Origin of the sequence: Hymenobacter guriensis (genome assembly GCF_015773195.1) — a bacterium.
Classification (GTDB): domain Bacteria; phylum Bacteroidota; class Bacteroidia; order Cytophagales; family Hymenobacteraceae; genus Hymenobacter; species Hymenobacter guriensis.
The window spans coordinates 457,795-515,465 of sequence record NZ_JADWYK010000002.1 but is presented as its reverse complement, the minus strand read 5'-3'; the positions used below and the strand labels follow the sequence as shown (position 1 = coordinate 515,465).

Genomic DNA, 57,671 nt, shown 5'->3' with positions numbered 1-57,671 from the left:
GCTAATGGGACTTAAGAGCAAATTTAATTAATTCTTCCACGCTCAGGTCGTTGCCGTGGCGGTTCTGAATCTGGTCGAGGGTTTTCTCGGCGGCAGCCCGCGCAAAGCCCAGCGTTACCAGGGCTGCTAACGCTTCGCTGCGGTTTGTATTGTGTGCCTTGGCCAGCGGCACGGTGTCAATACCGGCCTTGGCCAGCAGCTCATCCTTGCGCAGCTTGTCCTTGAGTTCCAGCACCACGCGCTGCGCCGTTTTCGGCCCCACCCCCTTGATGCTTTGGATGGCACGTACGTCTTCCTGCACGATGGCCTGGCGAATTTCACCCACCGACATCGACGACACCATTACGATGCCCGTGCCCGGTCCAATGCCCGACACCGAAATCAGCTGCATGAACAGGGCTTTTTCGTTGGGGTCCAGGAAGCCGTAGAGCGTCTGCCCGTCTTCCTTGATATGCTGATAGGTATAAAGCTTGGCTTTTTCGCCCTCGGCCGGCAGCTTGGAGTAGGTAGCCAGGGAAATCCGGACTTCGTAGCCAATGCCGTGCACGTCGAGAATAGCTAGTGCGTGGTCTTTGTAGGCGAGTTTACCGTCGATGTAGGCAATCATAGAAACGTGGCACGAAGCCGGGCTTCGCGTTGGGTGGAAAAGGAAGAACTCAGGTCTTGCTGAACAGTGCGCAGGCGGTTTTCTATCCCAATCTACTGATGATTTCCGCTAAAAAACGGCATCAGGTCTGAGCACTAAGTAAATGGCAGGCCGCCCACCGGGAAGCCGGCAGCCCGCCACCCAAACTTACAGCCCTTTGCCGCCCGCTTTTTGCGCATCAACCACCGCAATGGCGGCCATATTCACGATTTCGCGCACCGAGGCACCCAGCTGCAGAATGTGCACCGGCTTACGCATGCCCATCAGCACCGGCCCAATGACCTCCGCGCCCCCGATTTCCTGAATAACCTTGTAGGCAATGTTGCCGCTGATAACGTTCGGGAAAATGAGCGTATTGGCTCCGCCTTTGTCGGCCAGCTCCGAGAAGGGATACTGCTCCTGCAGCAGCTCCGGGTTCAGGGCGGTATTAGCCTGCATCTCTCCATCCAGAATGAGCTCGGGGTAGCGCTGCTTGGCCAAATCCGTGGCGCGGCGGGCCTTGTCGGGCAGCTCGCCGGGGTTGGAGCCGAAGTTGGAGTAGCTGATAACGGCCACCCGCGGCTCCGTATCGAAGAAGCGCACGGCGTTGGCGGTGAGGCCGATGATGTCCACCATCTCCTCGGCCGTGGGGTCGATGTTCACGGTGGTGTCAGCGAAGAAGAACGGCCCTTTCTTGTGCTGGATGATGTACATGGAGGCCACGCGCTTCACGCCCTCAGCCACGCCAATAGCCTGCAGCGAGGGCACAATGCTTTTGCCGTAATCTTTGCTTAGACCCGTAATAAAGGCATCAGCTTCCCCGTTTTCCAGCATCATGGAGCCATAGTAGTTCCGCTCGCGCAGCAGGCGGCGCCCCTCGTAGCGCGTCATGCCCCGGCGCTGACGCTTCTCGTACAGCAACTCCGCGTACTGCTCCCGCTTGGCATCTTCCTGCAGGATATCAATGATTTCGCAGCCTTCCAGGTCGAGGTTGTTTTCGGCGGCCAGGCGCGCAATCTTGTTGTGGTTGCCGAGCAGAATAGGCTTGGCAATGCCTTCGTCGTGCAGGATCTGCGCCGCTTTCAGGATTTTGTACGTGTCGCCTTCGGCAAATACCACGCGCTTGGGGTTGCTCTTAGCCGCGTTGGTAATGCGGTTCATCAGCTTCTGGTTTACGCCCAGGCGGCTGCGCAGCTCATCCTCGTAGGCCAGCCAGTCGGTGATGTGCACGCGGGCCACGCCGCTGTCCATGGCCGCTTTGGCTACGGCCGGGCTGATGGCGGTAATCAGGCGCGGGTCCAGGGGCTTCGGAATCAGGTAGGTACGGCCGAAGCTCAGGGTGTTGTCGCCGTAGGCGCGGTTCACCATGTCCGGTACGGGCTCCTTGGCCAGGTCGGAGAGGGCGCGCACGGCGGCCAGCTTCATGGCTTCGTTGATGCCCGTGGCCCGCACATCCAGCGCCCCCCGGAAGATGTAAGGGAAGCCCAGTACGTTATTCACCTGGTTGGGGTGGTCGGAGCGGCCGGTGGCCATGATGATGTCCGGGCGCGTGGCCATAGCCACCTCGTAAGCAATTTCCGGATCAGGGTTGGCCAGGGCAAAGACGATGGGGTTGGGCGCCATCTTCAGCAGCAGTTCGGCGGGCAGCACGTTGGCCGCCGAAAGGCCCAGAAATACGTCGGCCCCATCTAAGGCTGCGCCTAGAGTCGTGATGGCGCGGGAAGTGGCAAAGCGCAGCTGCAGCGGGGCCAGATCGGTGCGGCCGGGGTGAATAATGCCATCCTTGTCGAATACCACAACGTTTTCCAACTGCAGGCCCAACTCCAGGTACAGGCGCAGGCAGCTGATGGCCGCCGCTCCCGCGCCGCTTACTACGACTTTTACTTCCTCAATCCGCTTGCCTACCACTTCCAGCGCGTTCAGCAAGGCCGCCGAGGAGATAATGGCTGTGCCATGCTGGTCGTCGTGCATCAGCGGAATGTTCACCTTCTCGCGCAGCTCCGTTTCGATGCGGAAGCACTCGGGTGCCTTAATATCTTCGAGGTTGATGCCGCCGAACGTAGGCTCCAGCGCCTTCACAATGCGAATAAACTCGTCGGGGTCAGTGGCGTCGATTTCGATATCAAAGCAGTCGATGCCCGCAAATTTTTTGAAGAGTACGCCTTTGCCCTCCATTACCGGCTTGCTGGCTTCGGGGCCGATGTTGCCCAAACCCAGCACGGCCGTACCGTTGCTGATAACGGCCACCAGGTTGCCCTTGGCGGTGTACTTATACACAGCATCTTTATCGGCCGCAATTTCCTTGCAGGGCTCCGCCACCCCGGGAGAGTAGGCCAGCGCCAGATCCAGCTGCGTGCTGACGGGCTTGGTGGGTACTACTTCAATTTTTCCGGCCGGGCTCTGGGAGTGATAATCGAGGGCCTCTTGCTTGTTGATTTTGAGCATGGGTGTGCAGTACTAGGTGGTGCCCGCAGTGCGGGGTAACAGGCAAGTTGGGGCGAAAACCGCCGGAATCAAAGTTTGTGCGGCATGCAGCGTACGCACAAGCGCCCCGAACCGCGAACGGCCGGGGCGCTTATCTTGGAAAGCAAAGTCGGGATTATTCTATTGGCAGGTCAGTAAATGAGCCCCACACCGTTAGGTCGCACCGTTCTTTGTCGGTAGGGTCCCAGGAAGTATCATTCGGGTCAGAAATGTTTTTCATGCGCAGCTCATAGCTGCCACTCAGCAGGTGGCGCTTGGCGTCGTAGGCCGTGACGACCAGATTCCCGCTCATTCCGGAGTTATTGCTGTCGTAGATGCTCGCCGAGATGTTGCCAGGCTTATTTTCCCGGTAGTACACGTACCGTACCTCAGCCGCCCCGGCCTCCGGGTTCGGCATCGATTTCAGCGAATAGGTGCCAACGATACTGGCATTAAGCTGGCTGCGGTCTATGGTGAAGTTTACCGCGTCCCGGCCTTCTTTGGCATCGAAGTGCACATACAGCAACTCATCGTTCAGGATAGCTTGGTGCTGAACGTACCCCGACGGATAGCTGATGGCCGTGGTAACGTTTGGGGCGGGGTAATAGATGCTACTGCCCATCGTAAAGGTAGCAGCAGGGGCTGGCGCTTCGGGTTCAGGCTCGTTCTCGTGGGAGTCACAAGCCGCCACTCCCAGAAGGAGAGCAGCGGCCAGGACGAAGCGGGTTGTCGTTTTCATAGCAGGTAGAAAAGAGTGTGGAAAGCGGTTTTGCAAGCTTCGTGCCTTTTTCAAAGAAAAGTTCCCTTTGTAGGCGGCTTTTTTCATTTCCACAAATTTCTCCAAAGAAAATGGGAGGGCCACGCAGGTGGCCCTCCCATAATCATGTGAACTTCGGCTGAAACTAGCCCTGCACTATCAGCTTCTGCCCTGGCTTTACCTCGTCCGACGTCAGGTTGTTGAGCTTACGAAGCTGGTCCACCGTCACGCCCTGATAGCGGCGGGAGATATTATATAAGGTGTCGCCGGGCTGCACCAGATGCACGCGGGGCGCAGGCAATATGAGCTTCGACGGACGCTTTGTGGAGGCCTGGGCTGCTGCCGGGCGTGCTTCTGCTACGGTGGGGGCATCAGCCGGGGCACGTAGCGTGAGCTTCTGACCGGGCACCACCTGGTTGGAGCCCAGCTGGTTCCAGGCCGTGAGCTGGGCCACTGTCAGGTTCTGCTCGCGGGCAATTTTAGTGAGGTAGTCACCTTTGCGCACCACATACTCAGTGGACGCGGGCAGGCTGTCATCGGACGAGGCAGTGGCCGTTTGAGCTGTCAGCTCCGGTTGGGGCTCGGCTTGCTCGGCGGCCTGAGCTGCTGGGCGCGGCTGACGTGTAGGCTTGGGTGCCGGCTTTTTCGCGGCTACAGGCGCTGAAACGCGGGCAACAACCGGCTTCATGCTTTCGGCTGCAGCCACACTTGGCTCCGCCGCTTCTGGCGCAACAGCAACCTGCTCAGCGGGTGCGGTAGCTGTTTCTCCAGCGGGTTTGGTTGCTACAGCTACCGTCGGTAGTTTTTTGGGTACATCCGGCCGGGCCACTGCTACAGCAGGAGCAGCTTCAGCGGCTACGGGCACGTACACAAAGATCTGCTGGCGGGGCGTCAGGTTCTGGCCGCGGCGCAGCTTGTTCCAGCGCCGGATCTGGCTGGGGTCCACATCGTAGCGGGCGGCTACGCTGACCACCGTTTCGCCCCGGCGAACGGTATGCTGGGCCCGGCGGTAGCGGGGCTTCTCAGACGCCGGCGGGGCCGCCGCAGCCACGACCGTCTGGGCAGAGTCGGGCGGCGGCAGCAGCGGGCTGACGGGCACCAGCGGAGCCGGGGGCGGCAGCGTTACTTTGCAGAAATCCAGCAGTGCCGTACGGTCCTGCATGGCCAGCTCAGGCCGCACGCAGGCCGGTATCTGCAGTGGATAGTTATGAAAGGACTCTGGCAGATAGTGTTTGCGCAGCTCGGGGTTGTAGCTCAGCAAAGCCATGGAGTCCAGCCCGAACGACTTCGAGAGCTTATACAAATCCAGCGACCGGCCCGAAATCAGCAGCGTGTCCATTGGCTCCGGGTAGCGGTAGTTCAGGGACGCGTCGTGCAGGTTGTGCTCCTTGGCGTAGTTGAGCGTGTACAGAATGGCCGTGAACGTGGGCACGTAGTCGCGCGTTTCCTTGGGCAGGTACTTGTAGATAGCCCAGAAATTGCGCTGCCCGCCGGCCCGCCGAATGGCTTTATTGATGTTGCCCGAGCCGTAGTTGTACGCCGCCAGGGCCAGCTCCCAGTCGCCGAAATAGCGGTGCAGGTCGCGCAGGAACTTGCAGGCGGCCTCCGTCGATTTTTCCGGGTTCATGCGCTCATCGATGAACTCGTCGCGGCGCAGGCGTAGGTCGTTGGCCGTAGGGCCCATAAACTGCCACAAGCCCAGGGCGCCCACCCGGGAGCGGGCCTGGGGCAGCAGCGCCGATTCCACCACGGCCAGGTATTTCAGATCCTGCGGCAGGCGGTACTTGGCCAGGTATTTCTCAAACAGTGGGAAGTACAGATTCTGCCGCTCCAGCACCCGCTGCGTGTACTTGCGGTTGCGCACCGTGAAATAATTCACGAAGGCCATAACCGTGTTGTTGAAGACCAGCGGCATTTCCGATTCGTAGCAGCCAATCCGATCGGCTACCAAGTCGCGCATTTCGGGCGGAGTCTGAAGCCACACCAGCCGGGCGGAGTCGGGCGAGAAGGCCGGCTCGGCCACCAGCGAATCAACGCGGAGCAGCTGTTGCCGGGCCAGCAGGGTATCGTTGGCACTTACCTGTTCAGGCTGTAGCCCGGGCTCGGTTTGAGCCAGGGCGGGGCGGGCTGCAGAAGCCAGCAATAACAGTAGGGCAGGGGTGCGCAACGATTTTTTCATCAGGACACAGTTGGCGTGACGGTTTCCGTGACGGATTTGGCAAAGGCCAGCAACTGCTCTTCGCGGAAAGCTCCGCTCAGAATCTGCAGCCCGATGGGCAGGCCGGCGCTGTCTTCACCATTCGGCACCGATACGGCCGGGACCCCCGCCAACGATGCCTGAACGGTAAAGATATCAGCAAGATACATAGCCAGCGTGTCTTTGTTTACATCACCGATGCGAAAAGCTGTGGTAGGCGTGGTCGGCAGCACCAGGAAGTCATACTGGCGCAACAGCTCGTCGGTGGTATCTTTTATGAGCCGGCGTACGCGCTGGGCCTTGGTGTAGTAAGCATCGTAGTAGCTGGCGCTGAGCACGAAGGTGCCCAGCAGAATACGACGCTGTACTTCCGGGCCAAAGCCCTGGGCGCGGGTTTTTTTGTAGAGCGACTCCAGATCGGTAGCGTCGGGGGCGCGGTAGCCATACTTCACCCCGTCGAAGCGGCTCAGGTTGGAGCTGGCTTCGGCCGTAGTCAGAATGTAGTATGTGGGCACAATGAAGTCGAGGTAGGGGAAATCCACCGCTTCTACCACGTGGCCCTGGGCGCGAAACTGCTCCAGCGCGTTTTCGGTGGCTTCCTTGATTTCCGCATTCAGGCCCGGCCGCTCCAGGCAGTCCTTGATGTAGCCGATGCGGTAATGTGGGGCGGGCTCCAGCTGCTGGCTGTAGGCGGGCACCTCGCGCTGGCTGGCTGTGCTGTCGAAGCTGTCGGCGCCGGCCATGACTTCCAGCAGCAGGGCCGCGTCTTCCACGGAACGCGTGAGCGTGCCAATCTGGTCGAACGACGAGGCGTAAGCTACCAGACCGTAGCGGGAAATGCGCGAGTAAGTTGGCTTGAACCCTATTATCCCGCAGAAAGCCGCCGGCTGGCGCACAGAGCCGCCCGTATCGGAACCGATAGAAGCCAGGCACATATCGGCCTGCACCGCTACAGCCGAGCCGCCTGAGGAACCGCCTGGTACACGGTCCGGGTCAATCTCATTGCGCGCCGGACCAAAGTAGGACGTTTCGTTGGAGGCGCCCATGGCAAACTCGTCGCAGTTCTGGCGGCCGATGAGAATGGCGTCCTCATCCAGCAAGCGCTGCACCGCCGAAGCCGTAAACAACGACTTGAAGCCATCCAGAATATGGCTGCTGCTTTGAAGCGCGTGGCCCTTATAAGCCAGCACGTCCTTCAGGCCAATGACCATACCGGCCAGTTTGCCGGCCGTACCGGCGGCCAGCTTGGCATCTACGGCCTCGGCCTGGGCGCGAGCTTCTTCGGGCCACACCTCCAGGAAGGCATTGAGGCGGGCATTTTTCTGCTGGATGTTATCCAGATAATACTCCACGAGCTGACGGCAGGTCGTAGTGCCTGCCGTCAGCTCGTGGCGAACTTCCGTGAGGGAGTTGAAGCGTCTCAAGACGAAAAGGGTTTAGTTCACTTGGTCGAGGCGGGGGCGCTCAGCGGCGGGCTGTACGGGCGGGGTAATACCACCATCCATGGGCGGCGCAAGCGGGGTTTCGGCTACAGGTACTACCGGCGCAGCCGGTGCTTCGGTAGTTGCCGGCGTTGGGTACTGCGGCTGCTGAAACGGAGGTTGCTGAAATTGCTGCTGATAAGGCTGCTGGGGCTGGCCAGCGTTTTCAAACTCGCTCCGGATTTCTCGGGAAGCGTCTTTAAACTCGCGGATACCTTTGCCCAGGCCGCGTGCCAGCTCCGGAATCTTGTTGGCACCGAAGAAAATCAGGATGATAACCATGATGAGCATTAACTCACCACCACCGATGCCTTCCAGAAAGAGAAACAGAGGAGTATGCATGGCCGAAAAGCTTAGTAGCGGGGCTGATTAGGGTCGTTGGGGTTTACGGGACGGTCCCGGAACTCCGGCTTTTCTTCCTTGGAAGCATCCTTGAACTCGCGGATGCCCTGACCCATACCGCGGAACAGCTCCGGAATACGCTTGGCCCCGAACAACAGAATAATAGCCAATCCAATCAGCAGAAGCTCGGTGCCACCGAGGCCGCCGATACCCAAAAACAATGAAGCAAACAGCATAGGAAAAGCCCGGAGGGGCGCGTTTGATGTGGAAAGTCCCTTATACGCACGGCGGCGCTGCTTGGGATTGGTAAAGGTACCCCATAATTTTTTATTTTGGGAAGCGGTAGGCACATGGCAACGCCAGCAGCCGGCCAAGTCCGGCTGGTGCCGGCCTGTCCGGGCCTGATTGACACCATCGATTATATTTTGATGTACCTGCAACCAGATGGTATCCATCCTGGTTTAGTAACAGCCTCTTACTCAAAAGCCCGCACCGGCCTTCGTGCTCCAACCCTGTCTGTTTATCTATGCCAGCCAAATCCGCTACGCCAGTCAACGCAACTTCCGAGGCTTCCCGCCTGCTGCTACCCACGGAAGAGCAGAAACGATTGGAAGCATTGGAAAGCTACCAGGTGCTGGACTCCGCACCCGACGATGACGCGCTAGACGACCTCACGCGCCTGGCTTCCATCATCTGCAATACCCCTATCTCGCTGGTTTCCCTGGTGGACGCCGAGCGCCAGTGGTTCAAAGCCAACCTGGGCCTGGAGGGCGTGACCGAAACCCCGCTGAGCGTTTCCTTTTGCCGGTACGTAGTGCAGAAGCCCAACGACCTGCTGGAAGTATCCGACGCTACGCTGGACCCCCGCTTCCAAAACAACCCGCTGGTTTTGGATCAACCCAACATCCGCTTTTATGCCGGGGCCCCACTGGTAAATCCCGAGGGCTACACGCTGGGCGCGCTGTGCGCCATCGATACCAAGCCTCGTACACTCACCAGTGAGCAGCGCGAGGCTCTGTTGTTGCTGGCGCGGCAGGTGACCACCCACCTGGAGCTGCGCCGGACCAAGCTGCTGCTGGAGCAGGAAAAGTTAAAGATGCACGGCCTGCTGCAGCTGGCTAACGACGAAACCCAGGCCCTGTATGCCAGCGGCCGCAATGAAATCTTCGTGAAGCACGAGCAGCGGCTGATGCGGGTGCGGATGGCCGATATCTGCTACATTGAGGCGCTGGGCGACTACGTGAACATTTATACCTGCTCCGAGCGTTTGACGGTGTGTACTACCATGAAGGACATGGAAGCTAAACTGCCCACAAAGGACTTTACACGGATTCAGCGAAAATATATTATCCGGCTCGACTGCCTGCGGGCTATTGAAGGCGAACTGGTGCAGGTAGACGGTCCGAAAGGGGCTGTGTACATTCCAATCGGAAATTCGTACAAGACAGCGCTAATGAACAGGCTAAATCTTATTTGATTAATGCCAAACCTTTGACCGGCAGGTGCCGTAAAAAACACTCATTCACCGAGGATTCATCAACATTTGGCGAATAGTGAGCTTCCGAAACGCCGGAATTTTCCTATCTTTCGCCTGTTATCGGGGGCTCCCTTCTTTGCTAGCTGCCGCCGGCTGGAAGGATAGACTGATAGCTAAGTTTGTTTTCATAGCTCAGAAAGGCACCGTGCGCTGTACGGTGTTTTTTTTTGCTCTGCGCGGCCGCGGAATCATAATAGTATTTCGCCAAACAGGATTTTGGCAAGTTTCGCAGCTTGCTTTTTCCAGGCTTATTTGCGGCCCAGCCAGTTTTCCGGGTTCAGGTTGGCACTGTTTCGCCACAGCTGAAACTGCACTTCGCTGGTGCCTTCTGCGTCGGTATACACGGTGCCGAGCTGCTGGCGGGCCTCTACCGTCTGGCCTTCGCTCACCGAAACGTTCCGCAGCTTGGCGTACACCGTGAAGTACTCCCCGTGCTGCACCATCACAATGGTATTCATACCCGGTACGCTGGCTACCGTCAGCACCTTGCCATCGAACACGGCCCGTACGGCTTCGCCCGCGTTGGTTTGAATATCTACGCCCCGGTTTTCTATGACCACGTGCTTGAGTACCGGGTGAGGGTGCTTGCCGAAGCGCTGCGAGATAAAGCCACGCCCCACCGGCCACAGCAAGCGCCCCCGGTGATCAGCAAAGGACGAGGATAGGATAGCCGCTTCCGGCGTCAGCGTTACGCGGTCTGTACGCTCCACAGCGGCTTCTTCGGCAGCTTCGGTACGACGAGTGGCGGTGGGACTACGGGAAGTGCTGCCGCTGGCGGCCGAAGATCGGGCTGCTTTATTGGCCGCGGCCCGGGCGGCCCGGGCAATTTCCTCGCGTACGCGCTGGGCAATCAGGTCATCCAGCCGCCGTACCGACTGCTGCCGCCGCGTCAGCTCTTCCTGAAGCTGCTGCTCCTGGCGGCTGAGCTGCGTCACGACCTGGTCCTGCTGGGTTTTGATGGAAAGCAGATTGCGGTTTTCGCTGAGCTGGGTGCTGAGCAGGCTGGACTTTTGCTGCCGCTTGGCCGTGAGGCCCGTGAGCTGCTGACTAAGCCGGGTTTGCGTTTGGGTAATCTGGGCGGCCTGGGCCTTGCGCACTTCCGAGTACTGGCGCACGTACTGTAGCCGCCGCACAAACTGGTTGAACGACTCGGCCGCAAACAGGAACATGATGCGGTTGTAGCTGTTGGCCGTTTTCGAGGAGGTATAAATTAAACGCGCATACTCGGCCCGCAGCTGCGCCAGGGTCTGTTGGGTTTGCTGCACCTGGGTTTCCGTCTGGCGCACGTCGGAGTCGAGGTACTTCAACTCCGAGGATATTGTCTGAATAACGTTTTTCTGGACGGTAATCTTTTCCTTCAGGGCGTTCAGCTGCCCGATGGTGGCCTCTTTGCGCTGCTGGGTTTGCTGCAGAATGCGGCTGGTTTCCTTGATGCGTTTGAGCGCCAGACGCTTTTCGCGCTCCAGCTGCGTGCGCGACTTGCCCGGACGCGCCCGGCTGCGTTGCGCCCAGCCCATTTCGCTCACCATCATCAACAGGAGGAAGGCCAGCGTTGCCGCCAGCCAGACCTTACTTTTTCCGCGCATAACCTGAGGGCACCGAGAACGGGAAGTCCAGCCGCTCTTTGTCGACCTCCACGCTGCGGAAATTAATGGAGGCCGAAGAGGGCTTGTTTTTAGGCTGCTCAACTACAACCAGCAGTGCATTGGCAAATTCCTGCGGTACGCGCTCCAAGGGCTTGAAATCCGAGAAGTCGACCGTGAAGCGCAGGTGCGAGCTGTCATCCTGCACGGCCAGCTTCTGCACACGGCGACGGGTGGTTTCCAGCAGTTGCTCTACCAGCAGAGCCTGCTGGCGGTACACTACTTTCTGCATGGGCGGCTCCGTAGTTACCGTGGGCTCGGTGCCGGTGGGAGCGGGCACGTAATTGCCGGTAAGCAACGCCTGCACCTGCTGAAAGGTAACGGGCAGGTTGAAACGCTGCCGCAGATAGGTGAAGTTGCCGGCATAGTACTCACGGTGCAGCCGGTCAATCACCTGCACCGAGTCCGGGGTGATGTGGGCGCGCATGACTTCACCAATTACCGGGGCTCCAATCGACAGCCAGATCAGGCTGTCTTTGCGGATACGCAGCGTTAGCGTCACATTGGGCAGCTTGTCGCCGCCAGTTTCAATCTGCGCTTTGCCTTTCGCCGCCAGGTATCGGAAATCGAGGTTTGAGGCATTTACCAGGCTTTCCGCCTTCGGCGCTTCCGCCCGCGCCTGGGTTGGCAGGGCTTTGCGGGTGCAGGCACCCAGCCCAGCCATCAATAGCCCCAATAGAAGCGGTGCGCAGCGTTTATTCATACAATTTTCGGTCTTTGATCTTGCGGTCAATCAGCTTGGAGGCGCCGCCCTGGCGCTTGGCCTGCTGCCATTGGGTATGTGCCCCGGCAATATCGCCTAGCTGATATAAAACGTCGCCGTAGTGTTCGGTCACGGTGCCGTCCTTGGTGGTGCGTAGTGCCTTTTCCAGGCTTTCGCGGGCCCCGGCGTAATCTTTCTGCTTGTATAGCACCCAGGCGTACGTGTCGAGGTAGGTATCGTTGTCCGGAAACTGCTTAATCAGCTTACCGGCCATGGTTTTGGCTTTGTCGAGCTTTTCGCCGCGCAGGGAGAGGTAGTAGCTGTAATTGTTGAGTACCTGGGCGTTGTTGGCATCAAAGGCTAGCGCGGCCTCGTACGCCGCGTCCGACTTCACAAAATCCTTCAGCTCGTGGTACGCGTCCCCCAACTGGGTATCAAACTGCGCCTGCAGCTCGGGGTTGTCGGCGGCCAGCTTACGGCCATATTCCAGGGACTTTACGCCCTTGGCCGCATTCTTATTGATGAGCTGCGCCGCTCCGTTGAAGTACCAGAACACGGCCTGGTTGGGAAACAGCTCCAGCGCCCGGTCGGTATGCACTAGCAGGGAGTCCGTCTGGCTAAGCTCCGCATCAATGCTCACGACCTGCTGCCAGAGCTGGAACTTGGAGTTGTCGAGCTTAAGGGCCCGCAGGTAGTTGTCGCGGGCTTCTTTGCGGTGCTCGGTCAGGGCCTGGATGTCGCCGGCGACGGCGTAAGCCTTAGCTTCCTTGGGGTGTACGCGCGTGGTAATAGAAGCTAACTCCAAGGCGTTTTTCTCCAGCGCTGGGTTGGGCAGCTGCTTGATGAAGTCGACCAGGATGCGCACTTTCTGGTCGATGTCGAGGCCGGGGCTTTCAAACGCCTGCCGGAGGTAGCGCTGCGACTCAGTTGGGTTGTTCTGCTGCCGGTACACGTCAGCCAGAATCATGTTGGCCTGGGCGTTGTCGGGGTCCTGCTGCAGGGCCTGCGTAGCCACCCGAATGGCGTCGGGCAGACGGTTGTTAGCCGCATACATTTCGGCCTGGGCCAGCACGTAGCGCACTTCGTCGGGGTTCGAGGAAATCAGCGTTTCGCCTTCTTTCAGGGCCTGGTCGAGCTTGTTCTGGCGCAGGTAGATCTGCTGGCGCTTGAACGCCACCTCATCCAGCGCGCCGAACTGCTTTTCCGCCTGGTTCAGGGTAGTCAGGGCATCATCCAGCTTGTTCTGCGCCAAGTACAGATCGGCCAGGTTGAAGAGGTAGTACCCCGAGTCGGGCACGTTCTTAATGAGCGTGGTATACACCTGCGCTGCCTGGTCGAACTGCTTTTGCGAGGCGTAGATCTGGGCCAGCAGCAGGTAGTAGTACGCATTTTTGCCATCCAGTTGAATGGCGGTATTGGCAAAGTTAGTGGCGTCCTTGAGGTTGCCGGTCAACAGGTTGGTTTCGGCAATCTTGTAGTTGATGGCCGCATTGTTGGGGTTGATGCGGTAGGCCGCCAGCAGCCGCTCCAGGGCTTTGGTGTAGTCTTCGAGCAGGGTAAACTTCACCCCTTCCACAAAGTAGGACTCGCTCAGCTCCCGCTCTTTTTCCGTCAGCTCGCGCATCTGCAGGCGGGCGTCCGACACGGCTTTACGGTGTTTCAGCTCGCGGCGCTCCTTGCGGGTAAGCTTGCGGCGCGGCACGGCCGTGGGCGCGGCAGCGGGCAGCTGGGCCCAGGCTGCATCAGCCACCAGCAACGCGAAGACCAGCAAAACAACGGCGCGAAAACGAAACATGAGGAAGGCGGAAAGAGCAACGAAACACTACGGCCGCGGCAGGCCAGGCCTGAGCCTTAAACACCGCCGCGGCCGGAAAGGCTCCGTCAGACGCGCAGGTTGTTGTAGTCACCCAGGCTGAGGTCGGAAGGGGAACCGGTGAGCGTGGCGTGGTTGCCAATCATGGAGTTCGTCACGTTGGCGTGCAGCACCGTAGCCGACTGCTGCACGATGGAGTTCGACAGCACCGAGTCGCGCACCGTGGACTGGTTGCCCAGCGAAACGTGCGGCCCTATCACCGAATTGTGCACCACCACGCCTTCGCCGATGTACACGGGCGGAATGACGACGGAATTATGCAGCTGCGCCGATGACGCTACCAGCTCCTCGCCGCGTTCCTGAAGGTATTCCAGGTAGCGCTGGTTGGTGTACACGGTAGCATCCTTGTTGCCGCAGTCGAGCCACTCCGTCACGCGGCCGGGCACGAAGGTCGTGCCCTTGTTTTTCATATTTTCAAGAGCATTGGTGAGCTGGTACTCGCCTTTATCCTTGATGTCGTTGTCGAGCAGGTACTGTAGCTCTTCGCGCAGGTAGGCGCCGTCCTGGAAGTAGTAGATGCCGATGATGGCGAGGTCCGACACGAATTCCTGGGGCTTTTCCACGAAATCGGTGATGCGGCCCTGCTCGTCGAGCTTCACCACGCCGAAGGGCTTGGGGTCGTCTACGCGCTGCACCCAAATGGTGCCGGGCACCGAGGAGTCGAGCGTAAAATCAGCCTTGAACAGCGTATCGGCAAAGGCTACCACTACCGGGCCTTCGAGGGCTTCCTTGGCGCACAGAATGGCGTGGGCCGTGCCCAGGGGCTCGTCCTGGTAGTGGATACTGCCTTTGGCCCCGATAGATTCGGCAATGGCCAGCAGACTTTTCTCTACCTCTGCCCCGAAGCGGCCCACGATGAAGGCTACCTGATCAACCGGCTCGCCGCATACTTTGGCAATGTCTTCCACGAGGCGCTGCACAATGGGTTTGCCGGCAATCGGAATCAGCGGTTTGGGAACGGTGAGCGTGTGGGGGCGCATGCGTTTGCCCATACCGGCCATCGGGACGATGATTTTCATAGGGAGAAGTGAGGGTTAGAAAAGCTAAAAGTGAAGGTTGCGAAAGAAGCGTATCCGGAAATTTCCGGGGAAAGTTGCGCCGGGAAAGACGCCTGCCGTACCTTATTGTACGCCGGTGCTGCCGTAGCCGCCGGCGCCGCGGGCCGTCTCGCTGAGCTCCGCGGCAGGCTGCCAGCTGACAACCTCGTGGCGGGCCACCACCAACTGGGCAATTCGCTCCCCGTCCTGCACCACGAAGTCGGTGTCGGAGAGGTTCACGAGCAGCACCTTCAGCTCGCCCCGGTAGTCGGCATCGATGGTGCCGGGGCTGTTGACAATGCCGATGCCGTGCTTGTAGGCCAGGCCACTGCGGGGGCGCACCTGCATTTCGTAGCCCACCGGAATTTCTAGAAAAAGACCCGTGGGAATAAGGGCGCGTTGCAGGGGCTTCAACGTAACCGGCTCCTGGAGGTTGGCCCGCACATCAAGCCCGGCGGCGTGGGCCGTCTGGTACTCGGGCAGCGGGTGGTGAGAGCGGTTGATAACAGGGATATGCATGCGGCAAAGGTAGTTTCTGACAGTAGTTTCTGAGTGGAGAGAAAAGGTTCTTTCGTTCAGGCCGGAAATTGGCGCCAAAAAGCCAGCATTCAATAGCTTACTTCCTCAAACTTACTTCCTCAAACTCTTCAGCTCCGTATCAGGCGGTGCGGCTTTTCCAACGCCACCAGTGCCGCCACAAAGCTCAGGCTAAGCAGCAGGTGCCAGGTGTGCCGCAGCCAGAATCCGCCGGGCTGCACCCACCGGCCCAGCGCCACCAGCGCCACCGCCAGCAAAAGCCACAGCAGCAGGCGGGCTACGGGGTAAGGCACCGGGAAGTGCCGCTCGCCCAGCCACCAGCACATGGCCGCCATAGCCGCGTAACAGACCAGCGTAGCCACCGCCGAACCCATGTAGCCCAGCACCGGAATCAGCAGGAAGTTGAGAGCAATAGTGAGCACCGCGCCGGCCGCCCCGATGTAGGTGCCGTAGTAGGTTTTATCGGTGAGCTTAAACCACACCGAGAGGTTCCAGTACACGCCCAGAAACAGGTTGGCCAGCAGCAGCACCGGCACCACGGCCACGCCCTCGCGGTACTCTGGCCGCCGCAGAAACGCCCAGGCAAAATCCTCAATATTCAGGCTGATGAACACGAAAATTACCGCGCAGCACAACGTAAACCACTTCAGCACCAGCGCAAACGTGGCTGGGGAGTTCTTCTCGGAGCTCTGGGCAAAGAAAAATGGCTCGGCGGCGTAGCGGAAGGCCTGGATGACGAGGCTCATGAAGATGCTGAGCTTGTAGCAGGCCCCATAGATGCCTACGGCCGTAAGGCTGCTCTGGCCGGGGTAGTAGCCCTCCGGCAGCCACAGCGGCAGCAGAATCCGGTCCAGCGTTTCGTTTACCATACCCGCCAGGCCCATCAGCATAATCGGGTAGGCGTAGCGTAGCATGGCGGCCAGGGGCGTGGCATCCAGCCGAAACCGGAAGTCCAGCAGTTCGCGGCCCAGCAGCAGCAGAGTGAAGGCGCTGGCTGCCAGGTTCGACAAAAACACGTAGCCGATGCCAATGCTGGGGTCGTAGAGGCGGGCCACCAGCGGCTGCAGGATGTGCAGGTACTTGCCCGCCAGCACATCGGGGCACAGCACGATGAAAAACAGGTTCAGGCCTACATTGAGCAGGATGTTGGCCACGCGGATGGTGGCAAAGCGCCGGGCCTGGTTTTCGAGCCGCAGCCGCGCAAACGGAATGGCCGCCAGCGTATCGAGCCCCAGAATGAGGGCCAGCCAGATGGCGTACCGCTCCCGGCCCGGCGGCACGTCGAGCAGCTGCATAAGCGGGCGGGCCAGCAGGGCCAGCAGCGCCGTAAGGGCCACCGTGCTGACCAGCAGCTGGCTCATTACCCGGTCGTAGAGCAGGCGGCGGTCGGTACCGGGGCGGTTGGCAAAGCGGAAAAACGTGGTTTCCATGCCGTAGGTGAACACCACGTTCAGAAACGACACGTAGGCGTATAGCCCCGTCACAATGCCATACTCGGCCGCCGCAAACCGGCCCGTGTACACCGGCACCAGCAGGTAGTTCAGGACCCGGACCAGAATGCTGCTGATGCCATACACGGCCGTTTGACCGGCCAGCTTTTTGGCGACGCTCATGCGGTAATAATTATGAATTATGAGTTATGAATTATGAATTGCCGGTAGGCGCTTCGGTATTCATACTTCATAATTCCGCATTCATAATTCAGAATTTACTTACCCGTAAAGGCGGCTGGGCGCTTTTCGAGGAAGGCGCTGGTGCCTTCGCGGAAGTCCTCGGACTCGAAGCAGCGGCTGAAGGCGTTGGCCTCGGCCTGGTAGCCGTGCCGCTCCTTATCGTAGGCCGCATTCACGCAGTCGATAACCAGGCCCACGGCCAGCGGGGCTTTGCTCAGAATCCGTCCCAGCAGCTGGCGGCTGAACTCCAGCAGCTCCGGCAGCGGCACCACGTGGTTGACGAGACCCAGGCGCAGGGCCTCATCAGCTTTAATGATGTCGGCCGTCAGCAGCAGCTCCAGGGCTTTGCCTTTGCCGATAAGCTGAGGCAGGCGCTGGGTGCCGCCATAGCCGGGCACCAGGCCCAGGTTCACCTCGGGCTGGCCGAAGCGGGCATTCTCGGAGGCAATGCGCAGGTGGCAGGCCATAGCCAGCTCGCAGCCGCCGCCCAGGGCAAAGCCATTCACGGCCGCAATAACGGGCTTGGAGCTTTCCTCAAACAGGCAGAAGGCTTCCTGCCCGAACTCGGCAGCGCGGCGACCGGCAATTTCATCCAGTGCGGTCAGCTCGGCAATATCAGCCCCGGCCACGAAGGCTTTTTCCCCGCTGCCCGTCAGGATGATGCCGCGTACCTGCGCGTCGTCCAGGGCCAGCTGCAGCGCCTCACGCAGCTCCCGAATGGTGTCGTGGCTGAGGGCGTTAAGCTTGGTAGGGCGGTTGATGGTGAGCGTGAGGATGCCGCTGGCGGCGTCGAGGTCGTAGAGCAGGTTGGTGAAAGCAGGCATAGCGCAAAGACAAGTGAGGAAGGCAAGCCCGCAAAGATAGAGTAAAAGCCCGCGCCCGGAATGGGCCTGCCCGGCCACTCCGGCGCTATAGCGGAGCTTATGTATTAAATTCTATATTTACCTCTAACCTTTCTTTATTTACCTCTAACCTTTCTTTTCTTCACCTCAAACCACTGTTCGCGTATGGGCTTCGTTTCTGAATTCAAGGAGTTTATTTCCAAGGGCAACGTCCTCGATTTAGCCGTGGGGGTTATCATCGGAGCCTCGTTCGGGGGCATCGTCAAGTCGTTGACGGATGATATTCTCATGCCGATCCTGACGCTGCTGACCGGAGGTCTGGATTTCAAGGACTGGTTTGTGGCCCTCGACGGCGGCACGTACAAAGACCTGGCGGCGGCCAAAGCGGCTAACGCGGCTACGCTCAACTATGGTCTGTTTCTGAATGCGGTGCTGGCCTTCCTGCTCATGGCATTTGCCATCTTCTGGCTGGTAAAGCTGGCTAACCGCTTCAAAAAGCCTCAGGAGGTCGTAGTAGCCGACCCCGGCCCTACCAAAGACCAGGTGCTGCTGATGGAAATCCGGGACGCGCTGCGCACGCGCTAAACCTACCGGGCAAGTGCTGGCCGGCTTATCCTCTGTGGGATAAGTCGGCTTTTTTTAGCCTGACCAGAGAAATAACCGTAATGGAGCATCCGGTAGCATGGTTTTGGCAGGAAATATGTACATTTCAAAGGAGCACCCGGGCTGCACCCGCGCAGAGGAGGCATAATTTGAACTACCTTCGCAGTCAGACCGTTACAGCCACGCATTGCGCTAAGCATGGTGCCCTCTCACTTCACGTATTCAACAACTTCTCTTTACAGTAACTGCATGAAAATTCTGGTAGCGGCTTTGGCAGTAGGGCTGGGTATAATAGGAGCAGTAAGCGAAGCCAATGCGCAGGCTGCCGGCCCGCAAGGGCCGGCCGGCCCGGCATTTGAGCAGCCGGCTGCCCCGCAGAAGGCGCCCCGCAAGCGCAAAGCATCGGCTACGGACATTGCCCGCATGCAGCGCCGCATGGCTATGAACCCCGACGAAGCCAAGCGCGACCAGCAGATAGAAGTGCTGGAAGCCCGCGCCGGCGGCAGCACCAGCATGGGCCGGGGCACTTCGCGGCAGTATGAAAGCGGCAACGGCGGCTTTACGGTGCGCCGATTCCGCGACAAAACCGGCTCGGCCACCCAAAAGCGCGGCCAGACCCGGCCCGCGCCCGGCATCGACCCCAAGGGCAAGCCCCTCAAGCATAAGAAAGCCAAGCGCTTCCTGTTCTTCAAAGTGTAAAGACTGCTGACTGCACAAAAAAAGCCCCGAAACATCGTTTCGGGGCTTTTTGCTTTCAGGTCAGGATGAAGCCACCGTTCGCCTCCACCGAGCCCCGAAAGAGCAGCTCCGGCAAATTGAAATCAACTTGCCTCGCTTTTTATTTTAGCCACTGGAGCAAGAGTGGCCACGGAAATCGAATAGGTAGATTTGCCTGGCGTAGCTGAACTTGCTGATACAGATGCCGGCGTTGGTTTAACTACAACTTCACGAACTCCGTGCGCTGATTGAGGCTGTCGAGGCCCGACGAGGAATCGACGTCCAGGGGCTTGGTGCCGCCGTAGCCTTTGGTGGTGAGGCGGGCTGCCTCCACGCCGCCGCGCACCAGCGCCGCCCGTACCGCGTCGGCCCGCCGTTGCGACAAAGCCAGGTTGGTAGCAGCATTGCCTTCCCGGAGGGTGTGGGCCTCAATGCGCACCTTTACATCGGGGTTGGCGGCCAGCGTATTTACCAGCGCCCGCACCACCGGCTGCGAAGCCTCCGTGATGGTAGCTGTGCCGGGCTCGAACTGAATGCCGTGGCACACAATCTTACCGTCGGCCAGCAACGTGCTGTAGTATTCTGTCGATACCTCGTTGGTTTTGCGCTGCACGGCGGCTTCGGCTTTTTTGCTGAGGCGGTCGGCAATTTTCTGCGAAGCCTTATCGGCCAGCTTGTCTTCTACCCGCCACAGCAGGCCAAGCTGGGCCTGGGCAGGTGTGGCCGCGAAGTGCAGCAGGATAACTAGAGCGGTAAGAGAAAAAAGCGTTTTCATAGCGTAGAGCACTGGAAAGGTGGGGAAGAAGAGGGCTTATTTGCGCCGGAGCGTCGTCAGAACAGTGTAACTCTGGCTGTTTTCGAGCACTTGATATTGCAGGCGCAACTCCTGCGTGGACATGTGCTCTATTTCATACACCTGCACGCCGTGGCCGCTGACCATGATGAGCTGGGAGTTTTCGTTGCGCAGCTGCCAGGAGCCCGAGCCGGTTCTGACGTGCCTGCTGGCGCTTTCGTGCTCGGCAAAGGTGCCGTTCTTGGCAAACCGCAGGCAGTCGTCCTGCATGTTGGCGGGCAGCAGCGCAAACACACTGGCCGGGGTAGGAGCATCCGTGGTAGTTACCTCAATGTTGGTCAGTTCCCAGTCCCGGTCCACCAGCAGGGCCGGCCGCTCTTCCAGGCTCACGCTTTTCTCTTTGCTCTTATCGGGCGTAAAGCCCGAGAGCAGCAGAACCAGCGCCATCAGGCCGCAATGCACAGGTTTCATAGCACGAGAAATAAAGACAGTTGAAAAGGGCTTAGAAGCGGGCCGAAACTCCCAGCTTCAGCAACGACATGTCGTAGCCTACTTCAGCAAAGCCGCCAATCTTTTCGGTCACGTAGTAGCGCGCACCCAGGAATAAGCCGGTCGTGAGATAAGTACCACCCCAGGAATCGGTGTTACTATAGTAGCCGTTGTCGGAGTAGCTTTGGATGCGGGCACCCAACGATAGACCAGCGTATGTATCCAGTTTTTCGTTGTCGGTGAAGTTGTAATGATAGGTGCCACGTACCCCTACATACATATTGCGTTCAGTGAGACGATATTCGCCAGAACCCCAAGTGTTTGATTTATAAACCAATAGCCCGCCTGCGCCAATTACCCCAGGCCCGAGGCCTTCTCGTATTCCTCGCTCAACGGATAGGCTCAATGCTGGAATTGATTTACTGGCACCTACTACAAATGAGTTACCATAGTTAATGCCTACGCCTACGCCCAGGTTCGCTACCGTCGTGCCTTTGCCGAAGGTTGAGGCAGAAGCGCCCATGCTGGTTTTAGCAGCCGGAGCGGACTTAGTAGCCGGCGCCGATTTGGGGGCAACGGGAGCAGCCGCAGCTTCCGTTGCCGTAGGGCGGGCCGTGGTTGCCGGCTTGGCTGTCGTTACGGGTTTGGCCGCTGGTTTCGCGGTGGGCTTGGCAGCCGTGGTGGTGCGGGTAACGGCCGGCTTAGCGGCTGATTTGGCGGCCGGTTTCGTTTGGGCCAGAGCGGTGGTAGCGAGGCACGATACGGCCAGGCAAAGGGTAAAAGCTTTCATAGCGGTTGAATGGTGAGGCAGAAGCAGACTTGGTACGACCACGACGAGTGCAATTCGTTCGGGTTGTGATACAAAAGTATTGGATGCTCCTGCCGACGTCAATCGCATGATGATGTGAACCGGCCCGCTATCTAGCTTCTAACAGCCGATACAAATGCGTTTCATTCACTTGGTTTCGACTTTTGCTCAGTGTGCTTTGGGCTTTATATGTGATACCAAGCCAGTCTACCGAATACAAAAAGCCCCGATCTGCGCGCAGATCGGGGCTGGGTATTAGGGCATAAGCTGGAGCTTACAGCGTGCGTTTCACTTCCTGCTCCTCGAAGCCTTCAATGTTGTCGCCTTCGCGCAGATCATTGAAGCCTTTCAGCGAGATACCGCACTCGTAGCCCTGGCGTACTTCCGACACGTCGTCTTTGTAGCGCTTGAGGTCCTGAATGTCGCCCGAATGCACCACGATGCCGTCGCGAACGAGGCGCACCTTGGTTTTGCGGGTGAAGGTACCGTCCGTCACCATACAGCCGGCAATAGTGCCCACCTTGGTGATATTGAATACCTGGCGAATCTCGGCGTTGGCCACTACTACTTCCTTCACCGTAGGCGCCAGCATGCCTTCCATGGCATCCTTCACCTCGTTGATGGCGTTGTAGATAATCGAGTAGAGGCGGATGTCGATCTGCTCCTGCTCGGCCAGCTTGCGGGCACTCAGTGAAGGCCGCACCTGGAAGCCGATGATGATGGCGTCGGAAGCCGAAGCCAGCAGTACGTCGGATTCCGAAATGGCACCCACACCCTTCGAGAGGATGTTTACGGCTACTTCCGGCGTGCTCAGCTTCAGCAGGGAGTCGGCCAGGGCTTCTACCGAACCGTCCACGTCGCCTTTCACGATGACGTTGAGTTCTTTGAACGAGCCAATAGCCAGACGACGACCAATTTCGTCCAGGGTAATGTGCTTTTTGGTGCGCATGCTCTGCTCGCGGGCCAGCTGCTGACGCTGCGTAGCCAGTTCGCGGGCTTCGCGCTCCGTTTCCATCACCTGAATCTTGTCACCAGCCTGTGGTGCACCCGTAAGGCCGAGTACCTGAACGGGTGTCGCCGGGCCGGCTGTTTTCATCTTCTTGCCGCGGTGGTCGGTCATGGCTTTCACGCGGCCAAAGTGCGGGCCGGCCAGTACCATGTCACCTACCTTCATAGTGCCGGTTTGCACCAAGATGGTGGTTACGTAGCCGCGGCCTTTGTCGAGCGAGGCTTCGATAACCGTACCCACGGCATTGCGGTCGGGGTTGGCTTTCAGCTCCAGAATCTCGGCTTCCAGCAGAACCTTCTCCAACAGGTCGTCGATGCCCAGACCGGTTTTGGCCGATACTTCCTGGCTCTGGTACTTACCGCCCCATTCTTCTACCAGTACGTTGATAACCGACAACTCCTCGCGGACTTTATCGGGGTTGGCGCCGGGCTTGTCAATTTTGTTGAGGGCAATAACGATGGGCACCCCCGCCGCCTGCGCGTGGTTGATGGCTTCCTTCGTCTGCGGCATTACCGAGTCGTCGGCCGCTACCACAATGATGGCAATGTCGGTGACTTTGGCACCGCGGGCACGCATGGCCGTAAAGGCTTCGTGACCGGGAGTATCGAGGAACGTTACGCGCTTGCCTGACTTGGTCATAACGTCGTAGGCGCCGATATGCTGGGTGATACCGCCGGCTTCGCCCTTGGCCACACTAGCACTCCGGATATAGTCAAGCAACGATGTTTTGCCATGGTCGACGTGGCCCATGATGGTAACGATGGGCGCCCGCGGCTGCAGGTCTTCGGGGTTGTCTTCGATTTCAATAACCGTATCCTCTTCCTCCGCGCTCAGGAATTCGACGTCGTAGCCAAACTCATCCGCAATAACGGTAATGGCTTCGGCGTCGAGGCGCTGGTTGATGGATACGAACATGCCCATGTTCAGACACACCTTGATAATCTCGTTCACCGACACATCCATGAGCGAGGCCAGGTCGTTGGCCGAAATGAACTCGGTTACTTTCAGCGTTTTCGAGTCAAGCTCGTTCTGCTGACGTGCCAGCTCGCTGGCTTCGGCTACCCCGGCCCGCTTGTCGCGGCGGTATTTGGCGCGGTTCTGCTGCTGACCCCGGCCGCCGCTGAGCTTGGCCAGCGTAGCCTTGATCTGCTCCTGAATCTGCTTTTCGTTTTGCTCAGGCGTGAGAGCCGGGTTTGGTTGACGCGGAGCGCCTTGGCCGCCTCCCTGACCGGGGCGCGGACCACGCTGGTCGCCGGGACGGCCACCGCCGCCCTGACCAGGACGGCCGCCCTGGCTCGGAACCACCGGGCGGTTCGGACCGGTGTTCGGGTTTGTATTCTGGTTGTTGCCGCCGGGCGTGCCGGGCACGGGCAGGCGCTGCCGCTTTTTCTTGGCATCGGCACCGCCGAGGCCGCTCTTGCGCACGTCGGACGAGGCTACGGGACGGGCACCGCGCCCACCACCACCGCGCCGCGACGAATCGAGAGGCAGTTCAATCTTACCCAGTACCGTAAGGCCTTTCAGCTGGTCGGCTTTGGCTACGATGGTACCGGCGTCTTCCCCGGCCGGTGCTTCAACATCAGGTTGAGCAGCGAGAGTTGCAGAAGCAGGAGCCGGAGTAGTCGGGCGTTGCTCAGCTACCGGCGCCACCGGAGCGGCAGCTGGGGCCGCCGGAACAGGTGCAGGAGCCTGCGGCTGGGGAGCTTCCACCGGAGCCGCAACGGGCGGCTGGGGGGCGGCAGCTACCGGCGCGGGAGCAGGCTCTGGTTTTGGAGCCGGAGCAGACTGCGGCGTGGGGGCCACAGGCGCCGCGACAGGAGGTGCGGGCTGGGGTGCGGCAGCTACAGGAGCGGGGGCCGGAGTGGGGCGGGGCGGCACGGGGCGGCCCTTGGCATCCAGCTCAATCTTGCCCAGTACCTTCAGTCCGGGAGCTTTAGGTGCTTCAGCAGCAGCAACCGGTGCTGGCGCGGGAGCCACCGGGGCAGGCTTGGCTTCCTCAGCCGGCTTAGGCGCCGGGGCCGGAGCAGCCACCGGGGCTGGCGCGGGCTTCGGCGCTACAGGCTCGGGCTTGGGCGGATGCGCCTCAAGCTCACTCTGGCGCTTGGCCTGGGTGAGCTTTACCGCTTCAATTTTATCCTGAGCCGAAGAAGCAAACTCCTTCTCCAGCAACCCTACCTGGTCGGCAGTTAGCTTCGTGGTAGGCTTGTTTTCTACCTGATGCCCTTTTTTAGCCAGGGTTTCTACCACCGTGGCCATTCCAATATTCAGGTCTTTGGCCGCCTGCTGTAGCCGTTTAGGTGCTGCTTCCGCCATTCTATGCTCGCGAACGATACTCTTAATCAGTTGCAAAGGTACTATTTTAAATCTTGCCGGGCGACAGTAAATCAAGCCACCCGGCTCGATTTACTGCCTTTGCCGTACCGGCCGCTTCGCCCTCATTGGGCTTCGCCGGCTGAAGGGGTTTCGGATTCTTCCTCGTCTTCGAACTCCTGGCGAATCACGCGGAAGACTTCTTCCACGCTTTCCTCTTCCAGCTCCGTCCGGCGTACGAGGTCTTCTTTGCTGACGGCTAATACGGCGCGGCCCGTGTCGAGGCCGATTTTCTTGAGCTCGTCGAGCACCCAGGCGTCAATTTCATCCCGGAATTCGTCGAGGGCAATGTCTTCTTCGTAGTCGCCGGCTTCGCGGAACACGTCGATTTCCATGCCCACCAAACGCGAGGCCAGCTTGATGTTGGCGCCGCCGCGGCCAATGGCCAGTGAAACCTGGTCCGGCTTTAAGAACACCGAAACCCGGCCGGTTTGTTCGTTTATTTTCATCGAGCCGATTTTAGCCGGCGACAATGCGCGCTGGATGTACAGCTCCAGGTTGTTGGTGTAGTTGATGACGTCGATGTTCTCGTTTTCCAGCTCCCGCACCACGGCGTGGATCCGGGAGCCTTTCATCCCTACGCAGGCACCAACGGGGTCGATACGGTCGTCGTAGCTTTCGACGGCTACTTTGGCCCGCTCGCCCGGCTCGCGCACAATATTTTTGATGGTGATGAGGCCATCGTAGATTTCAGGCACTTCCTGCTCAAACAAGCGCTCCAAGAAGGCCGGCGCAGCGCGCGAAAGGATGATTTTGGGCGTGCCATTCAGGATTTCCACGCGGTGCACCACGGCCCGTACGGTGTCGCCCTTGCGGTAGCGGTCCTTGGGAATCTGCTCCGACTTGGGCAGTACCAGCTCGTTCTCGTCTTTGTCCAGGATCAGGGCCTCGCGGCTCCATACCTGGTATACTTCGCCGGCAATGATTTCGCCCACCTGATCTTTATAGGTCTGGTAGAGGTGGTCACGCTCCAGGTCCTTCACGCGCTGAATCAGCGTCTGGCGGGCCATAAGCACGGCGCGGCGGCCGAAATCCTCCAGCTTCACTTCCTCGGCTACCGATTCGCCAATCTCGAAGTCGGGCTCAATCTTCTGCGCCTCGGACAGCGGAATCTTGTCGAAGTCCCAGATATCTTCCGAGTCGTCGTCCACGATTTCGCGGTTGCGCCAGATTTCCAGGTCGCCCTTGTCCACGTTGAGAATGACGTCGAAATTCTCGTCGGTGGTGTACTTCTTGCGAATCATGGTCCGGAACACGTCCTCCAGGATGCTCATCATCGTGGGACGGTCGATGTTCTTGGACCGGGCAAACTCGGCAAACGATTCAATCAGGACGTTGCTGTTCATCTGATTTAAATTGTTGAATTGTTGAATGGTTAAGCTGCTGAATGGCTGTTGGTCGAATGGCTGATTGCGTAGGCCCCGCCACTCCAACCAGCAGCCATTTAACTAATTAACCATTAAGGTATTTACTTAAATGAAATAACCACTTTCGCTTCCTGAATGGTGTCGAAGGGCACCAGGGCGGCGGGCAGCGTTTTTTTCTTGTTTTTCTCTTTTACTTCCTCGGCCAGCTGAACGCCAGTGTCTTCCACAGCTTCGAGCGTGCCGGTTTTCTCGGTGCCGTCCTTAAGCTTGAGGCTGAAGGTGCGGCCCACGTGGCGGTTGTATTGGCGGGCATCTACCAGCGGCTGGTCGGCGCCGGGTGAGGTTACTTCCAGCGTGTAGCTGGCTTCCTCTCCATAGGCTTCCTCAATGCGGCGGGCCAGACGGCGGCTTACCAAGGCGCACTCATCAATGCCCATGCCCTGCTCCCCGTCCAGAATGGCGGTTACCTTGGGCCGGATGGCGTCGGAAACGGTAAGTCCAACAACGAACAGCCCGGGGCCGGGCAGGCTTTCCTCCAGCATCTGGGCAATCTGGGCGCGGTCAAATTTCATACGGTCGAGCCAGGGGATAAAAGAAAGAGGGGACTACCCGTCCCCTCTCTGATTCGTTACTTGCTGGTGCAAAGATACAACGAATTATGCCGCAACGCAACCAGCGCCGCCGGGCGAGCCTTAGCGGTGAATATCCAGCCAGCCTTTGTACTGGCGCCCTTCGGTATCGCGCAGTAGGAAATAGTACACGCCGCCGGGCAGCTTGCCTCCGTCCCAGTCGTTGCGGTAATCGGCGGAGCTGTACACTTCCTGGCCCCAGCGCGAAAATACCTTCAGGGCAGCGGGCAGGCAGGTGTAGTGCTGGATGAAGACCTGATTCAGGTTGTCGCCATTGTTGGGCGTAATGATGTTGGGCACCAGCGGGTCGGCCACCTCGATCTGGAGGTAGCGGGTCTGCACCTGGCAGGTGCTGTTGTAGGCAGCCGTCATGGCTACAGTATAGGTGCCCGCGCGTTCGTAGATGTGCTCCACGCTGGCCGTAGTGCCGTGGGGGGTTCCGTCGCCAAAGTCCCAGTCGTACTGACTGGCGTACTGCGCCGGAGACACGAAGCGGATGGAAAATGGCGCCAAGCCGGTTTTACCGGGGTACGATACACACTCCAGCACGGGCAGCGGCTGCACGTTGGTATTCAGCGGTGCCATCACCACCTGCCGCACATCGGAATCCGGGCAGCCATTGGGGGCCTGGTACGTGTAGGTGAGCCGAAGACGCTGGGCCGAGTCGGCGGCAACCGGGGGCGTAAACCAGCCCTCCGGCGTGACGCCCGTACCGCTCCACGTGCCGCCGGCCGGAGTAGCGCCCTGGAGTTGATAAGGGGTGTTCTGGAAGCTGCACAGAGCCGTATCACGACCTGCCTCAACCACTGGCGGGGGCAGTACCACAATCTGACGGCTGGCTTGGCCGCATTGGTCGGCGGGCAGCGTGTAGGTGATGGTGTGGGTGCCGGGGCCGGCGGCAGCGGGGTCGAACTGGCTGCCACGCACGCCGGGGCCGCTCCAGGTGCCACCCGCGGGCGTGGCCGTCAGGGGCACGAGGTCTTCGTTGGTACAGCGTTGGGCGGGCAGGGAGAAATCAACCGGTACCACGGGCCGGACGGTCATGCGCAGGTTGCTGTTGGTAAAGCAGGTGCCGGTAGACTGGGCCGTGTAGCGGAGCGCCTGCTCGCCCACCAGAGCAGCACTGGGCGTGAAAATGTAGCTGCCATCGGCCTGTTGGCTTATACCGGGGCCGGCCCACACGCCGCCCGATGGGGAGCCGCCCAGCCGAATGGGGCCAGCATCGGCGCACACGGCCTGGGGGCGGCCAGCGTTGGCAATTCGCAGTTCAAAGTCAATTTTAAAGGCGGCGTTGTTGCAGTTCGAACTGTTGTTGACGCGGGAATAGGTGTTGGCCCCTGGCGGTACCGGAAAGCGCGAGGAGCCCCGGCAGCCGCCGCATACGGCATGGTACACCACGCCGCGCTTATCAAACCGACTAGTGCCCCCGTCCACGTGTTCCCCGCTGCCGCCCTGCTCCCCAAAGAAGGTGGCGTACTCAATGGCCCTGGCCCCGGCCCCGAACTGCACGACGTAGAAGTCGGAGCCGTCGGTGCTCGGCTGCACGGCGTTGCTGCTGGTGGGCAGGTCGGTGGTGGAGCCGCCGGTGTAGCCGTTGTTGATGTTGCCACCCCAGCCGCAGGCATAAATCCGCTCACAGTCATCGACCAGAAAGGCCGTCAAAGATAGGTCGGTACCACCCCGGCCGCTGCCAAACACGGTAGAATAGGTGAGCGAATTAAGTTGAGGGCTAAGCTTCTGAATAAACTGTCCGCCGCGTCGTTTCCGGTTATCGTAAAGGCCCGCCGTAATGGGAAAGTTACCGAAGCTCTGACCCAGCACATACACGTTGTCGGCCGCGTCGAGCTGCAGGAAATACACTTGGTCGTATTGGTCGGTGCCCCGGTAGGTAGCCTGAAGCAGGGAACTACCATCGGCCGAAATGTGGGCCACGAAGCCGTCGGTATTTCCGGCTGAGCCTGCCTGTAGGGCGCCGGTGGTGCCGGGGAAGTTGCTGCCCGTAGTGCCGCCTGCCACGTACACCGAGCCATCGGACGCGAGCTTGATGGAGTACGCCGCATCGGCGCCGTTGCCGCCCAGGTAGCTGGCCCAGTACAGCTGATCGAGCTTGGGGGAAAGTTTCAGCACCAAGCCATCCAGCGTGCCGCCTCCGTAGGCACGTTTCAGGCCATTCTTTACCGGGAAGTTGTTGCTGCTGGTGCAGGAGGCCACGTACACATTGCCTTCGGCGTCGGTGATGATGTCGCCGCGGAACGTGTCGCCGTAGTTACGGGCCAGGAAGTTACCGGCGCTGTTGCCGGTATCCACGTTCAGGCCGTCCCAGCCGGAGCCGCCCAGCAGGGTGGAGGCCAGCAGGGTACTGCCATTGGCCGAGAGCTTGGCCACGAACAGGTCGGCGCCGTTCAGGTAGCTGTAGCTGTTGAACACCTGATAGGCCTGACCGGGCTGCAGCGTGCGGCTTACGGCGCCGGTTGTAGTTGGAAACTGCCGGGACGATGTGGAGCCGAAAATCAGCAGTTCGCCCTGGGCATTCACTACCAGGCTGTGCGGGGTTTCGGTATTCTCGCCGCCCAGATAGGTGGCGTACAGGCGCGCGGCCGGTCCATTAGCCTGCGTATCGTATTTGATGATGCCCACGTCGATGACGCCGCTGAAGGAAGTGCTGAAAGCGCCGGCCGACACGGGGTAGCCGGGCGCGAAAACCACGCCGGCTGAGTACAGATGGCCTTCCTCATCGTAGGTAGCGGTATTACCCCAGTTGTCGGCGGTGGAGCCGGTGTAGGAAGAGAAAACTACAGTAGGGTCGATGGTCAGCGCCAGGTCTTTGCGGTAACCCTGTGGAAACAGGAAGGACACCGTCTGCCCGCGCAGCTCAAAAGAGCACGGCACCGTCACGGCTTTTCCGTTCACGTACTGCCAGGCCCGGGGTGCCAGCTCCGTCACGGTGCCTACCGAGGTGCCCACCATCAGGTTGCCTTCTTCCAGGCGCAGCGTGTTGGCGCCCTGGTAGCGCAGCCGGATAGCGGCGGGCCGCCCGCCTGGTGCCACTACGAAGTCATATTCCAGGTGGCCGGCGGCGTTTTCGTAGAGCTGCACGTCCGTTTTGGCGTACACGCCCTGGTACTGCACCTGTCGGAAGCCGCGTACGCCAGTGGCCCACTGGCGTGGGTCGGGCCCCCGAAAGTAGCTGCGCTGCTCGGTCGTGGCCTCAGTTCCGGTCAGGGTAGGAGCAGCATTACCGCCTTCAAACGTAACGGTGTAGGCGTGGCCGCGCAATTCGGCTTTCGGAGCATGGGGGGCGCCGGCCTGGTCATGGCCGTGGCTTCCTAAGTCTTCGGGCGAGAACAGAGAATACGTGAAACCCGTGGGCCGTAGAAACAGCCGGCCGGCTGGCAGGCTGGCGGCGTAGCGCACGGGCGCTGGCCACTGGCCCCGATTTTCAATGAATTCCAGGGTCTTTTCCGGCCCCGGCAGGGCTGCCTGCACGGAGGAAGAGCCCAAGGAAACGCATGCCAACGCCAGCAGCCAACAATAAAAACGGTTCATTTCTGCGTAAGAGTAAAGTCTAACAGATTCGAAAGATACCGCTTCGGCCTGATTGGTGGCATGGTGCGCCGGAAACCCTTGGATATCGTATTTTGCGGCCTCATTCGTGTCTGATTTCGTGCGTCGTTCTTTTGCCTTCAAGTGCACTGTGCTGACGGTAGCCTGGGTGCTGCTGGCCATCGGCGCCCTGCAGATTCCGCCTTACCAGGTGTGGCCGGCCGCCTTCGTGGGCATGAGCCTGCCGGTGGCGCTGTTCCTCAATGCGGGCTGGCTGCTGTACTGGCTGTTGCGGCGCTGGCCGGTGGCACTGCTGCCGCTGGCCGTGCTGGTGCTTACCTGGCCGCACCTGCAGCGGGGACTGGCTTTGCACCCGCTGGGCCCTGATGTCAATGCCGACTATGAGCCCGTGCGGGTGCTGAGCTCCAACGTGCGCATCTTTAATGTATATAGGCAGCTGCGCGGCAAGAACTTCGCTTCTTCGAAGGCCATGATAAAATGGGTGGCCGAAAACCCGGCCGACATCATCTGCCTGCAGGAATTCTACAACGAGCCTCAGCCCACGCAGGAAAATGGCCAGGTGTTTCAGAGTGTGCGCCGCATCGGGCAGGAGCAGGGGAGGCAGCCGTTTGTGTCTGTCTCGCTGGAAAACCGCATTGGGGCGCAGTTTGGATTGGCTATTTTCTCGCGCTACCCCATTGTGCGCCGGGGCACTATCCCGTTCGGCCGGCTCACCCAGAACCACGCCATGTTTGCCGACGTGCGCCTGCCCCAGGGCGACACCATTCGCGTCTACAACGCCCACCTGCAGAGCATGAGCATGGCCGAGCAGGATATTGTGGACAGCTACTCCAGCAAGGCCGGTCTAAAAGCCAAAGGACTGGGCTTGCTGCGCCGCTTCAAGCGCGGCTTGGTGGCCCGGGCCCGGCAGGTAGACACCCTGCGCCGCCATATGGACGAGTGCCGTTACCCCGTGCTGTTCTGCGCCGACCTCAACGATTTACCCTACAGCTATACGTACGACCAGCTGGCCGACCGCCTGCAGAACGCCCACGCTACGGTGGGCAACGGTGTGGGCGCCACTTACAATGGCCGCCTGCCCTTCGTGCGCATCGACAACCAGTTTGCCGGCCCGCAGTGGCAGATTCAGGATTTCCGGGTGCACTACGAAATTCCGTACTCCGACCATTTTCCCACCTCTGCTACCTACCGCTTGGCAAAGAAGCAGATTCAGTAGCGGGATTTGTACCAACCAACAAGGAATATATACCCCGTATTGAACTTTATAAACTCCCAAGCTGAGGTTTTGTACTGCTGGGGCGGAGTTTTAGACTTAGTTGGAGTGAAATTGAAGCTTGATCAGCCATTTGTAGGGGAAAGTTGTTAAAGCCAACCACCCAACCGGCGAAGTCAGCGCCGATGATAAAATCGGTGCCTTCCTCTTAATCTGCAAAATCTGCGGTTACTTTTGCTCCCATGCAGCACCCACTTTCGCTCTACAACACGCTTACCCGCCGCAAAGATGCTTTCCAGCCGCTACACGCGCCTTTCGTGGGCGTATACCTGTGCGGCCCTACCGTGTACAGCGAGGCGCACCTGGGCAACGCCCGGGGGCCGGTGGTGTTTGATGTGCTGACGCGCTACCTGCGCTACCTGGGCTACACCGTGCGCTACGTGCGCAACATCACCGACGTGGGCCACCTGGCGGGCGACGCCGACGAGGGCGAGGATAAGATCAGCCGGATGGCGCGGGCACGGCAACTGGAGCCCATGCAGGTGGCTGAGCAGTTTGCCAACCTCTACCACCGCCACATGGAGGTGCTGGGCTGCCTGCCGCCCGACATAGAGCCCCGCGCCAGCGGCCACATCACCGAGCAGATTCAGCTGATTCAGGAAATCATCGGTAACGGCTTCGGCTATGAAGTCAACGGCTCGGTGTACTTTGATGTACCAGCCTACAACGCCGCCGGACGCGGCTACGGCAAGCTTTCCAACCGCGTGGTGGAGGAGCTGCTGGCCGGCTCCCGCGACAACCTTGCCGGGCAGGAAGAAAAGCGCAGTCCCCTGGATTTTGCCCTCTGGAAAAACGCCGATGCCCGCCACCTCATGCGCTGGCCCTCTCCCTGGGGCGAAGGATTTCCCGGCTGGCACCTGGAGTGCTCGGCCATGAGCCGCAAGTACTTGGGCGCTGAATTTGACATCCACGGCGGCGGGCTGGATCTGATGTTTCCGCACCACGAGTGCGAAATAGCCCAAAGCCAGGCCAGCCACTCCCACTCCGACGAGGCCCGGGTGTGGATGCATAACAACATGATTACGGTGAACGGCCAGAAGATGAGCAAGTCGCTCGGCAACTTCATCACCATCACCGACCTGTTTCAGGGCGGCAGCACCATCCTCGCGCAGCCCTACTCGCCCATGACGGCGCGCTTCTTCCTGCTGCAGGCCCACTACCGCAGCACCGTGGACGTGACCGACGAGGCCCTGCAGGCGGCCCGCAAGGGCTACCGCAAGCTCATGAACGGCCTGCGTATGCTGGACAAGCTAACTTTGCCCGAAGGCACCGAGCGCGCCGCCGATACCACAGCTGCCGACGCCGAGCTAAGCAAGCTGGTGCAGGACTGCTTCACGGGCCTCAACGATGACCTCAACACGGCCCGCTGCGTGGCCTCGCTCTTCAACCTGTTGCGCAAGCTCAACGGCTTTGCTGCCAACCCGGCCACGCTGGCTCAGGTAGGTGAGGCGGCCCTCACGGAGGCTTCCACAGTGTACCGGGCGCTGGTACTGGACGTGCTGGGCCTGCAGGACGAGCCTCGCGCCAGCGTGGAAGACCTGCTGGGCCTTACGCTGCGCTTCTACCAGGAAGCCAAAGCCGCCAAGGACTACGGCAAGGTCGACGACATCCGGGCCGCCCTCAAGGAGCAGGGTATTGTGGTGAAGGACACCAAAGCCGGCGTCGACTGGGCCTACAGCGAAGACTAACTTTCACCTCCCTCGTTATGCTACGGCTTTGCCTCTGCACGACGGCCTTTTTACCGCTATGAACTTTCGCCTTTTCCGTCTGGCCCCCGCGTTGCTGGCCGCTGGTCTGCTGATTGCCGGATGCCGGGACCAGCAGAAAACTCCTGAAGCCACTACCGAGCCGACGGAGAAGCCCCTGCCCAAATCCCCCGCCTTCAGCGCCGACTCGGCCTACGCTTACGTGGCCCGGCAGGTGGCTTTTGGGCCGCGCGTGCCCAACTCCAAAGCCCACGTAAAAACCGGCGACTGGCTGGTGCGGGAGTTTAAAAAGTACGGCCTCACGGTGCGGGAGCAGCCCTTCGAGGCTATGGCCTTTGATGGCAAGATGCTGAAGTCGCGCAACATTGTGGCTCAGTTCAATCCGCAGGCTGCCCGCCGCGTAGCCATCTTCGCGCACTGGGACACGCGCCCCTTCGCCGACAAAGACAAAGAGCACAAAAATGCCCCGCTCGATGGCGCGTCCGACGGGGCCAGCGGTGTGGGTGTGGCCCTGGAGGTGGCCCGCGTGCTGGCCGCCCAGCCCGACAGCCTGCAGCCCAATGTAGGTGTAGACTTCATCCTGTTTGACGCCGAGGACTATGGGCACGACGACACCAGCCAGAGTGAGCTGACCAACCAGCTCGAAGCCCTGGGCAAGGACAGCTGGTGCCTGGGGTCTCAGTACTGGGCCAAAAACCTGCTGCCGGCCGGCTATAAGGCGCAGTATGGCATTCTGCTCGATATGGTAGGCGCCAAAAATGCCAAGTTCAGCCGGGAGCAGATTTCCCGCCAGAATGCCTTCAGCACCGTAGCTAAGGTGTGGGACACGGCGGCCCGTATTGGCTACTCCGACGTGTTTATCTTCAGGGACATGGGCGGCATAACCGACGACCACGTGTACACCAACCAGGCCGGCGTACCTACCATCGACATTATTGACACGCTGCCCTTCGGCGACGAAACCTTCCCGGCCTACCACCATACCACCCAGGACAACATGAGCGTCATTGATAGGCGCACCCTCAAAGCAGTGGGCCAGACGCTGCTGCAGGTGCTATATGGAGAATAGTAACCTTGTTTACACCACAAAATGAAGCCCCGGCTGCGTAAGTTGCTGGGGCTTTTACCTTCTACCCAATTTCATGTATTTCAAAAAAGGTCGCTGGGCTGGTGTTGGCTTACTGCTGAGCCTAATAGCATTGTTGCCCGCCGCAGCACAACAGGCCGTTACCGGCGGCATTCTGCAAAAGGTGGATGTCAAGCCCTATGCTGGGCTGCCCTACCGGGTATCGGCTCGTATCAAAGTAGATACGGCCCAGTCTGGTGGAGCCGATGCCTGGCTAACCTGCTCCGTAGTGCGCACCAGAAAGCGTCAGGGCTCCCCTGCGCACTTACCTCGAAAGGCTGTCAGCAATAACTGGGAAACCTATACCATCAATGGCCAACTGGACAAGTAGGCTGACACACTAACGGTCTTCGCAGGTTATTACCTAAACGGACAGTTTGCTTTCGACGACTTCAAGGTAGAGGTAGAGCAGCCGAAGGGTAGCTGGGAGCCGGTTGCTTTGACCAACGGCAGCTTCGATGATGCTACGCCCCTTTCACCGGAAGGCTTGCCGAAGGGCTGGCGGCAGTTTTCCAAGTCCGCTGGCTTTCAGCGGCAGTTGGTAGCAGAGCCTACTGGCAACCAGTACTTGGCCGTGGCAGGGCAGGGAATTGTCGCTTACGGCAGCAACCGTAAGGCGGGCCACTATGCTACCGCCAATGGGGTGCGGCTCTACTATGAAACCTATGGCCAGGGCGAGCCGCTTTTGCTGCTGCACGGGAACGGGGAGTCCATCATTAGCTTTATGCAGCAGATTGGCACACTGGCCAAGGAATACCGGGTTATTGCCGTTGATACCCGTGACCAAGGCAAGTCGGGTAGCACACGCGGTACGCTTACCTACGATTTGTTTGCTGATGATATGCATGCCCTGCTGGCTACATTGCGCATCCCGGCAGCGCACATCCTGGGCTGGAGCGACGGGGGCAATACGGGTTTGAGCATGGCCCTGCGTTACCCACGCCAAGTGAAAAGCCTCGTCACGATGGGCGCCAACCTCTATGCCGATACCACCGCCGTCGACGCAGCCATGCTGAAGCAGGTAAGCCAGGACCACCGCAAGCTGATGCTGCTGGCTCCATTTAACCAGGCTTTCCGCCGGGGTGCCCGCCTAACCGCTATGCTACTGAATTATCCAAACACGAAGCCCGTGCAGCTGCAAGCCATTACTGCTCCGGTACTGGTGCTGGCCGGCGAAAAGGACATCATTAGAGAAGCTCATACCCGCCTCATTGCCCGTAGTATTCCGAAGGGGGAAGTGGTCATTTTGCCCGGGCTTACGCACTATGCTCCCCAGGAAAACGGACCGCTGTTCAACGAAACCGTGCTAGCTTTCCTGCGGCGGCAGCGCCCGGTCAACTAACGGCTATACGTATTCCAGCACGGCCCCTGCCGCCGCTACAGTAAGGCGTGCCTCGCGCCCAACTACCAGCGCCATATTGCGGGCTTCGTGGCCTACCGGGAAGCCGTGGGCTACTGGGAAACCGTACCTGGCGGCGTACTGCCCAATGATTTCGTTGGGCGTCTGGCCGTAAGGCGTGGCGTTGTCCTGAGGATTGGTGAAATGCCCCACAAGCAGGCCAGCCAGTTCGCGCAGTTTGCCGGTACGGTCCAGGTGCACCATCATCCGGTCGATGGCGTAGAGGTATTCGTCGATGTCTTCCAGGAAGAGAATACGCCCGGCGGTGGATACGTCGGAGGCGGTGCCGGTGAGCGTTTGCAGCATGCTCAGGTTGCCGCCCACCAGTTCACCGGTAGCAGTGCCCAATTGGTTTTGTTGGTGAGCGGGCACCTCGTAGCGCACCGCCTCCCCAAAAAGGGTCCGGCGCAGGCTATCCACCGACTCCGCCCCGCCTTCTTGGTGGAAGAAAATTGGCATTACCCCATGAATGCTCTGGTAGCCCAGCCGTAGCAGGTGGCTGTGGAGAGTAGTAACATCAGAAAAGCCCGCTACCCACTTGGGGTCTTGCCCAAAGCGCGAAAAGTCAATCTGATCGATAATACGGGGAGTACCATAGCCCCCGCGCGCCACCAGAATGGCCCGGATGGCGGGGTTGTCGAGCTGCTGCTGCAGGTCGCGGCGACGCACTTCATCGTCGCCCCCAAACTGGTGGTGCGCCACGTTGGTCGATTCGCCCAGTACCACGCGCAGCCCCCAGCTTTCCAGGGTCGCCACGGCAGCAGCCAGCTCCTCGTGCGAGGCCTTACGGGCAGTACAAACAATGGCAACCTGGTCGCCGGAACGAAGCGGAGCGGGGCTGATGGTAGGCATAGCGCAAAGCTACGCGGAATGAGGAAGCGGGATAATAAAGGGCTAACTCTTCGCTACTATTATCCTGCCGGGTTAGGGCTCAGTACTTCCAAGATGAGCAGCCACTTGGCGTCGGTAAGGCGCCAGACGTGCAGGTAGAAGCCGCGCTTGGGCGTGCTTTCTTGGTAGCCGAGGGTGTAGCCCAGGTCGCCGGCCGCTGATATACCCGAGCGCAGGAGCGAGAATTGAGCCGGGCGGGGCGAGGTTTCTATTAGTGCCCGCGCCCCGTTGCCGATATAAGGCAGCTGCCCTTCGCGCAATAGCCGTAGATCTTCCGTAGCGCCCAGCACTGGCTTGTAGGCCTGGCGCAAACTCAGGCGGGCGCGCTGGGCAAAAGCAGCTTCGGTGGCGAGCAGGGTCTGGCGCAGGCGGGCCGTATCGGTGGAAGTCTGCAGCTTGGCGGGGTAGTTCGTGGGCCAGACGGCCTTAGTTGGCTTGACGTAGGCCGCATGTGACACGCCGCCATCATATATGGCTTCCCAGTCGCCAGCCGAATTCTTCTGCCAGAGAGTGACAAAATCACCAAAAGCCACCGGTTTATCGTCGGTTGAAACGGGGTGGAACTCCCAGGGGCCAGTAGTAAACCCCAGGTCGCCGGAGGCCGCAATACCGGCGTGTATCGGTCGCCACAGCAGGCGTCCGGGCTTCTCGGGTTGGTTGGCGTATAAGGTAGCCCCAGTCTGGAACTGGCCTTCACTGAACATCCACGCCCGGCTGAGAAATTTCCCAAACGCATCCTGCACGCTGTGCTGGCTGCCATAAGCGGCAAACGTCACCTCGGCGGCCACCATCTGCTGGAAGTCGGTTTTTACGGTCTTGTCGGGCTTGGGCGTGGCGGTCAGCCAGCCGGTTAGCAGACCCAACAGCGGAATAAGCAGAGGCAGGAACATGGGCGGGCAGCGGGCTGGGAGGTAGAGCCGCTAAAGATACACGTCTGCCCCGCCAAATTGCCTTATAGCATGTGCCTAAGTATCTTACTACACGAATGCCCGGGTAAAGAAGCGCTCCAGAAAGTGCGTGATTTGGGCGGTTTCAATCAGAAAGCCGTCGTGGCCGAAGCCGGACTCCATTTCGGCGTACATAGCGCCGGGAATGTGCCGGGCCAAAAGCCGCTGCTCGGCGGGCGGAAACAGCACGTCGGAGCTGATGCTGACAACCAGCGTGCGGGCCTGAATGCCGGCCAGCATCGGGGCCAGTTCGCCCCCGCGCCCGCGGCCCAGGTGGTGCGTGTCCATCGTGCGCGACAAGGCTACGTACGTGTACGCGTTGAAGCGGGCCACCAGCTTGTCGCCCTGGTACTGCTGGTAGGCGCTGGCCCGGAAATCGGTTAGCTGGTCGTCGGTGGGCTCGGCCTGGGTTTGGTGGTAGGCGCCGTAGCTGCGGTAGCTGAGCAGGGCCGTAGCCCGGGCCGCCCGCATACCAGCCGCGCCGCCGTCTGGCGTGGCCGCGTGGTAAGAGGCATCGGCAAAGATGGCCAGGCGCTGCGCTTCATTGAAGGCAATGCCCCAGGGTGAGTGCCGGGCGTTGGTAGCCAGCACCACCAGGTTTTCGAACAGCGTGGGCTTCTGTACAGCCCATTCCAGCGCCTGCTGCCCACCCATCGAGCCCCCGATCAGCGTATGAATCCGCTCGATGCCCAGGTACTGGCGTAACTGCTCGTGGGCCGCTACCAGGTCGCGGATGGTGAGGAGCGGAAACGCCTGAAACCACGGGGTTTCCGTGTCAGGGTGGGGGCTGAGCGGGCCGGTAGAGCCATAGCAGGAACCCAGGATATTGGCACACACAATAAAGTGCTCTTCGGGATTGAAGTAGCAGCCCGTGCCAAACAGGCCGGGCCACCAGGCCAGCACATCGGAGTTGGCCGTGAGGGCGTGGCATACCCACACCACGTTGTCGCGGGCCGGATTGAGGGTGCCGTAGGTGTGGTAGGCTAGCTGTGCGTGGGGCAGCACGGCCCCGCTTTCCAGCGGAAGGGCGGCCGGCAAGCGGTATAAGTGCGGTTCGGAGCTCATAGATGCGTCAAAAACAAAAAGCCCCGGGAAGGGGCTGAATCAGCAGGCATCAAAGTGGTAAAAGGCCATCCACCAAACTCGGTGCCGTGCAGTTGATCCAGCCCCAAGCCAGGGCAAGATGAGCCGGGCGGCACGGCGCCTTCCGGTCATCTGCCTGCGGCGTACACTGGAAGTTGACGCCCGGCCGCTCTCTCAGGACGGCCGGGCTCTCAACCCCTCTCCGGTTATCAGACTTCCAGTGGAGCGGCGTGTTCGATTTCGGGCTCAGGCAGCAGGTCGCCGTCCTGGGTTTCGATGGGGGCGGCGTTCTGCACGGCGTCGAATGCCTGCTGCAGATCGGCACGGATGTCCTCAAAATGCTCGATGCCCACCGAAATGCGCAGCAGTGTGGGCGTAACGCCGGCGGCGTGCTGCTCCTCTTCGGAAAGCTGCTGGTGCGTGGTGGCCGAGGGCTGGATGATGAGCGTTTTGGCGTCGCCCACGTTGGCCAGGTGGCTTACCAGCTTCAGGTTGTCGATGAACTGCGTGGCCGTATCCTTGGAGCCTTTGATGGCGAAGGTGAGCACGCCGCCAAAGCCGCGGGTGAGGTATTTCTGAGCTAGCGCGTGGTAGGGGCTGCTCTTAAGGCCGGGGTAGTTCACAGCTTCCACCTGTGGGTGCTGCTCCAACCACTCGGCCAGCTTGAGGGCGTTTTCTACGGTGCGCTCCACGCGCAAACTCAGGGTTTCGAGGCCGATGAGTAGCTGCCAGGAGTTGAATGGGCTCTGCGAAGGCCCGAAGTCACGCAGACCTTCCACCCGGGCCCGAATGATGAAGGCAATGTTGCCGAACGGCCCGTTTTTGCCAAATACGTCGTTGAACACCAGCCCGTGGTATCCTTCCGAGGGCTCGGTAAACTGCGGGTACTTGCCATTGCCGAAATCGTACTTGCCGCCGTCCACAATTACCCCGCCAATGGAGGTGCCATGGCCGCCAATCCACTTCGTAGCCGACTCCACCACAATATGGGCGCCGTGCTCCAGCGGCCGGAACAGGTAGCCACCCGCCCCGAAGGTGTTGTCCACGATGAGCGGCAGGTCGTGCTTTTCGGCAATGGCTGCAATGGCCTCGAAATCGGGTACGTTGAAGCCGGGGTTGCCGATGGTTTCGAGGTAGAGGGCCTTGGTGTTTTCGTCAATTAAGGCCTCAAAGCTTTCAGCCTTGTCGCCGTCGGCGAAGCGCACCTCAATACCCAGGCGCTTGAAAGCCACTTTGAATTGGTTGTAAGTGCCGCCGTACAAAAACGAGGTCGAAACGAAGTTGTCGCCAGCCTGCAGAATGTTGTTGAGGGCAATGAACTGAGCCGCCTGCCCCGAAGAAACGGCCAAGGCTGCTACCCCACCTTCCAAGGCCGCCACGCGTTGCTCAAACACATCGGTGGTGGGGTTCATCAAGCGAGTATAGATGTTGCCGAACTCCTTGAGGGCAAACAGGTTGGCGCCGTGCTCTGCGTTCTTGAACACGTAGCTGGTAGTCTGGTACAGCGGAACGGCGCGGGCGCCAGTGGTGGGGTCGGGCTGCTGGCCGGCATGGAGTTGAAGGGTTTCGAAGCGCAGGTTCTGAGTAGACATAATAGGGCTGTTTGGAAGACAGTTGGAAGAGAAACCGGAAAGGCGAATGGAAAGAATAACCGGCTACGAAGAAGCGTAGCCGAGCCCGTATCGGGCCCGATAAACCGCCGAAAAGAAGCGGGTCAGGCTGTTTCGATACCGCCTAGTGCGTTGAAAAGCGGCAACACCGGGCGAAGCTGGGCAGGCGGGGAAGGGGAGGCTGGAGCCGGAATGGCTAGCAACAGCAACAACACGCGCCGCAACAGGGGCGCATTCGCATTCGCTCCGCAACCGGGCTGAGAGCAGCCACGCGGAAACCCCACGGCTGAACGGCGGGCAAAGATGCGGCCGGAGCAGTAGGGTTGGTAGAGGCGGAAGCGAAGGAGTTTTCCATGGTACTCGAAGGTTATATTCCCCGCCGCCGGAAGGCTGGTCGGGCAGGAATTGGCACCTTTCGCGCGGTCGAAGGTTGCCAGCGGGTCACGGAGCCTGTTCTCTCGCCGCTTCTGTATAAATCCTATGAAAACTACCCCGCCGCGAGCGGGGGAGTACCGGGTTGGTGTTGCAAAGGTATAGCCATGATTTTGATATATGCAATAGCCATTGAAAATATTTTACAGAGTTTTTCTCCCCCTGTTAGTAGGTCATATCAACAGGTGTGAATATTGATTAACGATCTGTATATAAGTAAAATGAGGTGAAAGATATAGACGAAGTAACCAGCGGTTTTTATGAAGTAAGCTGTCGGCCAAGAATATTTTTTTAGCTTCTTGCACCCCTAAAGCATCATAGGCCGGAAACCAGAAAGCTGATTCGACAACAAAAAAGCCACCCTTGGAAGAGTGGCTTTTTTAGGATATTATCGGGAAACAGGGCTGCCTACAGCTTGGGCAGCGTCAGTACTTGGCCTACTTCAATATGGTCGGGGTTCGAGCCAATGGTGGCTTTGTTGGCGTCGTAGATCTGGTGCCACTTGGCGGCGTCACCATAGTGATGCTTGGCAATCTTGGAAAGGGAGTCGCCGCTTACTACAGTGTAGGAGTCACCAGCGTTGGGTGTAGCCTGGTTGGTATTACCGAAGAAGTCGGTATTGGCTGCAGGAGCAGGGGTGGCAGCGGGGGCAACAGGCTTTTTTTCGCCTTTGTCGGAAAGAAAATCAAAAAGTCCCATGGCAGTACGAATCGTTAAAAGGTGTAGGGAGAAGTAGCCGACTATCAGGCAGATGCCCGTAGGGTTGAGCTTTCATACGCCGACCTGCTCAATAGGTTTTTGTCGGCAGCTTGCGGGAACATCTTTTACCGGCCCGCCGTAAGAGGCGCATAGTTGGTGGCTCGACTATATAGCGCTGGCCGCCTGCATTTCCTGAACTCTCTCCGTTCACCAACTCCCTATTCTTTCCGATGAAAAATCAAACCAACCCATTTCGCTACCTGGCCGCTCTGCTGGTGCTGGTAGCTTTGTTCGCCTCGTCCTGCGGCAGCAAAGAAGGCAAAGTTGAAGGCGTAAACATGCTCTACGGTACCGACAGCAAAGTCTGGAAAACTGACAAAGAGCTCAGCTCTACCGGCGACAAAGTAGCCCAGACCGACGCCCAGGAAGACGAGCGTATCACTTTCTACGCCAACGGTCAGTATAACATGGCTTCGCCCGCGGGTACCGTTGCTGGCAAATACGCCTTCGACCAGACGGCCAACAAAATCACGATGACGCCCGATGGCGCGGCTCAGAGCAACACCTTCGACGTAGTAACACTCACCGACGACAAGTTGACTTTAAAGAGCCCGGCTGGTGCTGAGCTGCGTCTTGAAAAAGAATAACCTCTGCTGCTAGGTTCGAAAAAGCAGTCTGAAAAACTCGAAAAGCCCTTCCGTCTTGTGCGGAAGGGCTTTTTTGATATTTGCTTCCAAAGGAATGCAGCCTTTTTCGCCGAAATCAGCTCGGGATACTAAGGTCGTTGACCTGCCATCAGTAGCTTGTGGCACGAGTGCTTCATTCCTTACGCTTTATATGCTGAATACATTTACACGCCGCTGGATGCTGGCCTTTTTGGGGTGCATTACGGCCAGTACGTTTTGCCTGGCGCAATCTGCCGCCCCAACCGCTACGCTGCCCGTTCATACCATTCGCAGTATCAACTCCGCCGATACGGACTTCTCCGACCTGGAATTTCTGCGCCAGGAAATAGGTGGCGCCCGGGTGGTGATGCTGGGGGAACCCACCCACGGTGAAGGCAACGTGTTCGAGGCCAAAGTCCGGTTATTGCGGTTTTTGCAGGCACGCATGGGCTTTACCACGGTCGCGTTTGAAAGCGGATTTTATGAGCTTGACAAAGCCCAACGCGCCATGCAGGCCGGCACTTCGGCCGCCGAGGCCATCAACAACAGCGTATTTGGGGTGTGGACGAGCACCCGTGAGTTCCGGGAGGTGCTGCCGCTGCTGGGGCCGGGTAAGCTGAAGGTAACCGGGTTCGACTACCAGTTGAGCGGGGCTTACCAGGACGAGCTGCTGGAGGAGCTGGAGGCGTTGCTCAAACCCGAAAAAGGGGCCGACGGCATTGCCTACGACTACCTCGACGAGTGCCTGAGCATGATGGGGGAGCATTTCCTGTTTCCGCCTTCTCACCAGATTCAAATCTTCGATCTACAGCTGGGCAAAGCGCGCAGGCTGCTGGAGAAAGTGGCTGCCGGCTCCGATGCCCAGCGGCGGGAACGGGCGGCTTTCTGGCTTCAGAACCTACGCAGCCTGCAGGCCGCGGCCCACGATTACGCCGCCAACGACCCCGGCGTGAAGGACTCCACCGAGTTCCGGGCCACCGACAGCAACCCCCGCGACGCGCAGATGGCCGCCAACCTGCTGTGGTATCTGCGCCAGCATCCGCAGGAAAAAGTGGTGTGCTGGGGCGCCCTGCCGCATCTGGCCAACAAGGTGGAAAAGCTCAACGACGCCGAAATCAGAACCTATAAGCCGATGGGGCGGGCCGTGAAAGCGGCTTTGGGGGAAGACGCGGTGTATGTGCTGGGTACGCTGGCCGGCAGCGGTACCCACGGCTTTGCGGGCATGGGCGGCTACCAAACCGTACCAGTGCCGGCTGCTGGCACGCTGGAAGCCGAGCTGCTGGCCCCAGGTCAGGAGTATGCTTTTGTGAGTTTAAAGCACAATGCCCCTCGCAAAACCCTGACTACGTACGCCTTCGAATACAAGCCACAGACTGGCCCGTGGAGCGAAGTGGTAGATGGGTTTCTGTATCTGAAATCGGTGAATCCGCCGCACGGCGCGGTACCGTTTGCCGATTCCGGAACGGAAACACCTGCCGCCGCAACGCTGGTTACGCCGGTGCCCGGCCGCCTGAACCCGGCTGGCCGCCCGGTTGCCGTTGCTGCGGGGGACGCTTTTGCGCTCAGCGGTACGGTCCTCGACCGCAAAACCGGCCTGCCGGTGCCGTTTGCCACGGTAGCTGTGCCTGCCCGTAGCGCCGGGACCATAACAGATGCCCAAGGCCGGTTCCGACTCCAGGTGCGCCGGGGCGAGCTGCTGCAACTGAGCAGCATCGGCTACGAACCCGCCACGCTTACAGCCCTGAGTCCGGCCGCGCTGAGTGTGCGCCTGGTGCCAGCCGCTTTTGCCCTGGCCGATGTACACGTAAGCGCCCAGTCGCAGGACCCGCGGCGCATTATGAAAAAGGTGATAAAGGCCGCCGCCACCAACTACGAGCAGCAGGACTATGTACAGCAGCAGTACACGCACCGCCGCGCCACCGGTTTCGATACGCTCCGCCACGAAGTAGAGTACACCGGCCAGGAGTGGACGCCCGCCGGGTATCACCACTGGGCCGGCGGCTTTCTGATGCTGGAAAAGCGGCCGGTGGTACGGGTGCTGGAGAAGCGCTTGCTAACCGGAACGGATAAAGAAGGAGCCTACCACGAAGGCGGCTACGGCTTTGCCGGGGGCTTCGACGCTGTGCGGGTTTCTCCGCTATTCAAAACTGCCACCCTGGGCAAATTTCGGCTGCAACTCGACAGCATTGAGCAGCGCGGTACCGAAACCTATTACGTTATCCGGTTCGTGGCCAAGCGGGCCAGCAAGCGTACTACGGGCTTTGGATTCGTGAGCGGCTATTCCGGCAAAGTATACGTGCGGCAGCAGGACTACGCAGTGGTGCGCTACGAAAGCCTCTGGCAGCACGATACGGTAGAGGTCAACGCCATTGCCCGGAAGTATTATGGGCGTAAGAGCACTATTGCCCGTTTTTTCTCAACAGTGTTTGATGATCATCGGTCGGCGCACGTGGTAACGTACCAGAAAAGCAGCTCCGGCCGCTACTACGCGGCCACCAGCGTAGCCCAGACCCTTAAAGTAGGCCACGCGCTGGGCGGTAAGCCATTCTACGAGCAGCAAGCCTGCGACGTGTACTACACGCCGCCGGTGGTAGTGCCGGCAGCAGAAGTCCCCGACGTCAACGCCCACCCGGAGCTGCAGGGTAGCGGCACAGGTATCTGGCAGGTAACCAAAGTCCCGCACCATCCCGAGTTCTGGCAAACCTACCAGCGCCCCACACCCGCCGAGGCGGCCCCGGAGCTGGAAGCCACCAAAAAGTGAGCTGTCATTCCGAGTGAAGCGAGGAATCTGAGGCTTTCACCCAAGCTCCCCAGATTCCTCACCCTGTTCGAGATGCCAAATGCTTACGAAACCCGGGCTGCGGCTTCGGGGCGGCGCCCGAACACGCGCGTAACCCAGCGCGGCAGGAACACGGCGCCCAGCACCAGGTACAGGTAGTACGTGACGATGCGGTACAGCAGCACGATGAAGTTCGTCATGGTAGGCGTGCCGATGAACTTGCCGAAGAACGTGGGAAAGGCGCCCTCCGCAATGCCCGCGCCGCCTGGGGTAATGGCTACCAGCAGAATGACTTTGTACGTGATGTTACGGGCAAACATCATCGTAAACTCGCTGGGCGTGGTGGGCACGAAGGCCGCAATCAGGCAGCCAATAACCAAGTAGCGCGCCGTCCACACAAACACGGTGCTGAGCACAGCGCGCAGCCAGTAGCCCGCCCCATTGCCCCGGATCTGCGTGGAAGCCCACACCATCTCGTTGGCGTGCTGGTAGGCCTTGGAGCGCCAGCGCCGCAGCACCCGCCACGAAAACAGCCGCACCAGTACCCGCTTCACCGACAGCGGGTTGATGAACAGCGCGTACAGCATGAGGGCGGAGTAAGCCGTTACCATTACGTAACTCAACCCAAACGCCACTTTCAGCGTGGTCATAAAGCCGCTGTTCAGGTTCTCGTCGGGGTAGAGGCCCTCGTGCGCGAGCCATACCACCAGGGGCACCATCACCACGTAGTAGAGGTTGTCGAGCAGGGCCGTCACCATCACGTAAGCCAGGGACTTGCCCAGCGTGATGCCCTCCTTGTTGAGCAGAAACGGCGCTACCGACGTGCCGCCCACCGCCGAGGGCAGAATGCACGACGAAAACTCCCAGATCATAATCACATCCAGCGAGGCCCGCCAGCTGAGCACCCGCTCCGAAATATGGCGGATGCGGTACACGTAGCCGGCGTCGCGGGCTACCAGCACCAGCAGGGAAACCAGCAGCCAGAGCGGGCTGGCATCGGCCAGCGGGGCTAAGTCGCCGGGCTTGTAGCTGCGCCAGAACATAAAGCCCACCACGCTCAGCCCCAGCAGTACCGGCAGCACAATGCGCGAAGGCCGGAGCTTGTCGAGCAGTTGCTGTTCCTGGGTGGGCTGCGTCACGGGCATAAGCAAAGCGAAGGGTGATACACAAAGGTAGCCATTAAAAAGGCTGTGGGCAGATAGGCTTACGGACTGGCTGTAATGTCGTTTAGCCTCAACCGGTAGCTCGGAAAACTCGTACCTTTGCCAGCTAACGGAGCGTGCGGCGCAAGGCCGTGTTAACCTTTCGGGCTAACTCCCTGTTGCTTCGTTAGTTTCGCTTTATTTATTTTCCTGCAGATGATTGTTGAACCTGGTGCCCTGCTGGCGGCTATCAACTCGCCCGACGACCTGAAAAAGCTGAGCCCCGACCAATTGGTGCAGGTAAGCCAGGAGCTGCGGCAGTTCATCATCGATTCGGTTTCCATTTACGGCGGCCACTTCGGCGCCTCCCTTGGCGTGGTGGAGTTGACGGTAGCCTTGCACTACGTCTTCAATACGCCCTACGACCAGCTGGTGTGGGACGTGGGCCACCAGGCCTACGGGCACAAAATCCTGACCGGCCGCCGCGACAAGTTCCCGACCAACCGCCGCTACCACGGCATGTCGGGTTTCCCCAAGCGCAGCGAAAGTCCATACGATGCCTTTGGCGTGGGCCACAGCTCCACCAGCATCGGTGCGGCCCTTGGTATGGCCGTGGCTTCCGATTATAAAAAGGAGTTCAACCGCCAGCACATTGCCGTAATCGGCGACGGAGCCATGACGGCCGGTATGGCCTTCGAGGCCCTCAACCATGCCGGAGTGGAGAAATCCAACCTGCTCGTTATTCTCAACGACAACTGCATGAGCATCGACCCCAACGTGGGCGCGCTCAAGGAATACCTCACCGATATTACCACTTCCCGCACCTACAACAAGGTGCGCGACGAGTTGTGGAACGTGCTGGGCAAGCTCAGCAAGTTCGGCCCCAACCCCCAGCAGATTGCCAAACGGGTGGAGCAGGCTATGAAGGCCACATTGCTCAAGCAGGGCAACCTGTTCGAGGCGCTGAACTTCCGCTACTTCGGCCCCGTGGATGGCCATGATGTGCAGCACTTAGCTACCATCCTTGCCGACCTCAAGCACATTCCCGGCCCTAAGCTGCTGCACTGCGTGACGGTAAAGGGAAAAGGCTACGCGCTGGCTGAGAAAGACCAGACCCTGTGGCACGCGCCGGGTTTGTTTGACAAGGTGACGGGCGAAATCCACAAGAAAACCCACACTACGCCCCAGGCGCCCAAGTACCAGGACGTGTTTGGGCACACGCTGGTGGAGCTGGCTGAGCAAAACGACAAAATAATGGGTGTGACGCCGGCAATGCCCTCGGGCTCGTCGCTGAATATCATGATGAAGCAGATGCCCGACCGTGCCTTTGATGTGGGCATTGCCGAGCAGCACGCCGTTACCTTTTCGGCCGGCCTGGCTACGCAGGGACTGGTGCCGTTCTGCAATATCTACTCCTCCTTCATGCAGCGCGCCTACGACCAGGTAGTGCATGATGTGGCTCTGCAGAACCTGCACGTCGTTTTCTGCCTTGACCGTGCTGGTTTTGCCGGCGCCGACGGGCCCACTCACCACGGCTGCTACGACCTGGCTTTCATGCGCTGCATCCCCAACATGGTGGTGTCGGCGCCCATGAATGAGGAGGAGCTGCGCAACCTGATGTACACGGCCACCCTACCCGAAAACGCGGGTCCGTTCAGCATCCGTTACCCGCGTGGCGAGGGGGTAATGCCCGAATGGCGCAAGCCGCTTCGCAAGATTACCGTGGGTACCGGCCGAGTGGTGCGCGAAGGTGAAGGCGTGGCGGTGCTCAGCATCGGCCACATCGGCAACTACGCCGTGAAGGCTACCAAGCAGCTGCTGGCCGAGGGCCTCAACCCTGGCCACTACGACATGCGCTTCTGCAAGCCCCTGGACGAGGAAATGCTCCACCACATCTGCCGGCAGTACAAAGCACTGGTGACGGTGGAAGATGGCTGCCTGCCCGGCGGCTTCGGCGCGGCGGTGCTGGAGTTCATGGCCGACCACAGCTACCACCTTCCCCTGCAGCGCCTCGGCATCCCCGACCGCATAGTGGAGCACGGCACCCAGGATGAGCTCTACAAAGAGTGTGGCTTCGACGCCGACGGCATTGCCGCCGCCCTGCGCGAAATGGCTGGCAAAGTAGCGGCTACCACGCCGGTGGAAACGGTGCTTCTATAAGAAAATGTTAGAGATAATGAAGCCCCGCCAGACGAACCTGGCGGGGCTTTTTATTTCAGGCAAACGTGGTTGAGTCCGTTACTATCAACTCAACGACTATATCATCACCAACGAGCAAGTTGAGCTGGGCTTGGCGGGCTTCTAGCTGCGCCGAGCGGGGTGGAAACTCCTCCTGAAACCCAACGCAGGCAATGGCTAGGACTACGGATTTCGGCGCAATGATGCCGGCCTTGAAATAGTCGTTGATGGTGGCGGCCAGTTGCGGGATGCAGCTTTTTACCCGCTCCGAGCGGCGCGTTTTGGTGCCGTGCTTGAACTCCACAAAACGGATATCCTGGTCACGAACTAACGCGCAGTCACAGCGCGTGGCATCGTCGGATAAGTAGCTGCAAGCGTCAATAGCAACCAAATGAATGATGTGGGCCTGCGGGTTGCTGACTTTCAAATCCGCTTCCTGCGGCTCGCCGATGCGGCGGGAGCAGGGTTGCCGCCTGATAGGGCTGGTGTCACCTTCCGCCCGCACAGTTAGCGGTGGGTCGTAGACGTGAAACTCGGTATCGGTGTGGCTGCTGACGCAGGGCGTGGCTATCCGCGACGGAAATTTCTCCTGAATCAGCGCAATCATCGTACGGCTACTCCTTTGGATAAGCGAATCAGGTTATCGAAGGCGTCGGCGGCATCACCGGATAAAGCGTCCAGCTCATTATTGTCAATCAGGCCTAATTCCGCATTTACCAACGACTGCACGCCGCCATTCTCCACCTGGTAGCACGCAAACTCTTGAGGGTTTATCCAGCTTGCCCGCGGTACAATCTTGGCCACATCCTCTGCGCGGTCGGGGTGCTTTTCGGCTACCTGGTAGGCATAGAGCAAAAGGTTGAGGTGAGAGAGAATGTAGGGGCTGTGGGTTGTCATAATTATATCATTGCTATTTGATGAGCATTTTGATATTATCCAGTTTAATAAACCTTGCTGTGTAGAAGGATATAGATTGAGTTCTGGCTCTTCAATTACAAAATTTCTTTGCTTGTTTTTTTGACGAGAAAAATACTCTATTATTAATATAAGTGGAATAGTTGACTGTATTCCACTTGCTGCCTTTTCGAGAGGTATATTAATTTTTTTATTTTTGATACTTATATAGTCATGTTCATTGAGTCGTAAATAGCTTAATGAAAGGAAATCTAATTTTAACTTCTTTATTTCCTTCCTTGCTTTAGCATATGTATTGGCAAAGTTAACTAATGCTTTAGGTAAGTTGATGTCATCCCTTATAATTCCTGCCCATGAATTTCCTATAGTTGAAAGAAGAATTCTTTCAGCTGGAATGTATTCTGCGGATGATTTATAAAGTTCTTCCTTTAATCTTTCAACTATGTAATTTCTTATAATTTCCTCCTTCTTATCTATTAATTCATTTGCTATGTCTTTATATTTGCTTTTTTTTATTAATTCACTAAAATTTTCTATTATATCCTTATGAAAAGGATTTTCATAAACATTTGTTATAAGTTCTTTTATTCCGTTTATTGGATTTGAATTCCGTTTCCTGTTACTGAATTCAAATATTGTGCCGTTATTATTCCATTCTATGTATAAATTGCTTCTTTTTAAATAATCTTCTAGCTCGTATTCTGATAATATTTGTTCAATAGTTGCTTCGGAGTCTATCAAGTTTATAAAATCAGATTTTCTAAACACCGCCGCCAGCTTCGCCAGCGTACTTTTCCCCCCACCCGTCGGGCCGATAAACACCGTCACTTTCTTGAAGTCCACGGTGGCGTCTTTGATGGGGCCGAAGTTTTTGACGATTAGTTGCTCGTTCATAGCTATGCGAATTCTGACCGCCAAACGGGCGGGAAACAAAGGTACTGTTCTACGCTAACCGCTGCCGAAGCGGCAACCCGCTACTCCTCCTCCAGCTCTGCCCGCAAAGCGCGCAGCTCCCGCGTCATGTGGGTTATCAGCTCTTCCAGGCCCGCCACGGTTTCTGCAATCCGGGGCAGTAGCACAGCCGCGTCGAAGGGCTGGCGCCACACGTCGAGGGCCTGCACGGTGGGCAGCAGGCGGTGCACCTCCAGGTGCTCCAGGCTGGGCTTGAGCTTGTGGGTAGCGGCGCGCATCTCATCGGAGCTTTGAGCCACGGCGGCGGCCTGCAGCTCGGCAATGGCTTCCTGGCAGCTTTCGATGAAGGACTCCAGCATGAGCACCGTAAACGAGGCGTCGCCCTGCCCGATCTGGTGCACGATGCTCAGGTTATAAAGCGGCGGCTCGGCCGGGGGCGGCGCGGGCGCTTCCACGGCTACAGCGGTTTCCAGCGTGTCGTCGCCCAGGGTCCAGAGGCAGAGCAGCTTCAGCAGCTCGTCTTCCTGGAAGGGCTTGGCCAGGTAGTCGTTCATGCCCGCCTTCAGGCACTTTTCCCGCTCGCCCTTGATGGCGTTGGCCGTGAGGGCAATGATGGGCGTAACCAGCCCCAGCTGCTGGCGCAGGTAACTGGTAGCCTCCAGCCCGTTCATAATGGGCATCTGCACGTCCATCAGAATGGCGTCGAACACCTGCTGGCGGGCCAGCTCCACGGCGGCGGCTCCGTTTTCGGCTTCCACCACTTCCAGGCCCGCGTTCTGTAGAAAGCCCTTGGCAATCTGGCGGTTGAAGTGGTTGTCTTCCACCAGCAGGATGCGCTGGCCGCGCAGCTTCTCGCGGGTAGCTGAGGTGATAAAAGCTTTCTGCGGCAGATCAGCGGCTGAGCCCACTGGCAGACGCAACGTAAACTGGCTGCGGGTGCCCACGTGCTTGAGGCTGTCGATTTCAATCTGCCCGCCCATGAGCGTGACCAGCCGCCGGCTGATGCTCAGTCCCAGCCCGGTGCCCCCGAACTTACGCGTCACAGAGGAGTCTTCCTGACTGAACTCCTTGAAGATATCCACCAGGTAGTCGGCGTCGATGCCAATGCCGGTGTCGGCTACCTCGAAGCGCAGCAGCACGTCCTCGGCTGTGGCTTCCAGCAGCTCGCAGGTAATGGCCACGGCGCCTTTCTCGGTGAATTTGATGGCGTTGTTGGCCAGATTCAGCAGCACCTGGGTGATGCGGTACGGGTCGCCGAGCAGCACGGCGGGCAGCCGCTCATCGGGCACCACGCCAAAGCTGAGGCCCTTTTCCTCGGCCCGGAAGTGGAGGCTTTTTTCCACCTGCTTCAGCAGCGTTGTCACGCTGAAGCCAATGCGCTCAATCAGCAGCTGGCTGGCCCCGATCTTGGAGAGGTCGAGGATGTCATTGAGAATCACCAGCAGGTTTTCGCCGGAAGTGGCAATGGCGCGCAGGTAGTTTTGCTGCTCGGCGTTCAGGGGCGTTTTGGCCAGCAGCTGCCCCATGCCCAGGATGGCGTTCATGGGGGTGCGGATTTCGTGGCTCATGTTGGCCAGAAACAGCTCCTTGGCCCGCGCCGACTCCTCAGCCTGCTCCTTGGCGGCCCGCAAATGGTTTTCCAGCCGTTTCTGAGGCGTAATGTCGAGGGTGATGCCGATGGTGCCGTGCACGCGCCGGTGGTCGTCATAGAGCGGGGCGGCGCTTACCAGCAGCCACTTTACTTCGCCCGATTTGCTTGTAATAGCCAGCTCGTACGTTTCTGACTCGCCTTCCTGCCGGCGCTGGTCCTTTTCCCGCATTAAAGCCAGGTCCGTGGGGCTGAGCATGTACTGCATCACGGGCTGGGCATCGAACTCCTCCCGCGAGTACTCGGCAATGTCGCAGAACGCCTGGTTTACGTACGTCACGCGCAGGTCCAGGTCCATTTCCACCAAACCCAGGTTCATGTTCTCGATGATGCCCCGGTACTTTTCCTCGCGCCGGCGCAGGGAATCCTCGCTGGTTTTGCGCGCCGTAATATCCTGGAATTTCCAGAGGTGGCCGATGTAGCGGTTCTCCACGAAAATCGGGGCAAAGTCGCACTGCAGGGTGCGGCCGTCCGCCAACACAAACAGCTCCCCCGTTACCGGCTGCCGGGCATTCACAATAGCGTGGTAGCGCTGCAGAAACTCCTGCGGATGCCGGAACCGGTGCTCGATATCCTGGCCCAGCTGGCTGGTATCGTAGCCGACGAGCTGCTCGGCCGTGGCCGCGAGCTGGAAAATCCGGCACACGGCTTCATTGGCCAGCACCACGCGGTGCCGCTCGTCTTCCAGCAGAATGCCCTCCTGAAAGTTGGAAATGGTGGTGTACAGGCGCAGGGTGCTGGCTTCCAGATCGGCCGTGGCCTGCTTCACCGCCGAAATATCGGTGTGAATTCCCGTCATGATGAGCGGCTGGCCCTGCTCATCGCGCGTAGTGACGAGGCCCCGGGTAAGCACCCACTTGTGGCTGCCGTCCTTGCAGAGCAGGCGGCGCTCCACGGTGTAGAGGGGCGTGCGGCCCGCTAGGTAGGCATCGGAAGCCTGGATGCTGAGCGGCTGGTCGTCGGGGTGCACGTGTTGCTGCCAGGTGGGCAGCAGGGCAAATTCCTCCTCACTGTAGCCCAGCATGGTACGGTAGGTTTCGGAGAAGTACTCCTCGCCCGTCTGGTAGTTGAATTCCCAGGCTCCGTCGCCAAACCGCTCAATGGCCGAGCGCCAGCGGTCCTCGTTGGCCTGCACGGTTTCCTCGGCCTTTTTCAGCGCCGATATATCCAGCAGAATGCCGCTGTACAAACGGCCGCTGGCATCCGAAACCGAGCAGGCCGCCGTACCCCGGCACCAGCGCAACGGCTGGCCGGGCACCTGCAGGCGGCCTTCAAACGACCACGAGCCCCCGGCTTTGCGGGCCTGACGCAGGGCCGTAAACCACAGCGGCCGGTCGTCGGGGTGCACAAAATCGGCCAGATGCAGGGCCTGCCCCGGCGTCAGGCCGAAGATACTGTGCAGCTGGGGGCCGATGTAGCTGATACCCGAAGTGCCGTCGTCATTGGCCCGCCATTGAAACAGCACACCCGGGATATGCTCGGTGAGGTAGCGCATCTGCTCCTCGCGCTCCAGCAGCGTCTGCTTCCACTCGCTGATATCTTCCAGCAGCCCGATAAAGGCGGCTTCGGCGGTAGGCGCGGCCAGCGGCTGCAGCTTCAGGCGCATCCAGCGCAGAGAGCCATCAGCGCGCTGAAAAGGAGCTTCAGCGCGCACAGGCCGGCTGGCTTGCAGCTGCTGCCGGAAGTCGGCCAGCCCGGCGCCCGCCAGCGCGCTGACAAGTAAATCCGGCACCTGCCGGAAGCTGCCAAAGCCGAAAACGTTAGCAAATCCGGCGTTTGCCCACGTAAGCTGCCCTTCCTGGTTCAGGAGCACTACGGCGTCGAAGACCTCTTCTAAAAGAGCAAAATCCCGTTGCCAGGACTCAGAGGACAGGAGGGGAGGGGCATTCACGAGGCAACAGGGCAGGCAGTGAGCGGGGCAAGATGAGCGGGTAGTAAGAAGTAAGGTACTACTTGCCGGGCTATTTATGCGCTGGCTGAAGAAAGAAGCCGGAAAAAATCGGAACGCGTGTGGTAAGGTACCGGGCTCGTAACTGTAAGAAGCTGTTTACGCGTTAGAAGGGAGTTGAAAAATAAAATTAAACTAATTTGTGTAGGTACATGTATGTATGTACATAAGTTGTATATTTGCCTCGTCAATCAGTCAGCGCCTTTGCGGCTTACCACTCGTAGTCTTTCATTTCTTCTTCTCCTTTTCACTTCCAGCACCATGGCTACCACTAAATGGGTTCTTGACCCCACGCACTCCGAAGTTCAGTTCAAAGTGAAGCACCTTGTTATTTCAACTGTAACGGGCTCGTTCAAGCAGTTTGCCGGGGAGGTAGAAACCGAAGACGACAACTTTGAAACGGCGAAGGTGCATTTTACGGCTGATATCAGCAGCATCGACACCAATCAGGAGCAGCGCGACCAGCACCTGAAATCGGGCGACTTCTTCGACGCCGAAGCACACCCGCAACTGGTTTTCGATTCGACCTCGATGCAGAAAACCGGCGAAGGCGAGTACAAGCTGCACGGCACTCTGACGCTGCGCGGCAACGCTCGGCCCGTAACGCTGAACGTGGAGTACGGTGGGGTAGCAACCGACTTTTACGGCAACCAGAAGGCCGGTTTTGAGGTGAGCGGCAAGATCAGCCGCAAAGAGTTTGGCCTTACGTGGGATGGTATTACCGAAGCCGGCGCCATTGTGGTGAGCGACGAAGTGAAGCTGCTGGCCAGCGTGCAATTTGCCAAGCAGGCCTAGTACGGTTCTGACTTGGATACCAACAAAAAAGCTGCTCCCTAATATGGGAGCAGCTTTTTTGTTGGTGTATTGTATTATGATTTAAGATTTTTACGTGATGGGAGATATGGTACTAATTTGAGCTTATATGAGTTATTAAAGTATTTTATTTAAATTAATAATTGATATTATGCAATAATGTATTTACTATATACATTTGGTAGCAAGGGAATTGCATTTGTCCACCCTCAACCGCTACCGAGTTATGAAACACACCTACTTTCTGCTTTTCAGCCTCATCCTGCTGCCTTTTCTGGCACACAGTCAGAATGGCTGCGACAACAAAGCCATTATTACGTACCCGGGCGGAAGCGCCACGGGAACCAACGGCAGCTCTACTACCGTGGTTACCTGCCCTACAGGCTCGGCGTTTCAGCTACAGGGTACTTCCACGACCGTGGGGGCTGTACTGACGTGGAGTGCTGTACCAGTTCAAACGCTTTCACCTACAGTTACAGTCAGTGGCGGTATTCCCACCAGCACACTGACTATTAATCCGACAGTACAAACCACCTACACACTAACCAGCACTGTTACGCAAGGGCAAAACGGCGCTACCTGCCCCAGCAAAACGTCAAGCGTGAAAGTGGTCATCAATCCATCCCTTAAGGTTTCAGCAACCAACAACATCACCACTATCTGCTCCGGCAACTCGACAACCCTGACGGCTACCGGGGCTTCTTCGTCTTCTTATACCTGGTCGGCGCCGGGAATGACCACAGTAACTACTGCTGGTACACTGACGGTGTCGCCCACCGTCACCACTACGTATACAGTAACTGCCAGTACCTCTGCTGGCTGCACCTCAGCTACGCAGTCCATTACCATCACAGTGCCTACGCTCAGCGTTTCGCCCACGCCCACCACGATCTGCCCGGGAACATCCGTTACAATGACGGCAACTTCCAACCTAACTGGTGGGACGTATAAGTGGTACACGGTAAGCGGCAGCACGGCTACCCAAATTTCGGGCGCAACCAGTCCAACTCTGACTAGGAACCCCAGCGTGTCGACAACCTACCGGGTGACTTGCACCAATCCGACCGGCTGCACTACGTCGGCGGATGCCTTGGTGACGACGGCGGGCCAAACGCTGGCTGTTTCGCCCACGGCGAGTACCATCACCCCCAATCAGAGCATCACGCTAACGGCTACCTCCAACCTGACCAACGCCGACTATACCTGGCATACCGGTGGCATGACCGGCCCGGTAATTGGCACTACTGCCAGCCTGGCGGTAGCTCCGGCTACTACCACCACTTACACTATAGTAAGCTCATCCGGAAGTTGCACCAATGCGCAGGGAGTTACTGTAACGGTAAGCCAGTTTTTGCCGGTAGAGCTTACCAAGTTCGCCGCCACCTGGACCGATGCCGGTGCACAGCTGCTCTGGGTTACAGCCTCTGAAAGCAACAGCAAGGAATACAGCATTGAGCGCAGCCTGGATGGCAAGCAGTTTCAGGTAATCGGGGCCCGCAAGGCTGCAGGCAGCTCTACGGCCGAAAGCCGCTATAGCTACACCGATACCGGCGCCCGGTCGCTGGGCCAGAATCCCATCTACTACCGCCTCAGGCAAACCGACTTCTCCGGCGCCGTAAGCTATTCCGAGGTGGCCAGAGTAACCCCGGCCATTGCGGGGGGCACACTACGGGCAGTAGCCTTTCCGAATCCGTTTGAGCAGATGCTTACACTTACACTCGTTGGGCAGCGGGCAGGCGGCCTCACGGTTTCCGTGCAGGATATGCTGGGCCGCACCGTGGCAACGCGCCAGACTACCGCTGCCAGCGGGGAAGCTATGGAGCTGAGCGTACCGGAAGCTGCCGCGCTACGGGCCGGGGTATACTACCTTACCGTGCGCCAGGGCAACGAGCAACAGGTACTAAAAATCAACCGGCATTAGGAGCTTATGCCCTCTTTATTGGTAGGCCCGGCTACTATGCGTGGCCGGGCCTGCTGTTTTGCCTTCTATATTTGGCGGCGGCCGGGGCCTGAAACTGAATTACGCCCGGCGCGGCCCCTGCCTATGCCTTCTTCGCATCCGGTTATTGTATTTCTGCACGGCTTCGCCGAATCCCGTGAAATCTGGACGGACTTCACACGCGGCGTTCCGACTCACTACCGCTTACTCACGCTTAATCTGCCCGGGCACGGCACCAACGTACACGCCATCCGGGACTACTCATTGGAAGCGCAGGCCCGCTACGTAGCCGATCAGCTGCGGCAAAAGCAGGTAGAAAAGGCGCTGCTGGTGTGCCACAGCATGGGTGGCTACGTGGCGTTGGCCTTCGCGGAGCGCTACCCCGGTATGGTAGCGGGCCTCGTACTATTTCACTCCACTGCTCTGCCGGATACCGACGAAAAGAAAGCAAACCGCGACAAAAACATGGACTTTGTGCGCCGGCACGGGGTAGATAAGTTTATGGAGTCGTTTATCCGGCCCCTGTTTGCGCCGGCCAACCGGGAGCGAATGCTGGAGCAGCGTCAGCTGCTGGAGGATATCGGCCGCGCCACCCCCGAAACCACGGTGCTGGGTGCCCTGGAAGCCATGAAAACCCGCCCCGACCGCACCAATGTACTCAAGGAAGCTACGTTTCCGGTGCTGTTTATTGCCGGTAAAGACGACGTGGCCGTGCCGGTAGAAAGCCTGCTGCCCCAACTGGCGTTGCCGGCCCAAAGCCATGCGCTGCTCCTGGACAACGTTGGCCACCTCGGCTACTTCGAGGAGCCGGAGCTGACGCGCCGCGCCGTGGTGGATTTTGCGGGGTTGGTGTTTGGGCAGTAGGCGCGCTTACCGATCCTACTCTGTTCAGACTCCAGCTCCCATGAAACCCCAGGCAGGTTACATTATCTTAAATGTGAGTGGTATGATGAAGAATACCCGGACCGGCTTACCCTGGTGCTGGGCTGGCTTATAGGTGGGGAAGTCGGTGCGAAACACCCGTAGCGCTTCCGCATCAATTTCCGGCGACACGGAGCGGATGATTTCTGAATTTTCCAGGCGGCCATCCTCGGCTACCTCGTAATACACCAGTACGGTCCCTTGCGTCTTGTTATGCAAGGCCGCTATCGGGTAGCGGATCCGACGGCCGGTAAAGCTCAGTACATCGCCCGGTAGCGGAAAAACCGGTAGCTGGTCGGCATACGAAAGTGCCGGGCCCGCCGGGCCGAAAGTAACCGGCACGGTGTGTTGCGTGCTGACATGCTTACCATAAAGCATAGCTGGCTCCCAGGCCGGCATAGCGCTGACGCGGGCCACAGCAGCGGCGAGCAGCGCTGCATCGGGAGCGGGTATGGCAGAGCGCTGGCGACGGCGGACTTCAGCGGGCTGCTACACAGCTTCTATTTTCGAAATAGCGCCGGTGCTATCCACCTCGAATGACACAAATACCCGGGGCGGACGAACCGAGTTGGGTAGCGCGTTGTAG

46 protein-coding genes and 1 riboswitch (1 of these 47 running past the window's edge) are annotated in these 57,671 nt (G+C 59.1%); of the genes, 14 read left to right on the top strand and 32 right to left on the bottom strand.

Annotated features, from left to right (window positions below; translation table 11 throughout):
- Nucleotide 1: 1 nt before the first annotated feature.
- The 7 genes from ruvA to I5L79_RS05650 all read right to left on the bottom strand — a co-directional run bounded on the left by ruvA (nt 2) and on the right by I5L79_RS05650 (nt 8,101).
- Nucleotides 2–607, bottom strand: coding sequence for a Holliday junction branch migration protein RuvA (gene ruvA / locus I5L79_RS05680; protein WP_196954035.1), 606 nt, complete (start codon nt 605–607; stop codon nt 2–4).
- Nucleotides 608–793: 186 nt separating this feature from the next.
- Nucleotides 794–3,070, bottom strand: a complete 2,277-nt coding sequence (locus I5L79_RS05675; RefSeq protein ID WP_196954034.1) for an NADP-dependent malic enzyme — start codon at nt 3,068–3,070, stop codon at nt 794–796.
- 154 nt (nt 3,071–3,224) lie between these two features.
- The gene (locus I5L79_RS05670; RefSeq protein ID WP_196954033.1) at nt 3,225–3,827 is read right to left on the bottom strand and encodes a hypothetical protein; all 603 of its coding nucleotides are present in this window, start codon (nt 3,825–3,827) and stop codon (nt 3,225–3,227) included.
- Between the two features lie 163 nt (nt 3,828–3,990).
- Nucleotides 3,991–6,024 carry a LysM peptidoglycan-binding domain-containing protein gene (locus tag I5L79_RS05665; RefSeq protein ID WP_196954032.1) on the bottom strand — a complete coding sequence of 678 codons (2,034 nt, stop codon included), beginning with the start codon at nt 6,022–6,024 and terminating at the stop codon, nt 3,991–3,993.
- A complete protein-coding gene (gene gatA, locus I5L79_RS05660) occupies nt 6,024–7,466 on the bottom strand; it encodes an Asp-tRNA(Asn)/Glu-tRNA(Gln) amidotransferase subunit GatA (protein WP_196954031.1) in 1,443 nt (480 codons plus the stop codon). Before gatA ends, I5L79_RS05665 begins: the two co-directional genes overlap by 1 nt.
- A gap of 12 nt (nt 7,467–7,478) precedes the next feature.
- Nucleotides 7,479–7,865 carry a Sec-independent protein translocase subunit TatA/TatB gene (locus tag I5L79_RS23610; RefSeq protein ID WP_196954030.1) on the bottom strand — a complete coding sequence of 129 codons (387 nt, stop codon included), beginning with the start codon at nt 7,863–7,865 and terminating at the stop codon, nt 7,479–7,481.
- Nucleotides 7,866–7,876: 11 nt separating this feature from the next.
- The gene (locus tag I5L79_RS05650; RefSeq protein ID WP_196954029.1) at nt 7,877–8,101 is read right to left on the bottom strand and encodes a Sec-independent protein translocase subunit TatA/TatB; all 225 of its coding nucleotides are present in this window, start codon (nt 8,099–8,101) and stop codon (nt 7,877–7,879) included.
- A 290-nt stretch (nt 8,102–8,391) separates the two neighbouring features.
- On the opposite strand from I5L79_RS05650, the gene I5L79_RS05645 reads away from it, so the two are divergent.
- Nucleotides 8,392–9,342, top strand: a complete 951-nt coding sequence (locus I5L79_RS05645; RefSeq protein ID WP_196954028.1) for a GAF domain-containing DNA-binding protein — start codon at nt 8,392–8,394, stop codon at nt 9,340–9,342.
- A 308-nt stretch (nt 9,343–9,650) separates the two neighbouring features.
- Here the strand turns inward: I5L79_RS05645 and I5L79_RS05640 are convergent, their stop codons facing one another.
- The 7 genes from I5L79_RS05640 to I5L79_RS05610 form a co-directional block, all read right to left on the bottom strand.
- Nucleotides 9,651–10,988 carry a murein hydrolase activator EnvC family protein gene (locus I5L79_RS05640; RefSeq protein ID WP_196954027.1) on the bottom strand — a complete coding sequence of 446 codons (1,338 nt, stop codon included), beginning with the start codon at nt 10,986–10,988 and terminating at the stop codon, nt 9,651–9,653.
- Entirely contained in the window at nt 10,972–11,748 is a 777-nt protein-coding gene (locus tag I5L79_RS05635; RefSeq protein WP_196954026.1) for a DUF4292 domain-containing protein, read from the bottom strand. Before I5L79_RS05635 ends, I5L79_RS05640 begins: the two co-directional genes overlap by 17 nt.
- Nucleotides 11,741–13,543, bottom strand: coding sequence for a tetratricopeptide repeat protein (locus I5L79_RS05630; protein WP_196954025.1), 1,803 nt, complete (start codon nt 13,541–13,543; stop codon nt 11,741–11,743). The genes I5L79_RS05635 and I5L79_RS05630 overlap by 8 nt, the downstream gene beginning before the upstream one ends.
- 86 nt (nt 13,544–13,629) lie before the next feature.
- Nucleotides 13,630–14,640, bottom strand: coding sequence for a sugar nucleotidyltransferase (locus I5L79_RS05625; RefSeq protein WP_196954024.1), 1,011 nt, complete (start codon nt 14,638–14,640; stop codon nt 13,630–13,632).
- Nucleotides 14,641–14,742: 102 nt separating this feature from the next.
- The gene (dut, locus tag I5L79_RS05620) at nt 14,743–15,177 is read right to left on the bottom strand and encodes a dUTP diphosphatase (protein ID WP_196954023.1); all 435 of its coding nucleotides are present in this window, start codon (nt 15,175–15,177) and stop codon (nt 14,743–14,745) included.
- A gap of 128 nt (nt 15,178–15,305) precedes the next feature.
- Nucleotides 15,306–16,808 (bottom strand): lipopolysaccharide biosynthesis protein, encoded by a 1,503-nt coding sequence (locus tag I5L79_RS05615; protein ID WP_196954022.1) that lies wholly within the window; start codon nt 16,806–16,808, stop codon nt 15,306–15,308.
- Between the two features lie 95 nt (nt 16,809–16,903).
- Entirely contained in the window at nt 16,904–17,692 is a 789-nt protein-coding gene (locus I5L79_RS05610) for an enoyl-CoA hydratase/isomerase family protein (protein WP_196954021.1), read from the bottom strand.
- A 183-nt stretch (nt 17,693–17,875) separates the two neighbouring features.
- Here I5L79_RS05610 and mscL point away from each other — a divergent pair, with 183 nt between their 5' ends.
- Together mscL and I5L79_RS05600 are read left to right on the top strand one after the other, a co-directional pair.
- Nucleotides 17,876–18,295 (top strand): large conductance mechanosensitive channel protein MscL, encoded by a 420-nt coding sequence (gene mscL, locus I5L79_RS05605; protein WP_196954020.1) that lies wholly within the window; start codon nt 17,876–17,878, stop codon nt 18,293–18,295.
- Between the two features lie 267 nt (nt 18,296–18,562).
- Nucleotides 18,563–19,012 carry a hypothetical protein gene (locus tag I5L79_RS05600; protein WP_196954019.1) on the top strand — a complete coding sequence of 150 codons (450 nt, stop codon included), beginning with the start codon at nt 18,563–18,565 and terminating at the stop codon, nt 19,010–19,012.
- Between the two features lie 238 nt (nt 19,013–19,250).
- On the opposite strand, the gene I5L79_RS05595 is transcribed toward I5L79_RS05600, so the two are convergent.
- From I5L79_RS05595 to I5L79_RS05565, 7 genes are all read right to left on the bottom strand, one after another.
- Nucleotides 19,251–19,805 carry an OmpA family protein gene (locus I5L79_RS05595; protein ID WP_196954018.1) on the bottom strand — a complete coding sequence of 185 codons (555 nt, stop codon included), beginning with the start codon at nt 19,803–19,805 and terminating at the stop codon, nt 19,251–19,253.
- A 36-nt stretch (nt 19,806–19,841) separates the two neighbouring features.
- On the bottom strand, nt 19,842–20,294 hold the full coding sequence (locus I5L79_RS05590; RefSeq protein WP_196954017.1) for a hypothetical protein: 453 nt from the start codon (nt 20,292–20,294) through the stop codon (nt 19,842–19,844).
- A 31-nt stretch (nt 20,295–20,325) separates the two neighbouring features.
- On the bottom strand, nt 20,326–21,102 hold the full coding sequence (locus tag I5L79_RS05585) for a hypothetical protein (protein ID WP_196954016.1): 777 nt from the start codon (nt 21,100–21,102) through the stop codon (nt 20,326–20,328).
- A 292-nt stretch (nt 21,103–21,394) separates the two neighbouring features.
- Nucleotides 21,395–24,442 (bottom strand): translation initiation factor IF-2, encoded by a 3,048-nt coding sequence (gene infB / locus I5L79_RS05580; RefSeq protein ID WP_196954015.1) that lies wholly within the window; start codon nt 24,440–24,442, stop codon nt 21,395–21,397.
- 122 nt (nt 24,443–24,564) lie between these two features.
- Nucleotides 24,565–25,845 carry a transcription termination factor NusA gene (gene nusA, locus I5L79_RS05575; RefSeq protein WP_196954014.1) on the bottom strand — a complete coding sequence of 427 codons (1,281 nt, stop codon included), beginning with the start codon at nt 25,843–25,845 and terminating at the stop codon, nt 24,565–24,567.
- A gap of 122 nt (nt 25,846–25,967) precedes the next feature.
- Nucleotides 25,968–26,438, bottom strand: a complete 471-nt coding sequence (locus I5L79_RS05570; RefSeq protein ID WP_231402799.1) for a ribosome maturation factor RimP — start codon at nt 26,436–26,438, stop codon at nt 25,968–25,970.
- A 120-nt stretch (nt 26,439–26,558) separates the two neighbouring features.
- The gene (locus I5L79_RS05565) at nt 26,559–29,996 is read right to left on the bottom strand and encodes a DUF7948 domain-containing protein (RefSeq protein WP_231402797.1); all 3,438 of its coding nucleotides are present in this window, start codon (nt 29,994–29,996) and stop codon (nt 26,559–26,561) included.
- A 163-nt stretch (nt 29,997–30,159) separates the two neighbouring features.
- On the opposite strand from I5L79_RS05565, the gene I5L79_RS05560 reads away from it, so the two are divergent.
- From I5L79_RS05560 to I5L79_RS05540, 5 genes are all read left to right on the top strand, one after another.
- The gene (locus I5L79_RS05560) at nt 30,160–31,275 is read left to right on the top strand and encodes an endonuclease/exonuclease/phosphatase family protein (RefSeq protein ID WP_196954012.1); all 1,116 of its coding nucleotides are present in this window, start codon (nt 30,160–30,162) and stop codon (nt 31,273–31,275) included.
- A gap of 239 nt (nt 31,276–31,514) precedes the next feature.
- Complete coding sequence (gene cysS, locus I5L79_RS05555) at nt 31,515–33,020, top strand: cysteine--tRNA ligase (RefSeq protein WP_196954011.1); 1,506 nt, start codon at nt 31,515–31,517, stop codon at nt 33,018–33,020.
- 58 nt (nt 33,021–33,078) lie between these two features.
- The gene (locus tag I5L79_RS05550; protein WP_196954010.1) at nt 33,079–34,107 is read left to right on the top strand and encodes a M28 family peptidase; all 1,029 of its coding nucleotides are present in this window, start codon (nt 33,079–33,081) and stop codon (nt 34,105–34,107) included.
- A 73-nt stretch (nt 34,108–34,180) separates the two neighbouring features.
- A complete protein-coding gene (locus I5L79_RS05545; protein WP_196954009.1) occupies nt 34,181–34,495 on the top strand; it encodes a hypothetical protein in 315 nt (104 codons plus the stop codon).
- Nucleotides 34,496–34,603: 108 nt separating this feature from the next.
- Entirely contained in the window at nt 34,604–35,506 is a 903-nt protein-coding gene (locus I5L79_RS05540) for an alpha/beta fold hydrolase (RefSeq protein ID WP_196954008.1), read from the top strand.
- A 3-nt stretch (nt 35,507–35,509) separates the two neighbouring features.
- Here I5L79_RS05540 and I5L79_RS05535 read toward each other — a convergent pair whose 3' ends face one another.
- From I5L79_RS05535 to I5L79_RS05515, 5 genes are all read right to left on the bottom strand, one after another.
- Nucleotides 35,510–36,415, bottom strand: a complete 906-nt coding sequence (locus I5L79_RS05535) for a S66 peptidase family protein (RefSeq protein ID WP_196954007.1) — start codon at nt 36,413–36,415, stop codon at nt 35,510–35,512.
- Between the two features lie 59 nt (nt 36,416–36,474).
- Nucleotides 36,475–37,344: a hypothetical protein gene (locus I5L79_RS05530; protein ID WP_196954006.1), complete on the bottom strand. Its 870-nt coding sequence runs from the start codon at nt 37,342–37,344 to the stop codon at nt 36,475–36,477.
- 87 nt (nt 37,345–37,431) lie between these two features.
- Nucleotides 37,432–38,466 carry a homoserine O-acetyltransferase family protein gene (locus I5L79_RS05525; protein WP_196954005.1) on the bottom strand — a complete coding sequence of 345 codons (1,035 nt, stop codon included), beginning with the start codon at nt 38,464–38,466 and terminating at the stop codon, nt 37,432–37,434.
- 227 nt (nt 38,467–38,693) lie between these two features.
- Nucleotides 38,694–40,076: an O-acetylhomoserine aminocarboxypropyltransferase/cysteine synthase family protein gene (locus tag I5L79_RS05520; RefSeq protein ID WP_196954004.1), complete on the bottom strand. Its 1,383-nt coding sequence runs from the start codon at nt 40,074–40,076 to the stop codon at nt 38,694–38,696.
- 382 nt (nt 40,077–40,458) lie between these two features.
- Nucleotides 40,459–40,572: riboswitch (SAM riboswitch) on the bottom strand.
- A 362-nt stretch (nt 40,573–40,934) separates the two neighbouring features.
- A complete protein-coding gene (locus I5L79_RS05515; RefSeq protein WP_196954003.1) occupies nt 40,935–41,225 on the bottom strand; it encodes a LysM peptidoglycan-binding domain-containing protein in 291 nt (96 codons plus the stop codon).
- A gap of 230 nt (nt 41,226–41,455) precedes the next feature.
- Between I5L79_RS05515 and I5L79_RS05510 the strand changes: the two genes are divergently transcribed.
- On the top strand, nt 41,456–41,872 hold the full coding sequence (locus I5L79_RS05510) for a hypothetical protein (protein ID WP_196954002.1): 417 nt from the start codon (nt 41,456–41,458) through the stop codon (nt 41,870–41,872).
- A gap of 190 nt (nt 41,873–42,062) precedes the next feature.
- Nucleotides 42,063–44,651, top strand: a complete 2,589-nt coding sequence (locus tag I5L79_RS05505) for an erythromycin esterase family protein (RefSeq protein ID WP_196954001.1) — start codon at nt 42,063–42,065, stop codon at nt 44,649–44,651.
- A gap of 83 nt (nt 44,652–44,734) precedes the next feature.
- Here I5L79_RS05505 and I5L79_RS05500 read toward each other — a convergent pair whose 3' ends face one another.
- On the bottom strand, nt 44,735–45,814 hold the full coding sequence (locus I5L79_RS05500) for a lysylphosphatidylglycerol synthase transmembrane domain-containing protein (protein WP_196954000.1): 1,080 nt from the start codon (nt 45,812–45,814) through the stop codon (nt 44,735–44,737).
- A gap of 213 nt (nt 45,815–46,027) precedes the next feature.
- On the opposite strand from I5L79_RS05500, the gene dxs reads away from it, so the two are divergent.
- Nucleotides 46,028–47,971, top strand: coding sequence for a 1-deoxy-D-xylulose-5-phosphate synthase (gene dxs, locus I5L79_RS05495; RefSeq protein ID WP_196953999.1), 1,944 nt, complete (start codon nt 46,028–46,030; stop codon nt 47,969–47,971).
- A 55-nt stretch (nt 47,972–48,026) separates the two neighbouring features.
- On the opposite strand, the gene I5L79_RS05490 is transcribed toward dxs, so the two are convergent.
- From I5L79_RS05490 to I5L79_RS05480, 3 genes are all read right to left on the bottom strand, one after another.
- The gene (locus I5L79_RS05490; RefSeq protein ID WP_196953998.1) at nt 48,027–48,596 is read right to left on the bottom strand and encodes a hypothetical protein; all 570 of its coding nucleotides are present in this window, start codon (nt 48,594–48,596) and stop codon (nt 48,027–48,029) included.
- Nucleotides 48,593–49,798, bottom strand: coding sequence for an AAA family ATPase (locus I5L79_RS05485; protein WP_196953997.1), 1,206 nt, complete (start codon nt 49,796–49,798; stop codon nt 48,593–48,595). Before I5L79_RS05485 ends, I5L79_RS05490 begins: the two co-directional genes overlap by 4 nt.
- 80 nt (nt 49,799–49,878) lie before the next feature.
- Complete coding sequence (locus I5L79_RS05480; RefSeq protein WP_196953996.1) at nt 49,879–53,355, bottom strand: PAS domain S-box protein; 3,477 nt, start codon at nt 53,353–53,355, stop codon at nt 49,879–49,881.
- Nucleotides 53,356–53,673: 318 nt separating this feature from the next.
- Here I5L79_RS05480 and I5L79_RS05475 point away from each other — a divergent pair, with 318 nt between their 5' ends.
- The 3 genes from I5L79_RS05475 to I5L79_RS05465 all read left to right on the top strand — a co-directional run bounded on the left by I5L79_RS05475 (nt 53,674) and on the right by I5L79_RS05465 (nt 57,028).
- The gene (locus tag I5L79_RS05475; protein ID WP_196953995.1) at nt 53,674–54,207 is read left to right on the top strand and encodes a YceI family protein; all 534 of its coding nucleotides are present in this window, start codon (nt 53,674–53,676) and stop codon (nt 54,205–54,207) included.
- Nucleotides 54,208–54,451: 244 nt separating this feature from the next.
- Nucleotides 54,452–56,146, top strand: a complete 1,695-nt coding sequence (locus I5L79_RS05470) for an Ig-like domain-containing protein (RefSeq protein WP_196953994.1) — start codon at nt 54,452–54,454, stop codon at nt 56,144–56,146.
- Nucleotides 56,147–56,269: 123 nt separating this feature from the next.
- A complete protein-coding gene (locus tag I5L79_RS05465) occupies nt 56,270–57,028 on the top strand; it encodes an alpha/beta fold hydrolase (RefSeq protein ID WP_196953993.1) in 759 nt (252 codons plus the stop codon).
- A gap of 57 nt (nt 57,029–57,085) precedes the next feature.
- Here the strand turns inward: I5L79_RS05465 and I5L79_RS05460 are convergent, their stop codons facing one another.
- Together I5L79_RS05460 and I5L79_RS05455 are read right to left on the bottom strand one after the other, a co-directional pair.
- Nucleotides 57,086–57,502 carry an energy transducer TonB gene (locus tag I5L79_RS05460; RefSeq protein ID WP_196953992.1) on the bottom strand — a complete coding sequence of 139 codons (417 nt, stop codon included), beginning with the start codon at nt 57,500–57,502 and terminating at the stop codon, nt 57,086–57,088.
- Between the two features lie 72 nt (nt 57,503–57,574).
- A protein-coding gene (locus I5L79_RS05455) for an energy transducer TonB (RefSeq protein ID WP_196953991.1) crosses the window boundary here: on the bottom strand, nt 57,575–57,671 show its 3' end. The gene runs 524 nt beyond the window's last position; the window shows 97 of its 621 coding nt (coding positions 525–621); its start codon lies off the right edge, out of view; its stop codon occupies nt 57,575–57,577.

Coding starts and splice junctions, on each gene's coding strand:
- I5L79_RS05500 (WP_196954000.1), bottom strand. CDS start 45,814: ATGCCCGTGACGCAGCCCACCCAGGAACAGCAACTGCTCGACAAGCTC.
- I5L79_RS05515 (WP_196954003.1), bottom strand. CDS start 41,225: ATGGGACTTTTTGATTTTCTTTCCGACAAAGGCGAAAAAAAGCCTGTT.
- ruvA (WP_196954035.1), bottom strand. CDS start 607: ATGATTGCCTACATCGACGGTAAACTCGCCTACAAAGACCACGCACTA.
- I5L79_RS05675 (WP_196954034.1), bottom strand. CDS start 3,070: ATGCTCAAAATCAACAAGCAAGAGGCCCTCGATTATCACTCCCAGAGC.
- I5L79_RS05595 (WP_196954018.1), bottom strand. CDS start 19,805: ATGAAAACGCTTTTTTCTCTTACCGCTCTAGTTATCCTGCTGCACTTC.
- I5L79_RS05535 (WP_196954007.1), bottom strand. CDS start 36,415: ATGCCTACCATCAGCCCCGCTCCGCTTCGTTCCGGCGACCAGGTTGCC.
- I5L79_RS05485 (WP_196953997.1), bottom strand. CDS start 49,798: ATGAACGAGCAACTAATCGTCAAAAACTTCGGCCCCATCAAAGACGCC.
- I5L79_RS05530 (WP_196954006.1), bottom strand. CDS start 37,344: ATGTTCCTGCCTCTGCTTATTCCGCTGTTGGGTCTGCTAACCGGCTGG.
- I5L79_RS05520 (WP_196954004.1), bottom strand. CDS start 40,076: ATGTCTACTCAGAACCTGCGCTTCGAAACCCTTCAACTCCATGCCGGC.
- I5L79_RS05590 (WP_196954017.1), bottom strand. CDS start 20,294: ATGAAACCTGTGCATTGCGGCCTGATGGCGCTGGTTCTGCTGCTCTCG.
- I5L79_RS05465 (WP_196953993.1), top strand. CDS start 56,270: ATGCCTTCTTCGCATCCGGTTATTGTATTTCTGCACGGCTTCGCCGAA.
- I5L79_RS05630 (WP_196954025.1), bottom strand. CDS start 13,543: ATGTTTCGTTTTCGCGCCGTTGTTTTGCTGGTCTTCGCGTTGCTGGTG.
- infB (WP_196954015.1), bottom strand. CDS start 24,442: ATGGCGGAAGCAGCACCTAAACGGCTACAGCAGGCGGCCAAAGACCTG.
- I5L79_RS05545 (WP_196954009.1), top strand. CDS start 34,181: ATGTATTTCAAAAAAGGTCGCTGGGCTGGTGTTGGCTTACTGCTGAGC.
- I5L79_RS05650 (WP_196954029.1), bottom strand. CDS start 8,101: ATGCTGTTTGCTTCATTGTTTTTGGGTATCGGCGGCCTCGGTGGCACC.
- I5L79_RS05640 (WP_196954027.1), bottom strand. CDS start 10,988: ATGCGCGGAAAAAGTAAGGTCTGGCTGGCGGCAACGCTGGCCTTCCTC.
- dxs (WP_196953999.1), top strand. CDS start 46,028: ATGATTGTTGAACCTGGTGCCCTGCTGGCGGCTATCAACTCGCCCGAC.
- nusA (WP_196954014.1), bottom strand. CDS start 25,845: ATGAACAGCAACGTCCTGATTGAATCGTTTGCCGAGTTTGCCCGGTCC.
- I5L79_RS05615 (WP_196954022.1), bottom strand. CDS start 16,808: ATGAGCGTCGCCAAAAAGCTGGCCGGTCAAACGGCCGTGTATGGCATC.
- I5L79_RS05550 (WP_196954010.1), top strand. CDS start 33,079: ATGAACTTTCGCCTTTTCCGTCTGGCCCCCGCGTTGCTGGCCGCTGGT.
- I5L79_RS05635 (WP_196954026.1), bottom strand. CDS start 11,748: ATGAATAAACGCTGCGCACCGCTTCTATTGGGGCTATTGATGGCTGGG.
- I5L79_RS05670 (WP_196954033.1), bottom strand. CDS start 3,827: ATGAAAACGACAACCCGCTTCGTCCTGGCCGCTGCTCTCCTTCTGGGA.
- I5L79_RS05645 (WP_196954028.1), top strand. CDS start 8,392: ATGCCAGCCAAATCCGCTACGCCAGTCAACGCAACTTCCGAGGCTTCC.
- I5L79_RS05505 (WP_196954001.1), top strand. CDS start 42,063: ATGCTGAATACATTTACACGCCGCTGGATGCTGGCCTTTTTGGGGTGC.
- I5L79_RS05490 (WP_196953998.1), bottom strand. CDS start 48,596: ATGATTGCGCTGATTCAGGAGAAATTTCCGTCGCGGATAGCCACGCCC.
- I5L79_RS05665 (WP_196954032.1), bottom strand. CDS start 6,024: ATGAAAAAATCGTTGCGCACCCCTGCCCTACTGTTATTGCTGGCTTCT.
- I5L79_RS05570 (WP_231402799.1), bottom strand. CDS start 26,438: ATGAAATTTGACCGCGCCCAGATTGCCCAGATGCTGGAGGAAAGCCTG.
- mscL (WP_196954020.1), top strand. CDS start 17,876: ATGGGCTTCGTTTCTGAATTCAAGGAGTTTATTTCCAAGGGCAACGTC.
- I5L79_RS05610 (WP_196954021.1), bottom strand. CDS start 17,692: ATGCCTGCTTTCACCAACCTGCTCTACGACCTCGACGCCGCCAGCGGC.
- I5L79_RS05475 (WP_196953995.1), top strand. CDS start 53,674: ATGGCTACCACTAAATGGGTTCTTGACCCCACGCACTCCGAAGTTCAG.
- I5L79_RS05600 (WP_196954019.1), top strand. CDS start 18,563: ATGAAAATTCTGGTAGCGGCTTTGGCAGTAGGGCTGGGTATAATAGGA.
- I5L79_RS05510 (WP_196954002.1), top strand. CDS start 41,456: ATGAAAAATCAAACCAACCCATTTCGCTACCTGGCCGCTCTGCTGGTG.
- I5L79_RS05470 (WP_196953994.1), top strand. CDS start 54,452: ATGAAACACACCTACTTTCTGCTTTTCAGCCTCATCCTGCTGCCTTTT.
- cysS (WP_196954011.1), top strand. CDS start 31,515: ATGCAGCACCCACTTTCGCTCTACAACACGCTTACCCGCCGCAAAGAT.
- I5L79_RS05525 (WP_196954005.1), bottom strand. CDS start 38,466: ATGAGCTCCGAACCGCACTTATACCGCTTGCCGGCCGCCCTTCCGCTG.
- I5L79_RS05625 (WP_196954024.1), bottom strand. CDS start 14,640: ATGAAAATCATCGTCCCGATGGCCGGTATGGGCAAACGCATGCGCCCC.
- dut (WP_196954023.1), bottom strand. CDS start 15,177: ATGCATATCCCTGTTATCAACCGCTCTCACCACCCGCTGCCCGAGTAC.
- I5L79_RS05585 (WP_196954016.1), bottom strand. CDS start 21,102: ATGAAAGCTTTTACCCTTTGCCTGGCCGTATCGTGCCTCGCTACCACC.
- I5L79_RS23610 (WP_196954030.1), bottom strand. CDS start 7,865: ATGCATACTCCTCTGTTTCTCTTTCTGGAAGGCATCGGTGGTGGTGAG.